The sequence below is a fragment of the Methylobacterium radiodurans genome (genome assembly GCF_003173735.1).
Lineage (GTDB): Bacteria > Pseudomonadota > Alphaproteobacteria > Rhizobiales > Beijerinckiaceae > Methylobacterium > Methylobacterium radiodurans.
The window spans coordinates 3,688,967-3,743,863 of record NZ_CP029551.1 but is presented as its reverse complement, the minus strand read 5'-3'; the positions used below and the strand labels follow the sequence as shown (position 1 = coordinate 3,743,863).

Below are 54,897 nucleotides of genomic sequence, written 5' to 3'. Positions count from 1 at the left end.
GCTGAAGCTTCACGTCAAGGGCGCGCTGACCAACGGGGTCACGGTCGAGGAGATCAAGGCGGCGCTCCTGCACGCCACCGCCTATTGCGGGATTCCCGCAGGGCTCGAGGCGTTCAAGGCCGCCCACGCGGTTCTGGTGGCGGAGGGCGCCATCCCGGCCGAGCCCGCCGAGCCGGCGGCCGAGTGATCGCCCGGGAGCGGCCCGCATGAAGACCTGCCTGATCCTCGACGACTACCAGGACGCGGCCCGGCACTTCGCCGCGTGGGACCGGCTCGCCGACCGCGTCGCCGTCTCGGCGCTGCACGAGACCGTCACCGACCCCGACGCGCTCGTGGAGCGGATCGGAGGCGCCGAGATCCTGGTGATCATGCGCGAGCGCACGCCTTTTCCGGCCGCGCTGCTGGCGCGGCTGCCGAACCTGCGGCTGCTCGTCACCAGCGGCATGCGCAATGCCGCGATCGACCTCGCGGCGGCGAAGCGGCAGGGCGTCACGGTCTGCGGCACGGCGAGCCATCCGGCGCCCCCGGCCGAGCTGACCTGGGCGCTGATCCTCGGGCTCAGTCGCCGGGTCGCGCCGGAGAACGCCGCGCTCCGGGCCGGCGGGCCCTGGCAATCCAGCGTCGGCACGGACCTGGCCGGCGCCCGGCTCGGCATCGTGGGGCTCGGCAAGATCGGCACCCGGATCGCCCGGGTGGCGCAGGCCTTCGACATGGAGGTCGCGGCCTGGAGCCCGAACCTCACGGAGGCGCGGGCGGAGGCGGCGGGCGTGCGGCGGGCCGAATCCAAGGCGGCGCTCCTGGCGGAGAGCGACGTCGTCACGCTCCACCTCGTCCTGTCGGAGGCCACGCGCGGCATCATCGGGGCGGCCGATCTCGCCCGGATGAAGCCCACGGCCTTCCTGGTCAACACCGCGCGCGCCGGCCTCGTCGACCAGACGGCCCTCGTCGCGGCGCTGGCCGAGAACCGCATCGCGGGGGCGGGGCTCGACGTGTTCGAGACCGAGCCGCTGCCCGCCGACAGCCCGTTCCGCACCCTGCCGAATGTGCTGGCGTTGCCCCATCTCGGCTACGTGAGCGCGGCCAACTACCGGACCTACTTCTCGGAAGCGGTCGAGGATATCGAGGCTTGGCTCGGCGGCGCGCCGGTGCGGGTGCTGGGATAGATCAGCGCTGGATCAGCGCCCTCCGCCCGAGGGGCGCCGTCCGCCTCACCGCCGGGCCAGGGTCTGCGGCTCGCCCTGGCCGCCGGAGCCCCCCTGCCCCGCGAAGGCATCGCCCGCGCGGCCGAGCTTCTCCCCGTGGGCGTAGAGCGCCTGCATGTAGCGCTGGTCGAACGGACCCGGCGCGGTGACGGCGAAGCGGCCGTCGATCTCGGCGACCTGCAGGTCCAGGCCCTCGCGGCGGCCGAAGGCGCCGGAGAGCGCCAGCGCGTCCTGCAGCTGCGCCTTGATCGCCGCCGACATCGCCCGGCCGAGCACCGAGAGCGTGGTCGGGCGCGCCATCTCGAAATGCGGGCGCGTGCTGTTGTTGACCACCACGTAGACCGTGCGGGCCGGGATGCGGACGAGTTGCGCGCCGGTGAGCGCCGCGGCGAGCGCGCGCTTCGGGGCGAGGTAGAACGGCGCCGTGGTGCCGCCATCCGCGTGAAGCTCCCGGATCGTGCGCCCGTCCGCCAGGGTGGCGGTGATCTCGACCGGCGGGAACACGCCCGGCACCGCCGAGGAGGCCAGCACGATCGCCCGGAACAGGCCGAGCGCCTTGGCATCCGCCCCCTTCGGCCCGGCGGAGGCCGCGATCGCGCCGAGGTCCCAGAGGACCGGGCGGCCGCTGTCGATCTCGGTGGTGGCGACGAGAAGCCGCCGTCCCCGCGCGTGCTCGGCCGCGACCGCCTGCAGAAGCTGCGGCGTCACCGCCTTGTCGATGCGGCGCTTGAGCGGCCACGTGTCGGTCAGCGCCACGTCCGAGCCGCCGAACTCGAACACGTCGGCCGCCGTGATGGTGGTGTAGGCCTCGCGCAGGGGCGCGTCGCCGGGCTTCCCGATGAAGGCGAAGGGCGCGATCAGCGCGCCGGTGCTCACGCCGGTGATCACCCCGAAATCCGGCCGGGTGCCGGCCGCGCTCCAGCCCGCCAGCAGGCCGGCCGCGAAGGCGCCGTCCTCGCCGCCGCCCGAGAGCACCAGCCAGGGCTCGGATGCCGCCGGGGCCTCGTCGATCAGCGCCTGGAAGGCCGCTGGCTCGTCGCCCGGGATCCGCACCGGGCGCGCGAGCCCGGCCGGCCGGGCGGCGTCGAGGTCCTGGGCCGAGAAGGCCGCGCGCTCGCCGGATTTCTCGGCCGATCGGTCGGCTGCCTTGGCGGTGTTCGGGCCCGCCAGTGCCGGATTCGGAGAAGCCGCCGACAGCATGCATGCCGCCGCGAGCGCCGCGATGGGCCGCCGTGTCAGTCCGGACATGGCTCGTGTCCCGTTGTCAGAGGTGCCCGCCTCGAACGAAGAACGCCAGGACTATTGTCAAGTTCCGGGTTGACTGTTGCATGGCTGCGACGCGGTGCGGAGGGGCACCTCCGGGGTCCGTCTTCAGGTCCGTCCCCCGCCCTCGCCCGCGCCGGGAGCCGCACCAACGGACGGCTTTACTGGGGCCAAGCCCCGCCATAACGGTGACTGCAACGAACCGGGAGGAACGACCCATGAAACTGCCGCGCCGCTTCTTCCAGCCGCTCGCCACCGGCGCGCCGGCCCCGTTCCGGGACCTGCCGGTCCGGCTCGAGCGGATGATCCACTTCGTGCCGCCGCACGTCGAGAAGGTCCGCGCCCGGGTGCCGGAGCTTGCCGGCACCGTCGACGTGGTGCTCGGCAACCTCGAGGACGCGGTGCCGATGGACCAGAAGGAGGCCGCGCGCAAAGGCTTCGTGGCGATGGCCCGGGCGACCGACTTCGCCGCCACCGGCACCGGCCTCTGGACCCGCATCAACGCCCTCAACTCCCCCTGGATTCTCGACGATCTGTTCGAGATCGTCGCCGAGGTCGGGGACCGGCTCGACGTGGTGATGGTGCCGAAGGTCGAGGGCCCCTGGGACATCCACTACATCGACCAGCTGCTGGCCCAGCTCGAGGCACGGCACGGGGTGACGAAGCCCATCCTGGTCCACGCGATCCTGGAGACGGCCGAGGGCGTGGCCAACGTGGACGCCATCGCGGCGGCCTCGCCGCGCATGCACGGCATGAGCCTGGGGCCGGCGGATCTGGCGGCGTCCCGCGGCATGAAGACCACCCGGGTCGGCGGCGGCCATCCCGAGTACCGGGTCATCGCCGACCCGGCGGGCGAGGCGCCCCGCGTCTCCGCCCAGCAGGATCTCTGGCACTACACCATCGCCCGGATGGTCGATGCCTGCATGGCGAACGGCATCAAGGCCTTCTACGGCCCCTTCGGTGACTTCTCGGACGCGCAAGCCTGCGAGGTGCAGTTCCGCAACGCCTTCCTGATGGGCTGCGCGGGCGCCTGGACGCTGCACCCCAGCCAGGTCGCCATCGCCAAGCGGGTCTTCGCGCCGGACCCGGACGAGGTCGCCTTCGCGGCCCGCATCGTGGCGGCCATGCCCGACGGCACCGGCGCGGTGATGCTCGACGGCAAGATGCAGGACGACGCCACCTGGAAGCAGGCCAAGGTGATCGTGGACCTCGCCCGGCTCGTCGCCGCCAAGGACCCGGATCTGGCGGCGATCTACAAGCTGGACTGAGGTTCGGGGATCCCGAAGGGCCTTCAGGCCCTTCGGCGGGGTTCGGGGCAACTCCCCGAGACGGCTTCGCCGAGCGACCAGGGCCAGGATCACGAACCTTGCCCTGGGACCACCGAAGGTCTCGGACCCCCGGGATCCGGGATTTTCGCTGCGGCCACGGCACCCGATGACAGGGCGGCGGGTTGCGCCTATCTGACGCTCCATGACGCAGCAGCACACGAAGACGGATCAGGCCCCGGCAGCCCCCAGCTTCCGCACGGCGAAGTTCGGTATCGGCGCGGTGGTGCGCCACCGGATCTACCCGTTCCGCGGCATCGTGTTCGATGTCGATCCGGTCTTCGACAACACCGAGGAGTGGTGGCTCGCCATTCCCGAAGAGGTCCGGCCGCGCAAGGACCAGCCCTTCTACCACCTCCTCGCCGAGAACGCGGAGACCGAGTACGTCGCCTACGTCTCGGAGCAGAACCTTCTGCCCGACACCTCCGGCGAGGCGCTCCGCCACACCGGGATCGGCGAGATGTTCGTGCGCGACGATGCCGGCACGTACCGAGTGCGGGACCGGGCGCCGAACTGAGTTTTTCGGACAGGGTCGACACGGGATGCCCTCTCCCCGCCGTGCGGGGAGAGGGCATCCCGTGTCGGGGAGAGGGGATTCCGCTCCACCCGAAGCGAGTCCCCGGACGCCGGCGCGAGACGAGAAAAGGCCGGGCACCCGCCCGGCCTTTTCCCTGTCGGCATCGGTCTTTGCCCCCGCGCGGGCGGGGGCGTCCCTGCCGGAAACCCTCAGGGCTTCGGAGCGGCGGCGGGCGCGGCGGCGGCGCCCTTCTCGGCCTCGAGCTTCTTGCGCATGTCCTCGGAGCGCTTCTCCAGCTCGGCCTGGAGCTTCTTCTGCTGCTCCTCCAGCACCTTCGGGTCCATGGCCGGGCCGTCGAAGGCCTTGCCGAAGCCCGCCAGCGGCACCGCGAAGGTGACCTCGCGCTGGGTCTGGTTCTGCACCGAGACGTTGAGGGTCGTGCCCTTCTTCATGGCGGCGAGCAGGCCGGCCTCGACGGCGCCGGCCTCGGCGAAGCAGCCGTTCGGGAAGCAGACCGCGAACTTGCCGGGCGTCGCCTGCTGGCCGTCCACGTTGAAGCGGATGCCCGGCTGCAGCAGCAGGCCGAGCGGCAGCAGGAAGCGCACCACGCGCACCTCCTGCTTCGTCTGCGGGTTCTTCATCTCGTAGACGGCCGCCGCGAGGACCGGCTGGCCCTGGTCGGAGACGAAGTCGCGGGTGGTGTAGCAGATGTCGGTGCCCGAGCCCTGGTCCTTGCCGCAGACCTTGGTCCAGTCGGCCTGGCCCGGCTCCGACTTCACGTTGATGATCTGCGGGCCGTTCCCTTGCGTCTGCGCCGTCTGGTTGGTGGGCGCGGCCGGTGCCGGGGCGGCGGGGGCGGGGGCCGCCGGCTTCTTCGGCTGGGCGAGCGCCGGCCCGGCGAGGCCCGCGATCGCGACGATGGCGGCGGCGCGCATCAGATGCGCAGGGCGGGTGGCGAACGGCATCGTCTTCAGACCCCTCTGGGTTTCGCTTGTCGTGTGCGCGCCCCGCCGGATGACGAGACCGTGTCTTGACGCGGGACCGTGGAACCTCGCGGCCTCGATCGAGGGCGGCGCCGGACCGGCCCCGGCTTCCGCGCGCGGGATCTCCGCGCGCAGGGCCCGTCCGGACCTCGGCCGGCGCGATGCGCGTCGCGCCCGACCCGGCAGGCTCGCGAGCTCCCCGGGGCGACCGGGCGGCCTGCTTTCCCGCCGATTGAGGCGAAGGCATGACACCGGCGACGCGGCACCGCAGATCCGGTCAGATCCGATGAGATCCGCTTGGGTCCGGGGCCGCGCCGGCGCGTTAGCGCGCCGTTAACCATGCCGAGGCATCGATGGCAACTCGCGACGGTCCCGTCGCGTCGCCCAGAGGAGACGGCAGGTGCAGGCCACGGCGTTCCGGCGCGAGACGCCCCCGGCCGATCCGGCGCCCGGGATGGCGCCCGTCACCCCGCCCGGTTCCGGCCTCGCCGGGCTGCTCCGCGCGACCGCCGCCGCCCACCCGGCCCGGCCCGCCTTCGCGGATCTCGGCGACAAGCCCGGCTGGAGCGGCCGGCCCGGCATGACCTGGACCTACGGCGCGGCCGCCGAGATCGTCGGCCGCCTCGCCCACGGCATCCGCGCCTGGCGCCTCGCGCCGGGCAGCCGGATCGGCCTCTGGTTCGCGGGCAGCAGCGAGGCGCTTGTCGCCCATCTCGCCGTCGAGGCCGCCGGCCACGTGCCCTGTCCGATGCCCGCCGCCTGGGAGGAGGCGCAGGTTCTGGCCGCGGTCGAGGCCGCCGGGATCCCGGCGGTGCTGACCCAGGCGCGGCTCGGCGCCCGCCGCCCGGCCGAGATCCTGTGCCGGGTCGCGCTGCAGCATTTCGCCCTGCGCTATCTCGCCGCCTTCGGCCCCGACGTGCCCGACGGGGTGATCAACCTCGACGCCCTGGCGCTGGAGCGCGGCTCCGGTCCCGCCGAGGAAGCCCCGCCCGCCCGCGGCCTCGTGAGCTTCGCCGGGCGCGACCCCCTCCGCCCGGTCTACCGCCCCGGCGAGGCGCTGCTCGCGGCGGTGGCCGCGCACCTTGCCGCCGTCCGGATCGCCCCGGGCGAGCGCCTGCTCACCCTGCTGCCGCCCGACGACCTGCGCGGCCTCGCCACCGGGCTCGGCGCCGCCCTGGTCTCGGGCGCGACGCTCGCCTGCATGCCGGTGCTCGACGCCGCCGCCCTCCGGGCGGCGCTCGCCGCGGCCGATCCCCGGGGGCTGCACCTGACGGCACCCGCCTTCCTGGAGGCGGCCCTGCGCGAATTGCCGCTCGACGGCCTGCGCGGCCTGACGCTCGCCCATCGGGCCCCGGCCCGGCTCACCGCGCGCCAGCTCCGGCCCGTGCGCCTCAACGGGCCCCGCATCGTCGACGCGCTCGCCCTCGACGAGGAGGCCCTGCTCAGCCGGGCGCGCGGGACCGACGACATCGCCCTCGCGCTCGCCGACCCCGCCGGCACGGCGCTCCCCGCCGGCCTGATGGAGCTGCGCTGCGGTGCGGACGGCGACCTGACCCTGCGCGGCGCCGCCTGCCGGGCCGGGCCCCTGCGCGACGGCGCGCCCGCGCTGCCCGAGGCGGGCGACTGGCGCCCGCTCCCCTACCGCGCCACCCTGCTGGCCGGGACGGCGACCGGCCTCGTGCCGGCTGTCCAGCCGGTGCCGGCTACGCAGCCGCTGCCTGCCGCTCACCCCGTGCCGGTCGCCCGGCCGGTCGCGGCCTGAACCCGCGCAGGCCCGGCTTTTTCGGACGAGCCCGATCGGGCTCGCCGGGCCGGCGCGTCCGGGCCGAGCCATGCCCGGCCATCCGGGCTCACTGAGCGTCTGAAGATCGGAATAGCCTGAGATATTCGTGTGTTGTCCGGGGATGCTCGCGCTCCGGGCGAGGCCGGCGGGCAGATTTTCTGCCGCCGGTTCATGTGCGGCTCAGGCGGACCGCCCTATCTTCGCACTGCAAACTTGCCGGCGAACCAAATCGCACCGCCGCAAGTTATCGCCGCGGGCCTCTTCCCACGGGGCACACGATAGGATACCGCTTAAGCTTATGGGTGCGCTGCAACAAGTGCTGGTGGTCGATGATGGCGTTCGCGCCGCGGACCACTCACTCGCGGGCGAACTGGCCGAGCTCGGTTACGCCAGCGTCACGGCCTCGCTCGAGGCGGCCGACGACGTCCTCGCGGTGATCGCGCGGCCGGCAGCCGTCCTGCTTCAGGCCTCCTCCCGCCGCGACGCGGAGTACCGCAGCCGGGCCGAGCGCCTGCGCCACCAGCTTCGCGACCGGGGCATCCCGATCATCGACATCGAGGCGAGCCGCACCCGCCGCTCCGGCGGCCCGGTCGATCTCCAGAGCCGCATCGGCGCCTACGTGCTGCAGGAGCCCGAGCGCTAGGGCGCCCGATTCGCGCTTCGATTCCCTTCTAGGCGCGGATGATGGCATCCGCGCGACACCGCATCCTCATCGTCATATCCGCCGCCGCGGGGCCCGGCCGTGACGCCGCGCACCTCCGCCGCCCGGCGGGATGGGCGCTCAGGCCGCCGCTGGCCGCGCACCGGCCGCGCGGCCCATCGCCACCAGCAGGCCCGAGATCGTCAGGAGGTCGCAGGTCAGGCCGAAGGCCGAACCGACCATGAGGTTGTGGCCGGCCCAGGCCAGCGAGGCGCCCAGGAACAGGCGGCGCATGGCGGCGGCCTCCGCCTGCAGCCGGGCGCGGGTGGCGAGCAGCGCGCCGATGCCCGCGCAGGCCGAGGGCCAGCCGTTCCAGGTCGCGGCCGTGAGACCGAGCACCGCCACGAAGCCGAGCCCGAAGAATGGCACGAACCAGGCCGGCCGCCGCGCCCGGCCGCCGAACCGGGCCGCGGCGAGGCTCTGCAGCACCGAGATCACGCACATCGCGGTGCCCGTCTGCGCGCCGAGCCGCAGGAAGTGCAGCGCGAAGCTCCCCGCGCAGGCGGCGGAGGTGAGGAGGATCGCCTCCCGGCGCGGCATCATGCCGGCCGCGAAGCCGAGGAGAAGGCCGAGCGCCCCGAAGATGTCGAGATGGCCGAGGACTGTGCCGGCCAGGGTGAGAACAGTGTCGCGGACGATATCTTGGGACGACATGGTGGGCTCTTGCGGCGCCGGATCTGCACTGTGCGCTGGATCCGAGCCGCTAGGCCCGCATGGTAACCGAGTCGTTAACGGGGATCCGGGCGCCGGCCCGGTGTGGCGCGCGGGCCGCGCCCCGACGGACCCGCGCGTGCATTTGCCGGACACCATCGCCTAAACAGGGCGCTCGCGCGTTCCTGCCGCCGACGAGCCCGAGGAATCCTGCCCAAAGTGCGCATCGACGACACCGCCCTCCCCCGCCCGGCCCCGACGGGGCCCGCGCCGGGCGAGCCTCCCGCCGAGCTGCCGCAGGCCGCTGAACGGCCGCGGGCTTCCGAGCTGCCACTGGCCTCCGCCATGCCGCCCGAGGCTCCGCTCGCCATGCCGGTGCAGGACCTGGCACGCTTCGATGCCGGCACGGTCCGGCGCCCCGCGCGGCGGCACCCCGCCCCCTGGGCCGCCCGGACCCTGGTCTTCGGCGGGGGGCTGGCGCTCACCGCCTATGGCGGCTGGCAGATGTACGAGACGGTGGCGGTGTCGGGCTCGCCGACCGTCCTGCAGCTCGCGCTCGTGGCGCTCTTCCTGCTCACCTTCTCGTGGATCGCGCTCGCCTTCACGGGCGCGGTGCTGGGCTTTGCGGTGCTGCTGCGCGCCCCCGCCCCGCCCCCGGCACCGGCGGCGCTCGGCGGTCGCACCGCGATCCTGATGCCGGTCTACAACGAGGCCACGGCCCGCACCTTCGCGGGGCTGGAGGCGATGCACGAATCCGTCGCGGCCACGGGGCTCGGGGCCGCGTTCGACTGGTTCGTCCTCTCGGACTCGACGCAAGCGGATGCCTGGATCGCCGAGGAGCGCGCCTTCCTGCGCCTGCGCGATCGGCTCGGGGACGGGGCCCGCCTCTACTACCGGCACCGGCCGAAGAACCATCACCGCAAGGCTGGCAACATCGCCGACTTCGTCACCCGCTGGGGCGCGGCCTACGACCACATGCTGGTGCTCGACGCCGACAGCCTGCTCACGGGCGACTGCGTGGTGCGCCTCGCCGCCGCCATGGAGGCGGATCCGGATACCGGCATCGTCCAGTCGCTGCCGCTGATCATCAACCGCAACACCCTATTCGCCCGGCTCCAGCAATTCGCCGCCCGCATCTACGGGCCGGTGATCGCGGTCGGGCTCTCCGCCTGGTCGGGCCGCGACGGCAATTACTGGGGCCACAACGCCATCATCCGCACGCGGGCCTTCGCGGAGGCCTGCGGCCTGCCGGACCTGCCCGGGCGCCCGCCCTTCGGCGGCCACGTGCTGAGCCACGATTTCGTCGAGGCGGCGCTGATCCGGCGCGCCGGCTGGGCGGTGACCATGCTGCCGACGCTGCCCGGCTCCTACGAGGAGAGTCCGCCCTCGCTCATCGACGTGGCCGTGCGCGACCGGCGCTGGGCGCAGGGCAACCTGCAGCACAGCCGCATCATCGGCGCGGCCGGGCTGCACGCCGCCTCGCGCCAGCACTTCGCCACGGGCATCGCCGGCTACCTCGCCTCGCCGCTCTGGCTCTGCCAGCTCCTCGTCGGCATCGCGCTGGTGCTGCAGACCGCCTACGCGAAGCCCGAATACTTCCCGCAAGGTCTGGCGCTCTACCCCGTCTTCCCGCGCTTCGACCCGGTGCGCGCGCTGCAGCTCTTCGGGCTGACCATGGGCGTGCTGCTGGCGCCCAAGCTCCTGGGGCTGGTCCTCGCCCTGCGGGATCCCGCGCTGCGCCGGGCCTGCGGCGGCGCCGGCCGGCTCGTCGCATCCAGCGCCCTTGAGATCCTGCTCTCGGCGCTGATCGCCCCGGTGGCGATGGTGATCCAGTCGGGCTCGGTCGCCGGGATCCTGCTCGGGCGCGACACCGGCTGGAACCCGCAGCGGCGCGACGACGGCTCGATCCCGATGCGCGACATCGTCCGGCGCCACCGCTGGCACACGCTGCTCGGGCTGGTGGCGGGGGTCGCGGCCTTCGCCATCGCCACCTCGCTCTTCCTCTGGATGTCGCCGACGATCCTCGGCCTCGTGCTGGCGATCCCGATCTCCTGGGCGAGCGGGCAGCTCGCCTGGGGCCTCGCCCTGAAGCGGCGCGGCCTCCTGGTGACGCCGGAGGAGCGCGACCCGCCCGCCGTCGCCCTGCGGGCAGCCGAACTCGCTGCCCGCAACGCGCAAGCCGGCCTCGACGAGGCCGACGCGCTCCAGGCGCTCCACGCCGAACCGGCTCTCGCCGAGGCCCATGCCCGGATGCTGCCACCCCCGGCGCCCCGGCCGCGCGGGCGGATCGAACCCGACCGCGTCCTGGCCGAGGCCAAGCTCGCCGAGGCCGAGAGTCTCGCCGAGGTGGCCGCCTGGCTCGGGCAGAAGGAGCGCATGGCGCTGCTGCACGACCCCGCCCTCGTGGCCCGGCTCGCGCGCCTGCCGCGGGAGACGGCCGCATCCTGAGAAGCGGCACGGCTGCGCCGTCTCAGGGCGCCGCCCTGAGGACCCGCCCAAGGGCCGCTAGAGCGCTCTCCGCCGAAGTGGACGCCGGTTCGGCGCAAGTGAGCGCGTCAAAACAAGAGCTTGGAGCCATTTCCGAGTGCAACGCGATCGGGAACGGCTCTAACCTCTTGAAGATCCCGCAAGATTCGGGGATCCCGTAAGATGATCAGGGCGCGTAGGCGCGGGCCCGGGCCGGCAGCAGGGCGGGGCCCGGCAGCGGCTCGGCCGTCAGGGCGCTCGCCGGCAGGTCCGGCTCGTCGGAGCGCAGGACGCGCACCGCGACGTCCTCCCAGGGGCCGGCGAGATCGAAGAACGGGCCGGGCCGCGACCCGGCCAGGCGCGGGCTCAGCTCGGCGCGCGCCCGCAGGGTGCGGTCGGTCAGCGAGAACCCCCCGCGCAGCGAGGCGGTGAGCGACGGGGCTTGGAGCGCGCCCTCGCCGATCTCGCCGACCCCGTCCGCGAAGCGCACGGAGAGTGCCGCCCGCTCGAAGGGGGTGCGACCGTTGCGGCGGGCGAGCGCCCCGGCGGCGAGGCCGCCATTGCGCTGGATCACGTCGGTGAGGTCGAGCCCGACGAGGCTGCCCCGCTCGACCGCGAGGGTGGCCCGGCCGGCGGCCCGGGCGACCAGCTCGGAGAGATCCCGCCCCCGGCTCTCCAGGGCGAGATGCCCCTGGACTGGGCCCTGCACCCAGGAGGCCTCGCCGAGATCGGTGAGCAGCGCGCCGAGATCGACCCGGTCGAGGCTCCCCTGCGCCCTGATCTCCGTCCCGGCCGGGTCCGCGGCGGCGGGCGCGAGCGCGACCCGGCCCTTCAGCGTGCCGCCCCGCAGGCCGGCCCGGTTCAGGGCGATCTCCAGCGCGCCGTCGCGCACCAGCACGCTCGCGGCGAGATCCTCAAGGGCGGCGGGCCCGAGGCGGGCCGAGGCCGACGATAGCCTGAGGTCGAGGTCGCCGCCCGTGTAGGGCGTCAGGGAGACCAGAGTTGCGGGAGCGTCCGCCCCGAGCGCCGCCGCGAGCGGGGCGAGCAGGGGCGCGAGATCGAGGCTCTCGGCGGCGAGCGTCGCCTGCACGGTGAGCCGCGGCTGGGCGAGGTTGAGCGAGCCCGCACCGTCGAGGACGTTGCGGCCGAGGCTCACCCGTAGCCGCGGCAGCATCACGGCCGCACCCGCGGTCTCGAAGCGGCCCTCCAGCGCGAAGGCCTCGGCGAGCGGCAGCAGCGCCGCGTCCCGGTCGAGGGCGGCGAGCAGGCGGGGCAGCGAGCGCGTCTCGAGCCGTCCCTCCCCGGCAAGCCGCAGGCCGCCCGGCTCGCCCGGGCGGAGTTGCGCCTGCCCGTCGGCAGAGAGGCTGCCGCCAGCCCAGACCAGCCGCGCCGCGACCGGGGAGGCCCCGCCCCCGGCGAGTTCGGCCGGGCGCAGCTCCGACAGGGTGAGCCGGGCGGCCTCGCCCCGCCAAGTGAAGCCGGCCTGCGCCTCGGCGACCCCGCGCCAGGCCGGCCAAGCGATGTCGAGAGCGAGGTCGCCGAGCGCGAGCGCCCCCGCCACGGCGGCGCGGCTGAGGACGAGCCGGTGCGGGTGCCCGCTCCAGCCGCCCCGCGCCCGCTCGGCGACCCGGCGCAGGGGGCCCTCCCAGCGGGTGTCGCCGGGTCCGTCCGGACGGTGCAGGCGTGCGCCGTCGAGGCTGAGGCTGCCGATGCCGAGCCGCCCGCTCAGCAGGCCGACCGGGTCGAGCACGACCGAGAGCCGCCCGCCCTCGGCGAGCGGCAGGCCGCCGGCCGCGTCCGCGAGGCGGGCGCCGTGCAGGTCGAGCCGCGGCAGGGGCAGCAGGCGCAGGGTCGCCGGCCCGTCCGCCGTGAGACCGATCCCGTACGCGCCGAGTTCGTCGGAGAGCAGGCGGAGCGCCGTTCCCGTCCCGATGCTCCACGGCATCGCGCCCGCGCCGCAGCCGAGGACGAGCGCGGTTGCCGCGAGGGCGGGGATCAGGCGGTGCGGCGACATCGCGCTCCGGGCTTGCAGGATCGGCCGGATCGGCCGGGATACGGGTGCCTGCCGTTTCAGCCGCCCCCAGGCCGTCACGGTTCGCCCACGCGTGAAGATGGCCATAGCCGCTTCGATGCCCTTTGTCTGCGGGGGAGTCGCGGCAAAGCCTTGGCCGAGCCTTGGCCGATCCGTGGCGGCGGCATGGTCCTTGTGAGTCCGGCAGAGTCGACCGGTGTCCGCCGCCGCGGGCTGGACCCGCCGCCCGGAATCGGGGACAGCATGGGATCTCAGGCGCCCGGGCCGAAGGCCGCGCCTCGGAGAGGGTGTTCGAATGAAGAAGGTTTATCCGGATCCGGTGGCCGCGCTTGCCGGACTCCTGCGCGACGACATGATGATCATGTGCGGCGGCTTCGGCCTGTGCGGCATCCCCGACGAGCTGATCGAGGCCGTGCGGGCCTCCGGCGTGAAGGGCCTGACGATCGTCTCCAACAATGCCGGCATCGACGGCGTGGGCTTGGGCAAGCTCCTGGAGACCCGGCAGGTCGCCCGGATGATCTCGTCCTATGTCGGCGAGAACAAGGAATTCGCCCGCCAGTACCTCGCCGGCGAGCTGGAGATCGAGTTCAACCCGCAGGGGACGCTCGCCGAGCGCATCCGTGCCGGGGGCGCGGGCATCCCGGCCTTCTTCACCAAGACGGGCGTCGGCACCAAGGTCGCCGAGGGCAAGGAGGTGCGCGAGTTCGACGGCGAGCACTACGTGATGGAGCGCGGCCTGTTCGCGGATCTGGCGCTGGTGCACGCCTTCAAGGGCGACACCGAGGGCAACCTCGCCTACCGGCTGACCGCGCGCAACTTCAACCCGATGATGGCCACCGCCGCCAAGGTCACGGTCGCGCAGGTCGAGCACCTCGTCGAGCCCGGCCAGATCGAGCCTGAGAACATCCACACGCCCGGCATCTTCGTGAAGCGGATCGTGCACGTGCCGGTGCGCGAGAAGCGTATCGAGCAGCGCACCACCCGCAAGCGCGCCGAGGCCGCCCCGGCGGCGGCCGGCGGTGGTCAGATCTGAACCGAACAGCCCGGCCGCGAGGCCGCGAGCGCGACAGCGCGCCGCCGCCCCTGCGGCGGACGGCGCGGTCGCGAAGAGAACGCGCCACACAGGAGTAGAGACAGCGATGGCCTGGACCCGCGAGCAGATGGCGGCGCGCGCCGCCAAGGAGCTGGAGGACGGCTTCTACGTGAACCTCGGCATCGGCATCCCGACGCTGGTGTCGAACTACATCCCCGACGGCATGTCGGTGCAGCTGCAATCCGAGAACGGCATGCTCGGCATGGGCCCCTTCCCGTACGAGGGCGAGGAGGACCCGGACCTGATCAACGCCGGCAAGCAGACCATCACGGCGCTGCCGACCACGAGCTACTTCTCGTCGGCCGATTCCTTCGGGATGATCCGCGGCGGGCACATCAACCTGTCGATCCTCGGCGCCATGCAGGTGGCCGAGAACGGGGACCTCGCCAACTGGATGATCCCCGGCAAGATGGTGAAGGGCATGGGCGGCGCCATGGACCTCGTGGCGGGCGTCAAGCGCGTCGTGGTGGTGATGGAGCACGTCGCCAAGAACAAGGACGGCTCGGAGAGCCCGAAGCTTCTGAAGGCCTGCGACCTGCCGCTCACCGGCACGCACGTGGTCGACATGGTGATCACCGATCTCGGCGTCTTCACCATCGACAAGCGGGGGGACGGCGGCATGCGGCTCATCGAACTCGCCGACGGCGTCACCGAGGAGGAGATCCGGGCCAAGACCGAGGCCGGCTACACGGTGGCGCTGAGCTGAATCGCCCCCTCTCCCCGCCGGGCAGGGAGAGGCCCGCAGGCACCCTGTCGTGCCTGCGGGAAGCGGAGGCGGAACCGCAGCGGCGGTGAGGGGGATCCCCGGAAGAGGCTTCTCCGGTGCCGCCCCCTCACCGTCGCCTGCCGGCTCGCTTCATGCCCCGGCAAGGGGGCATGAAGCCCTCTCCCCGCACGGCGGGGAGAGGGGACCCCGCGGTAACCGGGGGCGGGAGCCCGTTCCTCTTACGGATCGAGCCCCTCGGCCTTGCGCCGGGCCGCCCGCAACTTCTCGATACGCGACACCGAGAGCACCGAGGCCTCGTAGAGGAGCAGCATCGGCAGCGCGAGCGAGAGCTGCGAGATCACGTCCGGCGGGGTCAGGATCGCGGCCGCCACGAAGACCAGCACGATGGCGTAGCGCCGCTTCTCGCGCAGGAAGGCCGCGTCGATCACGCCGATCTGCCCGAGCAGCGTCAGGATCACCGGCAGCTGGAAGGCGAGGCCGAAGGCGAAGATCAGGGTCATGATCAGCGAGAGGTACTCGTCGACCTTCGGCAGGAGCTTGATCGTCGCCTCGCCCGGCTGCCCGATCTGCTGCAGCGAGACCGAGAACTGGATCAGGAGCGGCATCGCCAGGAAGTAGACCACCAGCGCGCCCAGCACGAAGAACACGGGCGTGGCCACGAGGTAGGGCAGGAAGGCCCGGCGCTCGTTGCGGTAGAGGCCCGGCGCCACGAAGGCGTAGATCTGCGTGGCGATGATCGGGAAGGCCAGGAAGCCGCCGCCGAACACGCTGAGCTTGATGTTGGTGAAGACCTGCTCGAGGAAGTGCGTCGCGATCAGCTCGGCGTTCTGCGCGCCCACGATCGAGACGTATGGGTGCACCAGGATGTTGTAGATCTGGCGCGAGAAGAAGAAGCACCCGAAGAACATCGCCACGAAGGCGATCAGCGACTTGATCAGCCGCGCGCGCAACTCGATCAGGTGCTCGAGCAGCGGGGCCCGCGAGGCCTCGATCTCGGCTTCGTCCGCCTCGTTGATCATCTGTCGGCCTCCGGCCGAACCCCGGCTTTCGGCTGCGCGGGAAGCGGCTCGGGCGTGCCGTAGGGGTCGTCGACGGAGCCCGGCACGGGAAGCGGGGGCTCGGGCGGCGTCTGCGCCAGCATCTCGGGCTTCATGTCCTCGGGGCGCGGGACGTCGTAGCGGCCGCGCTCCGGCAGCGGCGCCTCGGCCTCGGCTGCCTTGAGCTGGGCGGTGGCAGCGGCCAGCGCGCCGGGTGCCGGCGTCTCGTCGGGCTTCGGCCCGCGCGCCTCGACCGCGCCCTTGATCTCGTCGCGGATGGTCTGGACCGGGTTGAAGCCGGTACCGGCGCCCTTGACCGTGTTGCGGATGCCGTCGACCTCGCGGCGGACCTCGTCGAGTTCGGCCTCGCGGATCGCCTCGTTGAACTGCATCTGGAACTCGCCGGCCATGCGGCGCAGCTTGGTCGTGATCTGCCCGACGGTGCGCAGCGCCTTCGGCAGATCCTTCGGCCCGATGACGATGAGGGCGACGCCGCCGATCAGCATCACCTCGCCCCAACTCATGTCAAACATGCTGTGCCGACCTTGCCGACGGTCCCGCTGCTCGCGCGTGCCGGGATCCGGAACGCCCCGGATGGGCCTCGCGCGAGGTTCTGCCGGGAGGGGCTTACACCACTTCGCGGCCGGCGGAAGCCCGATCCCGGATCGGAGGGATCAGACGGGCTTGCGCTCGCCGGCCGGCAAAGAGCCTGACGGGAGGTGGCTCGCCGGCACGGCGGTGCCGGGGCTGGTCTCGGCAGCGTGCGGGATGGTGCGCACGGGCTCGGCCGGCGCCACCGGGGTGGCCGGCGGCTGCGCGGGCGCCTCGTCGTCGGCCATGCCCTTCTTGAACGCCTTGATGCCCTTGGCGACGTCGCCCATCAGGTCCGAGACCTTGCCGCGTCCGAACAGCAGCATCACGATGACGGCGACGACGACCCAGTGCCAGATACTCATGCTGCCCATGGCAACCTCCTGCACCGCGGGGAAAAGCGCTCCCGCGCGGCGACCCAACCCGTAATCGTAAGATCGCGCCGAACCTAGGGACGGGCCGACCCGAACACAAGGCACGGGCGGCCCCGTGTCACGCGCGTGGCGGCGGCGCATCGCCTGTCGCCGCCGGGGCCCGCCTGTGCGAAGAGGCCGCCGGTAACGCTTGCCCGGGGGACGACACGCATGGCCACGCTCGGTTCGGCGTCGACGGACGCGCCTCGCCCGGCTCCCCCGCCCGAGATCCTGCCCGTCACCCTGGCGCAGGCCGTGCCGGTCTGGGCCCGCATCGCCGCCCTCTCCTTCGGGGGTCCGGCCGGCCAGATCGCCGTGATGCACCGGGTGCTCGTCGAGGAGCGGCGCTGGATCTCGGAGGCGCGCTTCCTGCACGCGCTGAACTTCTGCACGCTGCTGCCGGGGCCGGAGGCGCAGCAGCTCGCCACCTATGTGGGCTGGCTGATGCACGGCGTGCGCGGCGGGCTCGTCGCGGGCGGGCTGTTCGTGCTGCCGGGCCTTCTCGCCATCATGGCCTTGAGCTGGATCTACGTGCTCTACGGGCAGGCCGGGCCCGTCGCGGGGCTGTTCTTCGGGCTGAAGGCCGCGGTGCTGGCGGTGGTGGCGGAGGCGGTGCTGCGCATCGGCCGCCGGGCGCTGCGCGGCCCCGCCCTGGCGGGGCTGGCCGCCGCCGCCTTCGCGGCGCTCTTCCTCCTCGACCTGCCCTTCCCGCTCGTCGTTCTGGCGGCCGGCACCATCGGCTATCTGGGGACCCGCGCCGGGTTGGCGGCGTTCCGCGGCGGCGGCCACGGGTCCGGGAGCGCGCCCCGGGACGACGGACCCTATCTCCTGGGCGACGCGGCGACCCCGCGCGAGCGCGTCGCGCCGGGGCGGACGCTGCGGGTCGTCGCGGTCTGGGCGGCGCTCTGGCTGGTGCCGGTGGCCGCCATCCTCGCCGCGCTCGGGCCCGGCGACGTGTTCGGCCAGATCGCGCTGTTCTTCTCCAAGATGGCGATGGTGACCTTCGGGGGCGCCTATGCGGTCCTCTCCTACGTCGCCCAGCAGGCGGTGGAGCATTACGGCTGGCTGAAGCCCGGCGAGATGCTCGACGGGCTCGGAATGGCCGAGACGACGCCCGGCCCGCTCATCATGGTCACGCAGTTCGTGGGATTCCTCGCCGCCTACCGGGCGCCGGGCGCGCTGCCGCCGCTCCTCGCCGGCACGCTCGGGGGGCTGCTCACCACCTGGGTGACCTTCGCGCCCTGCTTCCTCTGGATCTTCGCGGGCGCCCCTTACGTCGAGCGCCTGCGCGGCAACCGGGCGCTGGCCGGGGCGCTCGCGGCGATCACCGCGGCGGTGGTCGGCGTGATCCTCAACCTCGCGGTCTGGTTCGCCCTGCACACGCTGTTCGGGGCGCTGCGCCCGGTCCGTCTCGGGCCGCTGCGGCTCGACCTGCCGGTCTGGTCGAGCCTCGACCCCTACGCCCTGGCGCTGGCGCTCGCCGCGATGCTCGCCCTGTTCCGCCTGCGCCTCGGCGTGCCGGCGGTGCTCGCGGGCTGTGCCGCGGCCGGCCTCGCCCTGCGGGTCCTCGGGCTGGTCTGATCCCGGGATCCCGAAGGGGGGACCACCCTTCGGCGGGGGTCGGGGCGGCGCCCCGAGTTCGGCTTCGCCGAACACCAGGGCCAGGATCAAGCTTCCTTGCCCGGACCCGCGAGAGGTCTCGACCTCTCGCCTCCGGGACGGGCCGCTCAGCGATGGGCGAGGTAGTAGGACAGGGCCGCGATGTCGTCCTCCGAGAGGCCCTGCGCCACCTCGTTCATCGCGGGGTCGTAGCCGGCGCGGGCGCCCGACTTGTAGGCCCGCAGGGTGGCCAGCAGGTAGTCCTCGCGCTGGGCGCCGACGCGCGGGATCTGGTCCTGCCCGGCGAGATCCGCCCCGTGGCAGGAGCCGCACTGGTGCTTGGCGGCGAGCGCCCTGGCCGCCTCCATCCGGGCCGGGTCGGGATTCGCCTCCGGCTTCGGCGCCGGCAGCTTGGCGACCGCATCGCCCAGCATGCGCAGGTCGTCGTCCGAGAGCCCCTCGGCCATCGCGTTCATCGGGTCGGCGACCCGCTGCTTCTCCCGGAACAGGTAGAGCTGCGTGACGACGTAGTCCGCCGGCATCGCGCCGAGCGAGGGCACGCCGGGATTGGCCGAGGTGCCGCTCTCGCCGTGGCAGGCGAGGCAGGCCGGCAGCCGCTCGGCCGCGCTCTCGGCGAGTGCCGGCGCGGTGAGGAGGGCCAGAAGGCAGAGGGCGGGCGGCGCGAGGCGGCGCATGGGCTTATTCCTTGATGGCACGGTGCGCACAGGCGTGGTCGGCGCCCGAAGGTTGCGCGGATCCCCTCTCCCGTGCGGGAGAGGGACAGGGTGAGGGGCCCGGAGCCATCCGGAGAAGGCGCTGCGGTTCCGCGGCAGGCGCGCGCCTTGTCCGGACAATTCTCATCCCTCACCCCAACCCTCTCCCGCACGGGAGAGGGCACGCGGCGTGACCGGCCGCTGGAGGTGTGGGCTCTCGAAGCTCCGGGTTGGCGCGCGACGCGCGAGCCCCCCGCCCCTCAGCGCGCCGCGCTGATGCGGTAGATCGCGCCGTTGTAGTCGTCCGAGACCAGGAGCGCGCCGTCACGCGCCACCAGCACGTCCACGGGCCGGCCGACATAGCGGTTGTCCTGCAGGAAGCCGGTCAGGAACGGCTCCAGGCTCGTCATCTTCCCGTCGGCCCCGAGACGCGCCACCACCACGTCGCCGCCGAGCTTCTGCGTCTTGTTCCACGAGCCGTGGCGGGCGATGAAGATCGCGTCCTTGTAGGCCGCCGGGAACTGCGCGCCGGTGTAGAAGCGCATGCCGAGCGCCGCGGTGTGCGGCCCGAGCAGGCCGACAGGCGCCGTGAACTCGGCGCAGGAGCGGCCCCAGCCGTATTCCGGGTCGGTGAAGTTGCCCTGGTGGCAGAACGGGTAGCCGAAATGCTGCTTGCCGGGCTCCGAGAGCACGTTCAGCTCGTCGTTCGGGATGTCCTCCGAGACCCAGTCGCGACCGTTGTCCGTGAAGGTGAGCTGCTGCGTCCGCGGGTTCCAGTCGAAGCCCACCGTGTTGCGCACGCCGCGGGCCACCACCTCGACGTTCTTGCCGTCGAGGTCCATCCGGCGGATCTGGGCGTGGGTGTCGGGCGGATTCAGGATGTTGCCCGGCGCGCCCACCGGCACGTAGAGCTTCTCGTCCGGCCCGATCGCGATGAACTTCCAGCCGTGCGCCTCGTCCTTCGGGAAGTCGTCGGAGACGAGGACAGGTTTCCCCGGCGCGTCGAGGTTGTTCTCGATGTCGTCGAAGCGCCAGATCTTCGAGAGCTCGGCGACGTAGAGCGCGCCCTTGTGGAAGACGACGCCGTTCGGCCGGTGCAGGCCGGTGGCGATCACCTTCACCTCCTGCTTCCCGTCCACGGTCCGCACGGCGTAGACCCGGTCGAGCGAGCGGGTGCCGACGAAGAGCGTGCCCTTGTCGCCCTGGGCGAGCGAGCGGGCGTTGGCGAGCCCGCTGGCATAGACCTCGATCTTGAAGCCGTCCGGCACCTTCAGCTTGTCGATGGGCAGGCGGGCGGCCGGCGTCGGCAGCGGCGGCCCGGCGATCGGGGCGAGCTTAGCGGCCTCGCCGCCCTCGGGCCGGCCGTAGAGGGCCGAGCCGCGGTCCTGGGCGGGCGCGGGGGCGTTGGCGGGCTTCGGCGCGGAGCCGTCCGCGCTGCCCGGCGTCGGCGTGCCGCTCGGCGCCTGCTGCGCCCCGGCGGGCCCGAGGGGCAGGAGAAGTCCGGCCAGAAGCAGTCCGGTCAGGCGTGCGGAACGCGGCATCGATGGCGTCTCCCGTGTGCGGATCGTGTGTGCGAGGGGGCGGAGGCCTCCCATCCCGCGCCGGGACATACAACCCAGGAATCGAAGATTCATCCCGGGATTGTGTCTGGCTGTCACCTGCGCACAGGCCCGGCCCGGCGCAAGCGGCGGTCCCGTCTCCCGGGCGCCGAGGCGGCCCGACCTCATGCCCCGTCCGGGCCGAGCCCCGGTGCTTGCGCCGGCCGCAGGGCGTCGAGGTCGGGCCGGAGCACCACGCTCTCCTGCTCGTTCGGGTCGGTGCGGGCGATGAGCGCGGTGCAGGGCTCGGTCGGGCTCGGGTTGTAGGGCAGGTGCGGCACGCCGGCCGGGATGTAGAAGAAGTCGCCCGGCGCCACCGTCGCGTGGTGCTCCAGCCGCGCGCCGTACCAGCAGCCCGAGGTGCCGCCGAGCGCGTAGATCGCGGTCTCGTGGTCGGCGTGCAGGTGGGCCCGGGCGCGGGCGCCGGGCGGGATCGTCACGAGCTGGAGGTGGATGCCCCGCGCGCCCACGCTCTCGGCCGAGATGCCGACGGCGTAGTCCAGCCCCTGCTTGCCCGTGAACGGCGCCCCGGCCCGGACGAGGCGGCATTCCGGCACCCCAGACTCATCGTGCATCACGGTGTCCATGATCACCTTCCCGTCCGCTGCCCCGGTGCCCGGATGATGCGCCCCTCCCCGGTCGGCGGAAAGCGGGAGAAAGCGGGGCGCTTGCCGCGTTGATCGCCTGTCCGAGATGCGGAGGCATGCGATGAACGACGACGGACGGGACGGGCGCACCGGGACGCGCTCCGACGCGCTCTCGAAGGAGCCGCCGATCGCGAACGGCCAGAGCGGCCGGCCGCGCGACGAGACGATCGCCCAGACGGGCTCAGGGCTCCCGAACGATACCGGCGAGCCGGTCCAGATCGACCCGGAGGAGGCCCGGCGGATCGAGGAGAAGATCCGCAGGATGTGACACGCGCCCGAAGGGCCCGACGGTCGGCGCGAGCGAGTCAGGCCAAGGGGCTGGCAAACCCGCCGGGTGGACCGCCGGAGGGCGTTCCGGAGGCGCGGCGCATCGGGCTGCATCCGAATTTCCTCCGCGGCCAAGCTGAAACCATCGGCCGCCGAGCCCATTTCTTGAGGCAATCTGTCACAAGACGGAGCCTCGTGCGGGTCATCGGCAGGACACGCTCGGCGGTTCCGGTCCGAGGCTGGAGCCGGCGGGAAAGGCGTCGCTCCGGAGAGGAGCGAGCATGCGCCACTGCGCCACCCTGCGCGTGAGGCGGCCGGGCGCCGCCAGCGATCCGCGCCTGGACGGGATCGGCCACGCCCTGGAGGAACTCTACGCGCCGGTTCTGGCCGAGGGCCTGCCCGAGGCTTGGCTGAGCCTGCTCGGCCGGGGGCGCGCGCCGGATCGGGCCGGATGCGCCCTGCCCGGCCCCGCCCGGGCCGGCCCTACCCGCCCGCCTTCACCCGGCGGCACTCGGTCTTGAGGTAGGCGGTACGGCCGATCTCCTCGCGCAGGTCCGTGCGGGCGATGATCTCCTGCCAGCCGTTGGTGCAGCCGAGTTCGTTGGCGACCTTCACCTTGCGCACCTCGATGGCCCGGTCGTCCGTGCACTCCGCCTGTGCCAGCCCGTTGGCGCAGACCAGGACCACGGCGATGAAGCTGTTCATGGGGCCTTCCTCCCGGCCGCGGCTGCTCTTGGTTGGGCTGCTCTTGGGCGGCTCTTACCCGCGGAGAGCTAGCGCTGCGGCCGGCCCGGGCGAGCGGGCGCCCCGCGTCACGCGCCCGCAGCCCCGCTTCTTCCCTCACCCGACCTCCAGCACGAGGTCGGGCCGGAAGGTCCGGCCCTCGACCGGGTTCGCCACCCAGCGGCAGCGGCCGAGCCGCATGTCGTGCCCGGCGTGGAAATGGCCCGAGATCCAGAGGTCCGGGCGCGTCGCGTCGGGCAGGTCGTCGAGCACGGTGGTGGCGTAGAAGGCCGGAACCCACCAGGGCACGCCGGGCGCGTCCCGGTAGGCGTCCGCCGCGCGCGGGCTCGCCGGGTGGTGGGTGATCGCGACCGTGGGACCCGCGTGCGGCCGCGCCAGCCCGGCCAGCAGGTCGGCCCGCTCCGCCGCGTGGGCCCGCATCGCGTCCGCCGGCTGCCAGGGCGTGCCGTCGGTGTTGCGGATGGAGCCCAGATACTCGCGCGAGCCCGTGACCGGGTCGGTCATCCGGGCGGCGGCGAAGGCCACCGGGTCGGCGGGGCGCTCCGGCGCCTCGGGGCCGAGCCAGCGCCCGGCGAGCGACCAGTCGCTCCACAGGGTCGCGCCGACGAAGCGCACCCCGTCGATCACGCAGGCCGCGCCCCGCTGTAGCAGGTGGATGCGCGCGCCGCCCGCGTTGAGCCGGGCGACCTCGGCCTCCAGCGCCGCCAGGAGCTCGGGCGCGGTGCGGGGATCCCCGGTCGGGGCGTAGCGCTCGTGGTTGCCCGGCACCAGCACGATCGGGGCGCCCCGCGCGAGGTCCAGGAGCGCGGCGAGCCCCTGCTCGGGATGGCCCTCGTAGAGGTCGCCCGCGCAGGCGAGCACGTCGAAGGGGCCGGCGGGCGCCGGGATCAGCTCCGGCCGGCGCCGCTCGAGATGCAGGTCGGAGATCGGGAACAGGCGCACCGCTCAGGCCCCCTCGGCGGCGCGCGCCGCCCGCCGCTCGGCCCGCGCCGCCCGAAAGACGTCCGCGGCGGAATCCGCGTTGATCACCGCGATCACGGCCGCCGCGACGAGGTCCGGCCAGGGCGAGACCCAGACCACGGTGACGAGGCCGGCCGCGATGATGGCGAGGTTGGCGTAAGCGTCGTTGCGCGCCGAGAGGTAGGCCGCCCGGGTCAGGCTGCCCGAGCCGTGCCGGTGGCGGGCCAGCATCAGCGCGCAGGTGAGGTTGACGGCGAGCGCCCCGAGGCCGGTGAGGGTCAGCGGCAGCGGCGCCGGGGCGGTGAAGTCCGAGACCTTCTCCCAGGCGGCCCAGGCGGTGGCGAGCGCCGGCACCAGGAGGATGAAGGCCATCACCGTGCCGAGGCGGGCGCGGTTGGCCGCCGACCAGCCCAGCCCCGCGAAGATCAGCAGGTTGATCGCCGCGTCCTCCAGGAAGTCGAGGCTGTCGGCGATGAGCGCGACCGAGCCGATGGCGAGCGCCACCGCGATCTCGATCCCGAAATAGCCGAGGTTCAGCGCCGCCACGCGGGCGACGACGGGGCGGAGCGCGGGAGAGGAGGCGGGCTTCGGCACGGGACGTCCCTGGATTCGGGGCCTCTTCGCCGATGCGGCGCCTCCTGTCGAGGGCGTCGGTGCGGCAGGGCGTTCGTTGCGGCGCACAGCGGCGGTGCGGGGCGGTGGGCGGCACTGCGCGGCGGTGCGGCAGGCGCCCGGCCTGCGGCTTTCAGTCCTGGCCCGGTACGCGCCGGGCGTCCGCCTCCGCGGGCGGCTCGCCGCCCTGGAACGTCCGGGCAGCCATCGACAGGGCGGGGTGGACGCCCGGGGCGCGCTGCGAGAGCGGCATCGACCAGCGCCCGGGCAGGGAGACGTCCGCCGGCACCCGGACGGACACGACGGGGCTGCGCGCTGGGGGCGCCGCGCGGACCGGAGCCGCCCCGGCGGCCGGCTTGCGACGGACCCGGCGCAGGCTCGCGACCGCGAAGGCGATCAGCGCCGACACGAGGCAGGCGGCAGCGGTCGCGACGCGCCCCGGGCTCGGGGTCTGGTCGAGCATCAGGGCGGCGAGACCCGTCACCGCGAGGGCGGCACCGAGATGTCCGGGCGAGAAAGGATCCGAGTCCTGCATGCCGACCATCGTCCGATACTCGGATGGCGACTGTGTGAAGCCGATCCCTCGAATTGGACCAAAGTCCGCTGCGGTGCAGCGTGGCGGAGGCTGGATTCGCGGGCGCGGCTGTGCGAGGCCAGCGGCAGGCGCCGACACGGGCGCGATCCAACGAGGGAGCCCCCGATGTTGCCCGAGCTGCGCGTTCTGTACTTCGAGGACCTGGAGGTCGGCCTCTCCGAGACTCTCTCGAAGGTGATCGCCTCCTCCGACGTGGTGGGCTTCGCCGAGATCACCGGCGACCGCAACCCGATCCACCTCTCCGAGCACTTCGCGGCGCGCACGCCCTTCGGCACCCGCATCGCCCACGGCCTCTACACCGCCGGGCTGATCTCGGCGGTGCTCGGCACGCGGCTGCCCGGCCCCGGTGCCGTCTACATCAGCCAGACCCTGAACTTTCGCGCGCCCGTGCGCATCGGCGACACGGTGGACGTGACGGTCGAGGTCGCCGAGCTGGTGCCCGAGCGCCGCCGCGCCCGGCTCAAATGCACCTGCGCGGTCGCGGGCGAGATCGTGCTCGACGGCGAGGCTCTGGTGAAGGTGCCCACGAAGGCCGAGGCCGACCCGCTGGCCGCCCGCCAGGGCAAGGCCTGACGGCCGACATGCAGGGCTCCGCCCTGCACCCGCCAGAGGCCTCGGCCTCTGGACACCTGGACGGTCCCCCATGATGCCCGTCGCGATCGACGATCCGGCCGATCCCCGGCTCGCCCCCTACGCCTCCATGCGCGAGCGCGACCTCGTCGGGCGGCAGGGCCGCTTCATCGTCGAGGGCGAGGTCACGCTCCGGCTGATGGCCTCGCCCGGCGCGCGCTTTCGCACCGAATCCGTGCTGCTGGCGCCCGAGCGCTGGCCGGGCCTGGCCGAGGTAGTGGGCCGCCTTGGCGCGCCGGTCTACCTCGCGGGCAGGCCCGTGATGAGCGCGGTGGCGGGCTTCCCGATCCACCGCGGCGTGCTGGCGGTGGGGCTGACGGGCGCGGCGCCGGAGCCCGCCGCCCCGGTGCCGCCGGCCCCCGCCCCGGCCCTGGTGCTGGGCCTCGCCGGCCTGACCAACCACGACAATGTCGGCGCCTGCTTCCGCAACGCCGCCGCCTTCGGGGCCGACGCCGTGCTCCTCGACGCCGCGTGCTGCGACCCGCTCTACCGCAAGGCGATCCGCGTCTCGGCGGGCGCCGCCCTGATCACGCCCTTCGCGCGCCTGCCCGAGGGAGCGGACTGGCTCGCGGTCGCCGAAGCCCTCGCGCTCGAGCCGCTGGCGCTCAGCCCCTCCGGCCGCGAGACGCTCGACGCCGCGGAGGCCCCCGCCCGCGCGCTCCTGCTCCTGGGCACCGAGGGGCCGGGCCTGCCCGCCCGCCTGATGGCGCGCGCCCGCACCCTGCGCATCCCGATGGCGCCGGGCTTCGACTCGCTCAACGTGGCGACCGCGGGGGCGCTCGCCCTGCACCGGCTGGCCGGCGCGACCGGCCGGATCGCCCTACATCCGGCGCCTGTACCCGGTCCGGACGCGCGCGAAGACTGCTGAGGCCCCCGTTTCAAACCGGGTCCTGTCTCATCCATATCGATGTCCGCGGCCTCGCGCGGCAAAAAGATGCAATTGCCGAACGCCGAATCATCTCTAGCTTGGCCGTAAGCGAAGGGGGTATCGTGGCCCTGGCGCGGGCCGCGCGGGTTTGGGGAGACGGGAGCGTTGCTTCACACGGGAGACGGCATGCGGAGGCTCTCCGGACGCCGGGTCGTCATCGTCGGCGCGGGGCCCGGCGGCTTGGCTTCGGCCCTGCTGCTGGCGCGCGCCGGGCTCCACGTCACCCTGATCGAGCGGGACGCCCAGGTCGGCGGCCGCACGAAGACCGTCGAGGCCCCCGGCGGCTACCGCTTCGACATCGGCCCGACCTTCTTCCTCTATCCCCAGATCCTCGCCGACATCTTCCAGAGCTGCGGCGAGCGGCTGGAAGACCATGTCCGGCTGGAGCGGCTCGACCCTCAGTACCACCTCGTCTTCGAGGGCAAGGACGCGCAGGGACGCCAGGGTGTCTCCGGCGAGATCCGCGCCACGGGCGACGTCGCGCGCCTGGAGGCGGAGGTCGCCCGGATCGCCCCGGACGACGCCCGGAACATAAAAAAGTTCTTCGCCGAGAACCGGACCAAGCTCACCTTCTTCAAGCCGGTCCTGGAGCAGGCCTTCCACCGCTTCCGCAGCATGGCGAGCCCGGCGATGCTGGCCGCCCTGCCCTACCTCCATCCCGGCCGCAGCGTGGACAAGGACCTGCGGCGCTACTTCGCCGACCCGCGGGTGCGCCTCGCCTTCTCGTTCCAGACCAAGTACCTGGGCATGTCGCCCTTCCGCTGTCCCAGCCTGTTCACGATCCTCTCGTTCCTCGAGTACGAGCACGGGGTCTACCACCCGGTCGGCGGCTGCGGTGCGGTCTCGGAGGCGATGGCCGGGCTCGCCCGGCGAATGGGCGTCGACATCCGCCTGAACACGAGCGTCGAGCGCGTCCTGTTCGAGGGCAAGAAGGCGGTCGGCGTGGTGGTGGGCGGCGAGACCCTGCGGGCCGACGCCGTGATGATCAACGGCGACTTCGCCAAGGTGGTGCCGGAGCTGGTGCCGGAGGCGCGCCGCCCGCGCTGGCGCGACGCCAAGGTCGCCAAGGCCCGCCTCTCCTGCTCGACCTTCATGCTCTATCTGGGCATCGAGGGCCCGATGCCGGCCGGCCTCGGCCACCACACCATCCTGCTGGCCGAGGCGTACGAGCGGAACATCCGGGAGATCACCGAGGGCACGCTGCCGATGCAGCCCTCGGTCTACGTGCAGCACGCGGGCTTCACCGACGGCGGCATGGCGCCTCCCGGCCACACCGCCCTCTACGTGCTGGTGCCGGTGCCGAACCTGAAGGCCGGCATCGACTGGGCGGCGACCCGCGACGGCTACCGGGCCCTGGTGCTGGAGCGGCTGAAGCTGCTCGGCATCGAGAACCTCGAATCGCGCATCCGCTACGAGCGCATCGTCGATCCGACCCAGTGGCGCGACGATTTCGCGGTGCACGAGGGCGCCACCTTCAACCTTGCCCACGACCTGATGCAGATGCTGTGGTTCCGCCCGCACAACAAGTTCGGGCCGGGGCTGTACCTCGTGGGCGGCGGCACCCATCCGGGCTCGGGCCTCCCGGTGATCTACGAGGGCGCGCGCATCTCCGCCCGCCTGCTGATCGAGGATCTGCTCGGCGCCCGCGTCCCCGCGAGCGCGGGGCTGCCCGAGACGGCCCCGCTGGCCACCGGCGGCGAGGCCTCGTGAGGGAGATGCGCGGCGCCCTCCTCGCCCTCGCTCTCTTCCTCCCCCTCCCCGCCCAGGCGGCCGGCGTGCAGGTCACCGTGGAGGGCATCGAACCCGGCGGCGGCGCGGTCTACGTCACGCTCTGCCAGGGCGGTCTGTCGGAGGCCGCCTGCACCCTCGGGCAGGAGGCGCCGGGCACGGCGGAGGCCCGGACCTTCGTGTTCGCGAGCGTCCCCCCCGGCACCTACGCGGTCGCCGCCTACCAGGACCGCGACGGCGACGGCCGGCTCGGCCGCACCGGCCTCGGCCTGCCGACCGAGCCCTACGGGCTGTCGGGCGGCACGGGCCGGCGGGCACGGCCGAGCTTCGAGGAGGCCGCCTTCGCGCTCCGCGAGCCCGGCGCGGCGATCCGGGTGCGGCTCGTCCGCGCCCTGCCCCGGCACTGAGCCGGTGGCGCCGCTCCTCGCCTGCACCGGCCTGGCCCTCGCCTATCGCGGACGGCCGGTCCTCACCGGGCTCGACCTCGCGCTGGGCCAGGGCGAGATCTTGGCGCTGCTCGGGCCGAACGGGGCCGGCAAGACCACGCTGATGCGGCTCGTCGCCGGCCGCCTCGCCCCCGGTGCCGGCACCGTGCGGGTGGCGGGCCGCGACCCGCGCACGGATGCGGGTGCGCGCCGCGCCGTCGGCTGGGTGCCCCAGGAGATCGCGCTCTGGCCGCGCCTGAGCGTGGCCGAGAATCTCGGCGTCTTCGCGAGCCTTGCGGGCGTGCCCCGCCGCGAGCGCGCGCCGGCCGTCGCCGCCATGCTGGCGCTCGCCGACATCGAGACGGTGGCCCGGAGTCTCGTCGGGCAGCTCTCCGGCGGCTATCAGCGCCGGGTCAACATCGCGGCCGGCCTGATCGCTCGGCCCGCCCTCGTCCTGCTCGACGAGCCGACGCAGGGGGTCGACCGGGCCGCCCGCGCGGCGATCCACGCGATGCTGCGGCGCCTGCGCCGGGCGGGCACCGCGATCCTCGTCGCCACCCACGATTTCACCGAGGCCGAGCGCTTGGCCGACCGGGTCGCCTTCCTGCGCGGCGGCCGCATCGTGCGCGAGGGACCGCTGGCCGCCCTGCTGGCGGGTCTCGCCGCCGGCCCGCCCGAGCGCGAGCTCCTGCTCTCGGACATCCCCGACCAGGCCGCCGAGCGGGCCCTTCGCCGGGCCGGCTTCGCGCCCGACGCCGATCTCGCCTGGCGCGAGACCGGCGCTCACGGCGGAGCGGGGACGGGCCGGCGCCTCGACGGGGCCGCTCTGCTCGGGCGCCTGCGCGAAGAGGGCGTGCCGGTGCGCGAGGTGCGGGTGCGCGCGCCCGGCCTCGAGGCCCTCTACCGCGACGCCCTGGAGACCCCCGCCCCCGCCGCGCCGGTCCGCGCGCCCGCCCTGGAGCCGGCCCGATGATCGGCGCGGCCTTCCGGGTGATGACCCTGACCCTGCTGCGCGACCGCGCTGCCCTGGTGATGGCCTTCGTGCTGCCGACCGTGATCTTCGCGATCTTCGCGGCGATCTTTTCCGGCGCGGTCGGCGACCGCATCCGCATCCATCTGGGCCTCTCCGACCTCGCGGGGACGCCGGCCACGATCCGCCTCGCCGCGGCGCTTGAGGCCGACACCAGCTTGCGCGTCACCCGGCTGCCCGCAGACCTCGCCGCCGCCACGCAGGCGGTGCGCGCGGGCGAGGTCGACGTCGCGCTGGTGCTGCGCGGCGATCTCGCGGCGGCGCCCTCGGGCGCCGCCGCCGCCCACCCGGTCGTGCTCGTCGAGAACCCCGCCAAGGCGCTCGCCGCCCCGATCGCGCTGGGCCAGCTCCAGCGGGTGCTGAACGAGGCCCTGCCGGACGTGGTGCTCTCCCGCATCGTCGCGGACGTGGAGCGCACCGGCAAGATCGGGCCGGACGAGCGCGCCTTCCTGAACGAGGCTTTCGCGGAGCAGCGCGCGAAGAAGGAGCCCTTCAGCTTCTCGGCGCTGGTCGAGCGCCTGAGCACCGCGGCGGCCGCCGGCAACGCCCGGGTGAGCTACTACGCGGGGGCGATCGCCGCGGTGTTCCTGTTGTTCGCCGCCATGCAGGGGGCGCTCTCGCTGGTCGAGGAGCGCGAGTCGGGCCTCGCCGACCGGCTCAGCGCCGGGCCCGGCGGGCTGCGGGTGATCGTGCTGGGCAAGTTCCTGTTCCTGACGCTCCAGGGCGTGGTCCAGGCCGGGCTGATCTTCGGCGCGGCGGCCCTTCTCCACGGCGTCACGATCGGTCCGCACTGGCCGGCTTTCCTCGCCACCTGCGGGCTCGTCGCCGCCACGGCGGCGGGGCTGGCGCTCGCCGCCTGCGCGGCGGCCGCCACGCGCCAGCAGGCGCATCTCTTCGCCACCTTCGGCGTGCTGCTGCTCTCGGCGGTCGGCGGCAGCATGGTGCCGCGCTTCCTGATGCCGCCCTGGCTGCAGCAGGCCGGCTGGTTCACCCCGAACGCCTGGGCGATCGAAGCCTTCCAGGGCGCGCTCGGCGAGGGCGCGCGCGCCGCGCTTCTCGCCTGGGGCGTGCTCGCCGCCCTGGCGCTCGCTGGCCTCGGCGCGGCGCTCGCCCTCGTGTCCCGGCGGGCCGCATGAGCCGCCAGCCCCTCTCACCCGCGCGGCGCGGCGGCGCGTTGACGCCGCTCCCGCCCCCCGTCAGCTTGAGCCCCGGCGCTGTCCCGCCCGGGCGTTCCCCAGGAGCGTAGCAGATGAGTTCCGGTTTCCCTGCCCGTCCCTCCGACGGTTCCTCGGGCGGTTCCTCCGTAGCCGTCATCGGCAGCGGCCTGGGCGGGCTCGCCGCCGCCTGCGTCTCGGCGGCGCGCGGGCACCGGGTCACCCTCTACGACAAGAACGACTGGCTCGGCGGCAAGGCCGCGGTGCTGCACGAGGGCGGCTTCCGCTTCGACATGGGGCCGACCATCCTCACGGTGCCCCGGGTGCTGGAGCGGATCTTCTCGGAGGCGGGCCGCGACATCAACGACTACCTGGACCTGCGCCGCCTCGACCCGCAATGGCGCTGCTTCTTCGACGACGGCACGCAGATCGACCTGATGCAGGACGTCGCCGCCATGGCGGCGGAGATGGACCGCTTCGTGCCGGGCGCCGGCGCCGGGGACGGCTACAAGAAGTTCATCTCCATCTCCGAGCACCTGCACGGGGTCTCGGAGCGGTTCTTCTTCTGGAAGCCGGTCGAGGACCTGTTCGACACGATCAACATCCGGGCGAACATGAACCCCGGCACCCTGCGCGACGTGCTGTCGTTGCGCATGCACGCCTCGGTCGCCAGCACCATCCGCGGCAAGGTGAAGGATGCCCGCCTCGCCCAGATGCTCGACCACTTCGTGCAGTATGTCGGCTCCTCGCCCTACGGCGCGCCCGCGGTGCTCTGCGCCATCGCCCACATGCAGACGGCGGACGGGGTCTGGTACCCGATGGGCGGCACCCGCGCGGTGGCCGAGGCGCTGGCCAAGCTCGCGGGCGAGCTCGGCGCGACCCTCAAGCCCGGCTCCGAGGTGACGGGCCTCGACATCCAGAACGGCGCGGTGCGGGGCGTGCGGACGCAGGCAGGCACCACCGCCTTCGACGCCGTGATCTCCAACATGGATTCGGTGCGGACCTACAAAGAACTGGTCGGCGGCGAGGCGGGCCGGGCTTACGAGAAGAAGAACCCCGAGCCCGCCTGCTCGGGCGTGGTGCTCTATCTGGGGCTCAACAAGCGCTACGAGCACCTGAACCACCACGACTTCGTGTTCTCGCGCGATCCGGAAGAAGAGTTCGACTGGATCTACCGGAAGGGGGAGCCCGCGCCGGACCCGACCGCCTATCTCGCCGCCCCCTCCTCCACCGACCCCTCCGTGGCGCCGGACGGCGGCGAGGCGCTCTACGTCCTGGTGCACACGCCCTATCTGCGGCCCCACCACGACTGGTCGAAGATGTTCCCGGCCTACCGGCAGGTCATCCTCGACAAGCTCAAGCGCACCGCCGGCCTCCACGACATCGAGGACCGCATCGTGGTCGAGCGGCACCTGACGCCGCAGGACATCCACGACCGCTACAAGGTGCTGAACGGCGCGATCTACGGGCTGGCCTCGCACGGCAAGGTGATGGGCGCCTTCAAGCCGGGCAACCGCTCGCGGCAGGTGCGCAACCTCTACCTCGCGGGCGGCGCCGCCCATCCGGGGCCGGGGATGCCGATGGTGATGATGTCCGGCTGGATCGCCGCCGACGCGCACGATCAGGACGCCCGGGGCGGCCTGCGCCAGTCGGCATGAGGCCGCTGCCGGGCATTCGGACCGGATGGAGCGGCGCCCCCCTCTCCCCGCCCGCAGTCGGGTCTACCCGACTTCGGCCCCCCGGTGTCGATCCCGGGCAGGCCCGGGATCGATCGGGGAGAGGCCTGTCTGCACCTTGTCGTGCAGACAGGAAGCGGAGGCGAAGCCGCAGCGGCGATGAGGTGGCATCGACGGAGGGAGTTCTTCCGGCACCGCCCCCTCACCATCGGCTGCCGCCTCGCCACGCTCCCCGACCAGGGGGAGACGTGGCCCTCTCCCCGCGCGCGGGGAGAGGGGATGCGCACCCGCCGCGGCCGGTCCCCTGGAACGTCGGGCGGGCAGGAGCCGCATGACGCTGTCCGAACCCCCTGCCCTGCCCCGGATTGAACCCGAGGGCGGCGCGCGCGCCGCCCCGGCGGAGGCGCGGCGCGTGGCGGAAGCGAGATCCGGACGACGCCTCGTTGCCGACCTGCACCCCGTCTCGCCCCGGCTCTGGCGGTTCATGCTGGGCTATTTCGAGCGCTTCGTGGGGCGCCACCTCAACGCCCTGCGCCTCGCCCGCTGGGGATTGCCGCAGGGGCTCGACCACGCGGGGCCCATCGTCGTCTACTGCAACCACCCGGCCTGGTGGGACGCCGCCGTGCTGATCGTGCTGGCCGGCAAACTCTTCCCCGGCCGCGAGGGCCGCGCCCCCTTCGACGCCGCTGTGCTCGGCAAGTACCGCATCTTCGAGCGGATGGGCGCCTTCGGGGTCGATCTCGACAGCCCGCGCGGGGCCGCCGCGTTCCTGGCCCACGCCCGCGCCATCCTCGCGGCACCGCACCGGATGCTCTGGATCACCGCGCAGGGGCGCTTCAGCGACGTGCGCGCCCGGCCGCTGGCGTTGCGCCCCGGCGTCGCCCGCCTGCCCGAGATCGCCCCCGACGCCCTCGTGCTGCCGCTGGCTCTCGAATACGCCTTCTGGGAGGAGCGCGGCGCGGAGGCCTTTGCGGCCTTCGGCGCGCCGATCTTAGCCCGCGACCTCGTCGCCCTGCCCCGCGCCGAGCGCCTCGCCCGGCTGGAGCGGAACCTGACCGAGACCCTCGACCGGCTCAGCGCCGACGTGATCGCCCGCGAGCCGGAGCGCTTCCGCGAGCTTGTCGCCGGCCGTAAGGGGATCGGCGGGATCTACGACCTCTGGCGGCGGCTCCGGGCGCTCGTCGCCGGCCGCCGCTTCGACCCCGCGCACGGGCGCGCGGCCGAGGACGGTCCCCGGGAGCCCGCCCCATGATCCAGAACCCGTGATCCAGAACCCATGATCAGGACCTCATGACCGCCGACGCCCTTCTCACCGGGCTGGCGCTCGCCTGCCTGATCGTGGCGCTCCAGCCCGCGCTCTTCGCCGCCCTCAACCTCGCGCTGCTGCGCACGCCGGAGCCCGAACCGGGCGGCTCGGGCCTCGTCTCGATCCTGATCCCGGCCCGCAACGAGGCCGAGCGGATCGGCCCGACGCTCGCGGCCGCGCTCGCCAGCACCGGCACGCACGTCGAGGTGGTGGTCGGCGACGACCACTCGACCGACGGCACCGCCGCGCTCGTGCGGGCGACGGCGGAGCGCGACCCGCGCCTGCGCCTCGAATCCGTGCCGCCGCTTCCCGAGGGCTGGACCGGCAAGAACAACGCCTGCGCCTACCTCGCCACCCGGGCGCGGGGCGAGCACCTGCTATTCATCGACGCCGACGTGCAGCTCGCGCCCGAGGCCGCCGCGCGCCTCGCCGCCCAGGCTCGGCGGGGCGGGGCGGGCCTCGTCAGCGCCGTGCCGCGCCAGCGCATGGACACGACCGGCGAGCGCCTGACCGTGCCGATGATCAACCTGCTGCTGGTCGGCTACCTGCCGGTCCTCGCCATGCGCCGCTCGCTCCACCCGAGCCTCGGGGCGGCCTGCGGGCAGATGATCCTGACGACGCGCGCGGCCTACGAGGAGACCGGCGGCCACGGCGCCATCCGGGCCTCCCTGCACGACGGGGTGCGGCTGCCCCGTCTGTTCCGCCGCCACGGCCTGCGCACCGACCTCGCGGCGGGCCGCGACCTCGCGCTGTGCCGGATGTACGGCGGGTTCCGCGAGGCCTGGGCCGGCTTCTCGAAGAACGCCCACGAGGGCATGGCGACGCCCCGCGCCCTGCCGGTCTGGACGGTGCTGCTGCTCCTCGGCCACGTCCTGCCCTGGGGGCTCGTCGCGGCCGGGCTCCTCGGCGCCCTGCCGCCCGCGGCCTTCGGGTACGCGCTCGCGGCGCTCGCCCTCTCGCTCGGCACCCGGGCGGCGGTGACGCTGGGCACCGGCGAGCCGGCGGCGACGATCCCGCTGCACCCGGTGATCGTGCTCACCGCGCTCGCCATCCAGTGGAACGTGCTGCTGCGCCGCGAGCGCGCCGGCGCCGCGACCTGGAAGGGGCGCAGCTATCCGGTGGGCGGCGCCTGAGGCGCGGGTTGCGGATACCGATTGTCCCGGTGCCGCAGCACCTGTCCGCCCGTGTGGATGAAGCGCCAACCCTTTTCCCGGACGCCTGGAACGAAGTGGAAGGTGATCCGGGATCCAGCGGGCCAAGTGCCGCGAGGCGGCGCGATCTTCATCCCGGCGCAGCACACGGACGCTACGCGCCTTGATAAGCTGGATCCCGGATCCCCCTCCGCTGACGCTCCGGGCGTCCGGGAAAAGGGCGGTGTGGTTCATCCGCCGGGGTCGCTCCCTCAGATCCCCGCCCCGTGCCCGTCCGGCGTCGCGCCCTCAGCCTCCCGCGCCCGCCGGACCTGCTCCCGCCCGAGCCAGAGGCTGTTGGCGAGCCACGCGGCCGAGAGCGGGACGGCCACGATCGCCGCCGCGGTCGCCCCGAGGCCCAGCGCGCCGATGCCCGCGAAGGACCATGCCCCCACCTGGTCGCCCAGGCGGTAGACCACCGTGTCGATGAAGCTCTTGGCCTTGTAGCGGTCCTCGCGCGGCACCACCGTGAACAGCACCTCGCGCACCGGCCGGCTGATCGCGAAGTTGCCGGCGCGTCGCAGCACCTGGAACGCCACGATCGCCGCGATGGTGGGCGAGACCGCGAGCGCCGCGAAGCCCAGCACGCTCAGCGCCGGCAGGATCGCCAGCGTCGGCCCGACGCCGATCGCCCGGGTGATGCGCCCCGTGAGGAAGAGCTGCACGCCGAGCGTCAGCACGTTCACCGCGAGGTCGACGCTCGCGAAGAAGGCCGTCTGCGACGCGCGGTCGGGGAAGCTGCGCTTGGCGATGCCCGCCTGCTCGAAATACAGGAAGGTCGAGGTCACCGCGAACAGGAGCAGGAACAGGCCGATGTTAAAGAGGTAGGGCGAGGCGAGCGTGCGGGTGATGCCCGCGAACACGCTGCCGCCGATCGGCGCGGCACGCGCCTCCGCCTCGGCCGGCACCCGGTGCAGGCCCTCGGCGTGGCGGGCGAGCCCGCGCATGCTGAACACGGCGGCCTCCAGCAGCACCACGGCCCCGAGCATTAGCCCCCAGGTCGGCACCGAGCGGGCGAGCCCCGCGGTCAGGCTCGAACCCGCGATGGCCCCGAGCGTGGCGCCCGCCGCGATGAAGCCGAACAGGCGCTTGCCCTGTTCGGTGGAGAACACGTCGACGATGGTGGCCCAGAAGATCGAGACCACGAACAGGTTGAAGATCGACAGCCAGACGAAGAACACCCGCCCGATCCAGACGTCCCATTCGGGCGGCGCCCCGTAGAGGGCGAGCGCGAAGAGCAGGATGTGGCTGGCGAAGAACCGGTAGGTCAGCGGCACGAAGCGGGCGCGGGGCAGGCGCTTGACCAGCCACGCGAAGGGCAGGTTGAGCGCCAGCATGCCCACCAGCGTCGCGGTGAACAGCCAGGGCAGGTTCTCGATCCCGCCGGCCACTCCCATCTGGTCGCGGATCGGCCGCAGCACGTAGTAGGCCGCCAGGATCGCGAAGATGTAGGCCCAGGCCCAGGCCAGCACCCGGCCCTCGCCGGGCCGGACGTCGATCAGGCGGGCGAGGAGGGGGCGGGGGGCAGAGGCGGGCGCCCTCCCTCCCCCCTGCGCGGGGGAGGGAGAGTGCGCGGCGCTCACCGCGCCAGCCCGAGCTTCGCGCGCAGCTCCGGCGCGGTGAGGTCGTGGCCGAAGCCGGGCGAGCCCATCGCGAACTTGGAGGCGTCCGCGAGGCCGCCCACCACCACCGGCTCGAAGCCCGCGTCGCGCACCAGCCTCTCGGCGACCGTCAGCGCCTGCGCGTCGTCGCCCGCGATCGGGATCGCCATCCGGCCGCCGTCGCGGCCCGCCGCGTTCTTGGCGAAGATCCGGTAGTTGGCCGCGTTGAAGGCGCGCACGAGCTTCGCGCCGGGGAAGAACTTCGCCGAGGTCGCGCCGATGCCGTCAGCCTGGACCGCGTCGTAGAGCTCGCCGTCGCGCGCCTTGGTGGCGTTGCCGGCATCCAGCACCACCTTGCCCTTGAGCGCCGGGCCGATGCTCTTGGCGAGTTCCGGATAGGCCCGGTAGGGAACCGCCAGGAACACGACGTCGCTGGCCGCCACCGCCTCCTCGGGCGTGCCGGTGCGTGCCCCCGCCCCGGCGGATTCCGCGAGCGGCTTCAGCGCCTCCGGGTGGCGCGAGGCGAACGTCACCGTGTGTCCGGCCTTGGCCCAGAGCGGGCCGATCGTGCCGCCGATATTGCCGCCGCCGATCACGGCGATCTTGATGGGCTCGGCCGCGGCGGGGCCGGCGAGCGCCAGCGCGGCGACGGTCGCCAGCGCGGCGCGGCGGGTGAGGTCAGAGCGCATCGATGAAGGCCTCCATCTGGCGCCGCTCGGCGGCGTCCGGCAGGCGCCCGCTCGCGGCGGCGCAATTGTCCTCGACATAGGCGACCTTCGCCATGCCGGGGATCGGGCAGGTCACGGCCGGATGGCCGAGGACGTATTTCAGGAAGAACTGCGGCCAGGTCTCGCAGCCGAAGCTCCTGGCGAAGTCCGGGACCGGCTTGCCCTGCACCGCCTTGAACAGGCGGTCGCGCCCGAACGGCACGTTGACCATCACGGCCACGCCCTTCTCGGCCGCGAGCGGCAGCACCCGCTCGGCCGCCGTCCGGTTGTCGACCGCGTAGTTCACCTGGAGGAAGTCGAGGGGCTCACCCTTCAGCACCGGTTCGAGCGCGTCGAACTGCCCGTCGCGCCAGACCGTGACGCCGACGTAGCGGATCTTCTTCTTCTCCTTCAGGTCGCGCAGCGTGGCGAGATTGGTCTTGGTGTCGATGAGATTGTGGACCGCGATCAGGTCGATCACGTCGACACCCATCCGCTCGAAGGAGCGCTGGATCTCGGCCCGGCCACCCTCGGCGCCCGTGGCGCTGACCTTGCTCGCCAGGAAGACCTTCGAGCGGAGATCGCCCTTGGCGAAGATCTTCCCCAGCACATCCTCTGCGGTTCCGTAGCTCGGCGCGGTGTCGATCACCGAGCCGCCGAGTTCGACGAAGCGGCGCACGGCCGCGTCGAGCGGCGCGATCTTGTCGGGGGTGGGCTCGACCTCGTAGCGGCGCGAGGTGCCGATGCCCATGGCGGGGAGCATCTCGCCGCTCTTCGGGATCGGCCGGCGGATCAGCCCCTCCTCGGCGGCGGCGGGGCGGGGCATGAGCGGGGTGAGCGCGCCGGCGGCGAGCAGGGCACGGCGGGACAGGGACATCGGGGCCTCCGCGAAGGGCGACACGGAACGACGCTTCGGGAGGCCTCAACTAGGGCGTGCGGGGCCGCGGCGAAGGGGCCCGCGGCCTCAAGTGCCGCGATCCCCTCAATCCTCCTCGGGCGGATCCTCGAACTCCGCGCCCTCGGTGTCGGGGGCGATGCGGAACCGGTACTCGTCGATGGCCAGGAAAGCCCGGTGCACCGCCTGCGGGTCGAGCCCGTCGCGCACCACCAGCGTCTGGAAATCGATGAACAGCCGCGCGATGCGGGCCTCCTCGGAGAGCGCCTGGAGCGCCGAGGAACTGGCGCCCGCGCGCATCATGTAGCGCCGGGCCACGCCCTCCTGGTCGGGCAGGGGCACCACCGCCACCTGCCCCGCGGTCTCGGGCCGCAGCTCCGCCCAGCGGGCGGGCGTCCAGGCGATGATGGCGTCCAGCTGCTTCATCGGGCGGCCTCCGGATCCTGCTTCCGGCCGGCCCTACAGGCTCGGGCAGCGATCGTCGAGATGCGATCGTCCGGGCCGGAACCGGACCCGCCGCATGGACGCGCTCATGAAAACAGTTCAACCCGCGCCTCAAGCGCGATCTCTTTGAGTACGATCTTAAGACATTCACGCGCCATTCTGAAAGGGGAGGCCCATCGGTTGCTGGGCTACTGCTTTCAGTTGTAGACATATGATTGCACAACCCGACCCCGTCGACCATCTCGTGCTGCGCGACCGGGCCGACACACTCCTGGCGTCGCTGCCGCTGACGCTGCTCTCGAACATCTTCGTCTCGCTGTCCTTCTGCACCATGATGTGGGGCAGCCTTCCGACCGGCCTGATCGGGGCCTGGGCCGTGCTCAACGCCGCCATCAATCTCGCGCGCCTCTGGATCGCCCGATGGGTGCGCCAGCGGGGCCTGCTCGACACCGCGCCCGGTGCGATCCTGAACTTCGCCTGGATCGGCGCATTGCTGTCGGGCCTGTGCTGGACCGCGGCGCTCGTGGCCTGCGCGCAGGTCGGCCAAGCCTACACCATCGCGACGGGTCTGACCTTCTGCGGCATCAACGCGGGCGCGGTCATACAGAACCGCACGGATCGCGCATCGACCCTCGCCTTCGTGCTCCCCAGCTGCAGCGTCCTGATCCTGATCTGCCTAGGCGCGGGGTCGCTGCAGGCGGTCGTGATGGGCATCAACATGACGCTCCTGACCCTCATGATGGTGCGGGCGGCCGGCCTGGCGGAGCGGAGCTACGTGGCCACCGCGCGCCTGAGGCACGAGGCGGACCACCTCGCCGCGTCCCTGCAGCGCGCCAACGTCGCCGCCGCGCAGGCCATGCGGCAGCTCGACCACGCCGCCAACCACGATCCCCTGACGGACCTCGCCAACCGCGCGGCCTACAGGCAGGCCTTCGAGGACAGGCTGGCGCGGGCCGCCCGGGGCGAGGGCGAGCTGACGACGATGCTGATCGACCTCGACCGCTTCAAGGCGATCAACGACACTCACGGCCACGCCGCGGGCGACGCGGTGCTGGTCGCGGTGGCGGACAGGCTCCGGTCCGTCCTGGGTCCGGACGACGTCGCCGCCCGCCTGGGCGGGGACGAGTTCGCGCTCCTGCTCTTCCGGGAGCGGATGGGCGCGGAGGATGCGAGGATCGCGGAGCGGATCGTGCGCGCCCTCGCCGCGCCGCTCGACCTCGCCGGGCGGACGGTGCGGGTCGGGGGCAGTGTCGGCTTCGCCCGCTTCCCCGGCGACGGGGAGAGCCTGCAGGACCTGCAGATCGCGGCCGACGTCGCGCTCTACGCGGCGAAGTCCGAGGGGCGCGGCACTTGGCGCGGGGTCGGCGACGTTGCGCGCCGATCCGCGGGGCGCGACCGATCCACCGGGCGCGACCAAGTGGGCAGGCCCGGAACGCGCCCGGCGCTGGCAGGTTGAGCCCGAGGGACGTTCATCCGGTGTTCCGCGCTGCCACGAGCCCGTCCCCCATCGCCCGTGGGGCGCGCTGCCCGTCCGGAGCCTGATGGACCCCTCGACCCCGACAGCCACCCGAGACGCCGCGGACCGGCCTACTGCGGCCGGGTCCCGTGTACCGCCGCACCGGGACGCCGCCGAGATCACCGCCCGGGGCCTCGCGCTGGGCGCGGCGATCACCGTCGTGTTCATGGCGGCCAACGTCTACATGGGCCTGAAGACGGGGATGACCTTCTCGTCCTCGATCCCCGCCGCGATGATCTCGATGGGCTGCCTGCGGCTGCTGGGCGGCGCGGGCATCCTCGAGAACAACATCGTGCAGACGCAGGCCTCGGCCGCCGGCACGCTCTGCAACGTCATCCTGGTCCTGCCCGGCCTCGTGCTGATCGGGCACTGGCACGGCTTCCCGTTCTGGGAGACGGCCGGCATCACGCTGATCGGGGGCCTCCTCGGCGTCGCCTTCTCGATCCCGCTGCGCCGCGCACTCGTGATGGGCCAGGGCCTGCCCTACCCCGAGGGCGTCGCGGCCGCCGAGGTGCTGCGCACCGGGCAGGAGCAGGGCCATGAAGAACAGGGCCACCACGGGCAGGAGCGGTCCGGCGGGCGGAGCGAGCGCGGCCTCGCCACGCTGCTGACCGCCGCCGCCGCGGCCGGGCTCGTCGGATTCGCCACGAACGGGCTGAAGGTGCTGGCCGAGGGCGTGCGGGGCGCGTTCGTCGCGGGCGGCGCCGTGTTCGGGCTCGGCACCGGCTTCTCGCTGGCGCTCGTCGGCGTCGGCTACCTCGTGGGCATCGGGGCCTGCCTCGCGGTGCTCACAGGAGTCGTCATCGCCTGGGGCATCGCTGTGCCGGTGCTCACCGCGCTCGGCGAGCACGCCGGGGCCCCGGCCGAGGCGGCGCAGACGGTCTGGGCCGATCAGGTCCGCCTGATCGGGGCCGGCATCATCGCGGTGGGCGGCCTCTGGACCGTGGGCTCGCTGGCGCGGCCGATCCTCGGCAGCGTCCGCTCGGCGCTGGAGAGCGCCCGGGCGGCCGGGGCGGAGCATTCCATGCGCCAGCTGCCCCGCCAGGAGCGGGATCTGCCGCTGCCCTGGATCGCCGGGGGGGCGCTGCTCTTGAGCCTGCCGCTGGCCTGGCTGGTCTGGAGCTTCGCGGGCGGGGCCGGGCTCGGCGGGATGCTGCCGGTGCTGGTCGGCGTCCTCACCCTGTTCGTGCTGGTCTTCGGCTTCCTGATGGCGGCGGCCTGCGGCTATCTGGCGGGGCTCCTCGGCTCCTCGTCGAGCCCGATCTCGGGGATCGGCATCCTCACCACCATGGCGGCCGCCCTCCTGCTGCCGCTGCTGCTCGGCCGGGCTGCCGGCCCCGAGGGCGAGCGCTTCGTGGTGGCGGTCGCCCTGCTGGTCGCCGCGGTCATCGTCACCACCGCCTCGATCGCCAACGACAACCTGCAGGACCTCAAGACCGGCCAGCTCGTCGACGCGACGCCCTGGCGGCAGCAGGCGGTACTGATCGTCGGCGTGGTCGTGGGCTCGGCCGTGATCGCGCCCCTGATGGCGCTGCTCTACGAGGCCTACGGCTTCGTGGGTGCCCTTCCGCGCGAGGGGATGGCGAGCGAATCCGCCATGGCGGTGCCCCAGGCCGCGCTGGTGACGCAGATCGCCACCGGGATCGTCGGGGGCTCGCTGCCCTGGACCATGGTGCTGATCGGGCTCGGGCTCGGGGTGGTGCTGGTCGCGCTGGAGGCGCGGCTGCGCCGGCGCGGCCTCACCTTCCCGGCGCTGACGGTGGGCATCGGCATGTACCTGCCGCTGAGCGTCGAGATGACGATCGCGCTGGGCGGCATCCTGGGCTGGCTCGCCGAGCGTCGCTTGCGCCGCCGCACCCCGGAGGCGGCGCGGGAGGGGGCGGTCGAGGCGGCGCGCCGCCGCGGCGTGCTGCTGGCCTCGGGCTTCCTCGTCGGGGAAAGCTGCGTGGGCGTGCTGCTCGCCGGGGCCGACTGGCTCTCGGGCCGCTCCGGCGTGCTGGCTCTGGGCTTCGAGGGGCCGGCCGCGACCTGGCTCGGGCTCGCGGTGTTCCTGGCCGGCCTCGGGGCGTTCTACCGCCTGACATCCCGGGCGCCGGGCTGAGGCGCTTCCGGGAGGTCCCGGATTCCAAAGGTCGAGACCTTTGGCGGATGCAGGGAGCCGACACCGGGGCTGCGCGCCCCGGACCCCACCCAAGGGTGTGACACCCTTGGGGATCCCCGGGACCTCAGGCCGGCACCGGCTCGGTGCGCGGGGCGTCGCGGCCGATCAGCATCGCCATCGCGGCGGCGACGAGGCAGAGGAAGCCCGCCGACACGAAGGCCGAGGTGTAGTCGCCCGTGCCGGTGCGGACCGCGCCCGCCGCCCAGGCGGCGCAGGCCGCGCCGATCTGGTGGGCCGCCGCGATCCAGCCGAACATCAGCGCGGCGTTCTCCTCGCCGAAGGAGCGGCCGGCCAGCGCCACGGTCGGCGGCACGGTGGCGATCCAGTCGAGCCCGTAGAACACCGCGAAGAGCGACAGGCCGTAGAGGCTGCCGTCGAAGGCCTGGGGCAGGAAGATCAGCGAGAGTCCGCGCAGGCCGTAGTACCACGCGAGCAGCTTGCGCGGATCGACCCGGTCCGTGAGCCAGCCGGACGCCGTGGTGCCGAGCAGGTCGCAGATCCCCATCAGGGCCAGCATCCCGGCCGCCGTCACCTCCGGGATGCCGCGGTCCAGGCAGGCCGGGATCAGGTGGGTGCCGATGAGGCCGTTGGTCGAGGCGCCGCAGACGAAGAAGGTGCCGGCCAGGAGCCAGAAGTCGCGGTTGCGCGTCCCCGCGGCCAGCCCCTGCAGCGCCCGACGGGCCGGGTTCACGCCGCCCTTCGGCGCCGGCTGGAGCACGCTCTCGCCGTAGCGCGGCAGGCCGAGATCGGCCGGGCGGTCGCGCATCAGCAGCAAGACCAGCGGCACGAGGCCGAGCGCGGTCGCCGCAACCGTCAGCGCCACCGCGCGCCAGCCGTGGTCGACCACGATGTGGGCGAGCAGCGGCAGGAAGACGAGCTGGCCGGTGGCGCTGCTGGCGGTGAGCAGCCCCACCACGAGGCCGCGGTGGCGCCCGAACCAGCGGCCCGCGACGGTCGCGCCCAGCACGTTGGCCACCATGCCGCTGCCTGAGCCCACCAGAACGCCCCAGAGCGCCACCATCTGCCAGGAGGCCTGCATGAAGATCGTTGCGGCGGTGCCGGCGGCGAGCAGGAGGAGCGCTGAGGCGACCGAGCGGCGCAGGCCGAAGCGCTCGATGATCGCCACCGCGAAGGGGCCGATCATGCCGTATAGGAAGATGTTGACCGCGACCGCCGCCGCGATCGTGGCCGTCGACCAGCCGAACTCGCGCTCCAGCGGCACGATCAGGATGCCGGGCGTCGCCCGGATCCCGGCGCCGATCAGCAGCACCACGAAGGTCACCCCGGCCATCACCCAGGCGTAGTGCAGGCGGTGAGGCGGGGGGTGAGGCAGCTCTGCCGGGCCGCGGGTCGGAATCTGGGCCGCCATGGGTCGCGCTCTCGTCTCGTATGCTCGTGGGGTTCAGGTCTGGGCCGCGAGGGCGGCAACCAGCGCCGCGAGCGCGCCGGGCGCGAGGCGCGCGCCCAAACGGGCCTCGACGGCGCGCCAGTGCGGCAGGGCGGCCGCGATCGCTCCCTCTCCCGCCCCGGTCAGCGCTGCCACACGGGCGCGCCCGTCCTGCGCGTCGGGGTTGAGTTCCACGAGGCCGCGCCGCTCCAGCGGGTCGAGGTTGCGCCCCATGGTGGACCGGTCGAGCGCGGCCTCCTCGGCGAGCCGGCTCACCGGCAGCGGCCCCAGCCGCGCGAGGATGCGCAGGATCGCGAACTGCGTTACCCGCAGGCCGGCGGGCGCCAGAGCCGCGTCGTAGGACGCGGTGGCGGCCCGGGCGGCCCGGCGCAGGGCCGTGCAGGTGCAAGATGGATCGAGAAGAGGTGCGGCGGGCGAATCACCCGGTTCGGCGGACATGATGCGGGCATATACCCGCATAATCGCGGACGCAAGGACCGAGTCCCAAACGTGAGAAAGGCCGCCCTGGGGCGACCTTCCGGTTCGGTGGGCGGGTCCCGCGGGACCCGGAGCGTGGCCTCAGCAGCGATAGCCGCCCGAGGTCTGGCCGTACTGCTTGACCGGCCGGGTCTGCTGGTTGGCGTTGCCCTCCGCCGCCGAATCCAACGGGCAGGCCTCGTAGAACGGCGTGTCGTGCACGCCGAGCGGGGCGCCGACATAGCCCGTCTCGTAGGGCACGAAGCCGGTGTAGCGTGCGCCGTAATCGTAGGCCATGGCGGAGACCGGGGCGGCCGCCAGGGCGAGGGCGGCGACAGCGGCGGCGATGCGGGTCTTCATGGTCGTTCCGAGCCTTCCGTTCTCGTGGACCCGACTATCCGGGTCTGTCATGACTGCATAACAGCCCTGCGAAAACGGCGTTCCAACCTCCGTGTGCTGTATCGCACACGGAGAAGACTGTAAAACGCACGGTTGTAAAGACGTCGCCTCGATGCGCGTCCCGGTCTTCAGCCCCGCAGCAGGAGCGCGATCGCTGCGACCGCCAGCACCCCGAAGGTCGCCAGGATGCCGCCGCCGCGGCCGGCGAATTGCCGGGGCGAGTTCTTGGGCGCCAGCATGCCGACCGGGTGGGCGAGGCGGGCGATCAGCAGCACGACCAGGAGGCCGGTGACGAGCCGGTGCCCGCCCCCGCCCGCCTCCAGCAGGCCGATCACGATCAGCGCGAGCGGCACGTACTCGCCGAAATTGGCGTGGGCGCGCACGCGCCGGGTCAGGCCCTCGTCGCCGTTGCCGAGCAGCGTGTTGCCGGAGACGCGGCCCGCCACCACCCAGCTGGCGAGGCCGACATAGACGAGCGCGAACAGGCCGGCGAAGAAGGCCGTGGTGGCAGGATACGTCACGCGGAGGGTCCCCCTGGGGCGGCGATGCGGGATCACGGGCGGTCCCGGCCGGCCGCCGCGGCGGGGTCCCTCCCGCCGCGGAGCTAGCGCGTGGGAGGCCGAAGGGGATGGCCGGTCACGCGGCCGTGCGCGCGCGCCGGGGCCGCCCGCACGGCAGGGACCGGATGCCGCGGTGCGCCGGGGCGGCGGCTCACAGCTTCCGGACGGTCACCACGTCCTGCATGTCGCCGTAGCTCTTCTCCTTGAAGCCGACGACGAGGCAGTCGGCGCGCCGCTCGAACAGGCGCATCACCCAGGCGGGCGCGGAGTAGGAGCCGCCGTAGCTCTGGCCGTACATCGAGGTCCAGGCGGGAGACATGTAGTAGCCGAACCCTTCCGCGGCGAAGTCGGCGAGCGCCTTGCCGGCATCGAGCTTGACCCGGTAGCGCTTGCCCTCCTGCTTCATGTGGGCCCGGAAATCTGCCGCGACCCGCTCCTGGCGGGCGAGCGCCTCGGGCGCGCTGCTGAGCGTCGCGCTGCTGCGGCCGTGCAGGGTCAGGATCGCGATGCCGCCGGGTTCGAGAGCGCGCACGAAGAAGTCGACCGCGTGCTCGAACAGGTCCGCGTCGAAATGCGTGAGGAGTGAGCCCGAGAAGATCAGGTCGAACCGGCGCGCCGGGTCGCCGCGGAAGTCGGGCGGGCAGTCGAACGGCTCCGCCCCGAACTGGCGGACCACGTCCGCCAGCTTGGCCCGGTCGATGTCGGCGGCGTGGAGGCGCGCCTCGGGGAAGAAGGCTCGGAGATGGCGGGTGACTCGGCCCGCACCGCAGGGCAGGTCGAGGATGTCGTCGAAGCGGGTCCGGCCGGTGAGCAGCATCGCCTCCGTGACGGCGCGCAGGGCCGTGAGGCCGACCAGCCGGTAGCCCTCCGCGGCGCCGGGCTCCGTCCCGATCATGTCCTCGTGCGCCGAGACGTGCGCGTCGAGCGGGCTCGCCGCGTAGCGCCGCCAGGCCGCGGTGACCGCCTCCAGGGTCTGCAGGGTGTCGCCCCACCCGGTCTCCGGAACCCGGTCCCAGAGATGGGCGCGGTGCCTGGGCGGCGCAGAGCGGAACCTGAACAGCATTGCGCGTCTCGAATCCTTCGCGCTTCGGCCATAGACCAATCGCCGCGGGAAGTTGAGGGCGGCACGCCGGGCTCCGCAGGTGTCAGGCCGCACCGTCCGTCAGGCCGGAGCCCGCGCCGCGGTCGACTCGGCCGCACCCCTGGCCCTAGCTAGGCCAGAGGCCGCCGACGATTCGGGAGAGATTCCATGGTCATGGACACCCATCCGGACCCTGCCCAAGGACCTGCCCAAGGACCTGCTCCGGGAACCGATCCGGGATCCGCGCTGGAGACCGCCACGGCGCTCGCCAGCGCCGCGGCGAAATCCGCCCGCTCCGACCTGATCGAGGCCGCCGCCGAGACGGCGGCCGGGCGCGGCGAGCCGGGCGGCTTCGTGCGCGACCTGTTCGGGCGGGTGCCGCCGGAGGATCTCGCGCCCTACCCCGCCGAGGCTCTGGCCGAGCTCGCCCGCCTCGCCCGGGGGCATCTCGCCGGGCCGCGCCGGCCGGGCGACCCGGCGAGCCTGCGGCTCCACGACGTCACGGTCACCCGGGACGGACGGCCGCGCGACCTGACGGTGGTCGAGGCCATCAACGACAACCGGCCCTTCCTGCTCGATTCCTGCCTCGCCGAACTTACCGGTCAGGGGCTCGTACCGCTCCTCGTCGCCCACCCGATCCTCGGGGTCGAGCGCGACGATCGCGGCGCCCTCCTGCGCGTCGTCGGCGAGACCACCGCGGAGGCGGCCGGGGGGCTCGCCCGCGAGAGCCTGATCCAGCTCCATCTCGACCGCCTGGAGGGCGAGCCGCGCCGACGCCTGGAGGCCGGGCTCGTGGCGACGCTCGGCGACGTCGCGGTGGCGGATGCCGACCGGCCCGCGATGCTGGCCCGCCTGGAGGCGCTGGCCGCCGCCTACGGCGACGGCCCGACGCCGCTGCCCGAGGACGAGATCGACGAGGCCCGCGCCTTCCTGTGGTGGCTGCTCGACGGGCACTTCACGGTCCTGGGCCTGCGCGAGCACGGGCTCGCCCCGGACGGGGCCGAGAGGGAGAGCGAGTCCGCGGAGGAGAGCCTCGGCGTGCTGCGCGACCCCGCGCTCGCGGTGCTGCGCCGGGGCCGGGAACTGGTCGGGCTCAGCCCGGAGATCCGCGCCTTCCTGGCCGAGCCGCAGGCGCTGATCATCTCGAAGGCGAGCGTGAAGTCGCGCGTCCACCGGGCGGCTCATCTCGACTATGTCGGCATCAAGCTGTTCTCGGAATCCGGCGCGCTCGCGGGTGAATTGCGGGTGGTCGGCCTGTTCACCGCCTCCGCCTACACGGCCCCGGCGCGCGAGGTGCCGGTGCTGCGCCGTAAGGTGGCGGCGGTGGTGGCCCGGGCCGGGCTTGACCCGACGAGCCATGCCGGCCGCGGCCTGATCGCGGTGCTGGAGACCTACCCGCGCGACGACCTGTTCCAGATCGACGTGGAGCGGCTGACCCGCTTCGTGCTCGCCATCACGGATCTCTCCGACCGGCCGCGGGTGCGGCTGCTCTCGCGCATCGACCGTTTCGGCCGCTTCGTCTCGCTCCTCGTCTACGTGCCGAAGGACCGCTACGACACCCGCGTGCGCGCCCGGATCGGCGCCTACCTCGCCGAATCCTACGGCGGGCGGCTCTCGGCCTCCTACGCTGACATGCCGGAGGGGCCGCTCGCCCGGCTCCACGTCATCGTAGGGCTCTCCGAGGGCGCGCCCGAGCGCGACCCGGCCGTGCTGGAGGCGGGCGTCGGCGCGCTGGTGCGCACCTGGGCGGACGGCCTGCGCGCCGCGCTGGGCGAGACCCGCGACGGCGCCGAGGCGAGGCGCCTGTTCGGGTCTTACGCCGAGGCCTTCGGGGCGGCCTACCGGGAGAATTTTTCGCCCGACGTGGCGGTGGCGGACATCGCCCTCCTGGAGCGCCTCTCCGAGTCCAACCCCCGCGCCGCCGACCTCGGCCGGCGCGAGGCCGACCCGGATTCCCAGGTCCGCCTCAAGGTGTTCTCCCGCGGGGCGGCGCTCGCCCTCTCCGACCGGGTTCCGGCCCTGGAGAACATGGGCTTCCGGGTGATCGACGAGCGCACCTACCGGGTCACCGCGCCGGACGGGGCCCGGGTCTGGCTGCACGACATGCTGCTGGAGCGCGCCTCCGGCGCCGCAGTCGATTTCGCCGCGCTGGAGCGCCCCTTGGAGGAGGCCCTGATCGCCATCGGCGAGGGCCGGGCCGAGTCCGACGCCTACAACCGGCTGGTGCTGGAGGCGGCGCTGCCCTGGCGCGAGGCGGCTTTGCTGCGCGCCCTCGGGCGGTATCTGCGCCAGCTGCGCATCCGCTACGGCCAGGACTACCTCGCGGCGACGCTCAGCCGCCATCCGGCGATCGCCCGGGGCATCGTCGCCCTGTTCCACGCCCGCTTCGATCCGAGCCTGGCGGGCGACCGCGAGGCCGCGCAGCGCGCCCTGCGCGAGGAGCTGGAGGCGCGGCTCGCCGACGTGACGAGCCTCGACGAGGACCGGATCCTGCGCCGCTTCGTCAACCTCGTGGAGGCGGCCGTCCGGACCAACCTCTACCAGGCCGGGCCGGACGGAGGATCCCGCGAGACGATCAGCTTCAAGTTCGCCTGCGCGGCGGTGGCCAACATGCCGCTGCCCAAGCCCTTCTTCGAGATCTTCGTCTACGCCCCCCGCGTCGAGGGCGTGCACCTGCGCTACGGCTACGTCGCCCGCGGCGGCCTGCGCTGGTCCGACCGGCCGGAGGATTTCCGCACCGAGATCCTGGGGCTGGTGAAGGCCCAGCAGGTGAAGAACGCGGTGATCGTGCCGGTGGGCGCCAAGGGCGGCTTCTACCCGAAGCGCCTGCCCCCGGTCTCCGATCGCGCCGCCTGGCTCGCCGAGGGCACCGAGAGCTACCGGGTCTTCATCCGGGCGCTCCTCGAACTCACCGACAACATCGTGGACGGGCAGATCGTGCCCCCCGCCGAGACCGTGCGGCAGGACCCTGACGACGCCTACCTGGTGGTGGCGGCCGACAAGGGCACCGCCACCTTCTCGGACATCGCCAACGCGCTCTCGATCGAGCGGGGCCACTGGCTCGGCGACGCCTTCGCGTCGGGCGGCAGCCAGGGCTACGACCACAAGGGCATGGGCATCACGGCGCGGGGCGCCTGGGAGGCGGTGCGACGCCACTTCCGCGAGATGGACGTGGACGTGCAGGCCGATCCCGTGACGGTCGTGGGCGTCGGCGACATGTCGGGCGACGTCTTCGGCAACGGCATGCTGCTCTCAGCAAGCCTCCGGCTCGTGGCGGCCTTCGACCACCGCGACATCTTCCTCGACCCCGATCCCGATCCGGCCGCGAGCTTTGCCGAGCGGAAGCGCCTGTTCGGCCTGCCCCGCTCCTCCTGGGCCGACTACGACCGGGCGCTGATCTCGCGGGGCGGCGGGGTGTTCCCGCGCTCCTCCAAGGCGATCCCGCTCTCCACCGAGATCCGCCGGGTGCTCGACCTCGACCGGGCGGAGGCCTCGCCCGCCGAGGTGATGCAGGCGATCCTGCGCGCGCCCGTCGACCTCCTCTGGTTCGGCGGCATCGGCACCTATGTGCGGGCGGGAGCGGAGACCGACGCGGATGCGGGCGACCGGGCGAACGACGCGGTGCGCATCACCGGGTCGGAGCTGCGCGCGAGGGTCGTGGGCGAGGGCGCCAACCTCGGCCTCACCCAGCGCGGGCGCATCGAGGCGGCCCGCGCGGGCGTGCGGCTCAACACCGACGCGATCGACAACTCGGCGGGCGTGAACACCTCGGACGTCGAGGTGAACATCAAGATCGCCCTGATGATTCCGGAGCGCGACGGGCGGCTGGGGCCTGAGGAGCGCAACAGCCTGCTCGCCGCGATGACCGACGAGGTCGCCCGGCTGGTGCTGCGCAACAACGAACTCCAGACGCTCGCCCTCTCGCTCGCCGAGCGGCGCGGGGCCGGCGAGGCGGGCTTCGCCGCCCGCACCATGCAGGTGCTGGAGGCGGAGGGACGCCTCGACCGCGCGGTCGAGTTCCTGCCCGACGATGCGACGCTGGCCGAGCGCCTGCGCCGGGGCGAGGGGCTGACCCGGCCCGAATACGCGGTGCTGCTCGCCTACGCCAAGCTCGCGCTCTACGACGCGCTGCTGGCGGGGCCGGCGGTCAACGATCCCTATTTCGACCGGGAGCTGCAGCGCTACTTCCCCGGAGCCTTGCGCGAAAAATTCCCCGACGCCGTGAAGGGGCACCGGCTGCGGCGCGAGATCATCGCGACTGCTCTGTCGAACATCATCGTCAACCGGGGCGGCATCTCGCTGGTCACCCGGCTCGCCGACGAGGCGGGGGCGGAGCCCGCCGCCATCGCCCGCGCCTACGCGGTGACCCGCGACGCCTTCGGGCTGATGGAGCTGAACGCGGCGATCGACGGGCTCGCCGGCCGCATCCCGGGCGCGGCCCAGCTCGACCTCTACGCCGCGGTGCAGGACCTGCTCACCGGGCGCATCACGTGGTTCCTGCGCGAGATCGACCTCTCGGGCGGGATCGCCCCCGTGGTGGCGCGCTACCGCGACGGGGTGAGCGCGCTCGTCGCCGCACTCCCCGAGGTGCTCGACGCGGAGGCCCGCGCGGCGCTCGAGGCGCGCCGGGCGGAACTCTCGGATCTCGGCCTCGGCGAGGCCGCCGCGGGCCGGCTCGCGGCGCTCGGCCGGCTCACCGCCGCGCCCGACATCGTGCGGGTTGCCGAGACCAGCGGCCGGCCGGTGGCGGAGATCGCCGCGACGCATTTCGCCCTGGAGCGGGCCTTCCGGCTCGGCGACCTCGCCGTGGAGGCGCGGGCGGCGCCCGTCTCCGACACCTTCGACCGGGTCGCGCTGGAGCGGGCGGTGGCCGGCATCGCCCGCGCCCACCGGGCGCTGACCGCTGAGGTCGTGGGCGACGGCGGCGCCGGCCCGGAGGCGGTCGAGGCCTGGATCCGTGCCAGGGGGCCGGCCCTCGCGCGCATCCGCGACGCGGTGTCGGGGATCGCCGCCTCGGGGCTCACCGTGTCGAAGGCGAGCGTCGCCGCCGGGCTGCTGGGCGATCTGGCGCGGGCCTGACGGTGCGCGGGCCCGCTCAGTCCGCGATCACGCCCGGGTGGCGGGCGGCGAGGTCCCGCCGCGTCGCCTCCGCCCAGGCCCGGTCGCGCTCGGACCGGGGCCGGTCGAGGCGGATCTCGGCGACGAGGCTCGCCGGCCGGGGCGAGAGCAGCAGCAGCCGGTCGGCGATCGCGATCGCCTCCGCGACGTTGTGGGTCACCATCAGCACGCTCATCCCGAGCCGGTCGACCGTGTCGACCACGAGGCCGCGCAGTGCCGCCGCCGCCGCGTCGTCGAGGGAGACGAAGGGCTCGTCGAGCACGAGCAGGCGCGGCTCGTCGGCGAGCGCCCGGGCCAGCGCCACCCGCCGCTGCATGCCGAGCGAGAGCGCCCCCGGATAGCGCCCGCGCCAGGGCTCGAGCCCGAGATGCCCGAACAGCGCGTCGAGGTCGCGCCCGCGCCGCGCCCGCGGCAGGGCGAGGCGCACGTTCTGCTCGACCGTGCGCCAGGGCAGCAGCCGCGGCTCCTGGAACACCATGCCGGGCGCGGTCTCCGTCCCGCGCGGGTCAGGCTCGACCCGGCCCTCGTAGGCGGCGTCGAGCCCGAGCAGGATGCGCAAGGTGGTCGACTTGCCCGCCCCCGAGGGGCCGATCAGGCAGACGATCTCGCCCTGCCCCACCGTGAAGGCGAGCCCGCGCACCGCCTCGACGGGCTCGGGCAGGCCGGCGCCGTAGACCTTGCGGTCGATCGCCACCCGCAGGACGGACGCGTGATCGCCGGCGGCGGGCACGTTATCGCTTGCGGCGGACATCTTATCGCCTGCGGCGGACATGGGCCTGGATCCGCTGCAGGACGAGGATGTCGACCGCGATCATCACGCTCATGAAGACGATGCTGTAGCCGAGGATCGCTGCGACGTTCGTGCTCTGCACGAAGTAGAAGTTGATGGCGAAGCCGACCCCGTCCGGGCGGCCGAGCAGCTCGATCACCAGCACGATCTTCCAGGCGAGCGAGAGCCCCGAGCGGGCGGCGGCGACCGCGTAGGGCTGAAGCTGGGGCACCAGCACGTGGGCGATCCAGGTGCGGCGGTCGAAGCGGTAGGTACGGGCCATCTCCTGGAGGTTCGGGTCCAGCTCGCGCGCGCCCTCGCGCATGATGACCGCGACGTTGGGCAGCTTGTTGAGCACCACCGCCAGGATCGCCGCGCTCTCGGTGAGCCCGACCCAGATATAGGCCAGCACCGTGATGACGAGGGCCGGCGTGTTGAGGAGCACGAGGAGCGGCGTGTCGAGCACGGCGTCGAGCGCCCGGATCCGCCCGAGCGCGACGCCGAGCAGCACGCCGAGCCCCATGGCGAGCGCGAACGAGATCGCGACGCGCAGGAGCGTGATGCCGACATTGTGGAACAGGTCGCCCCGCGCCGCCTCCTGGGCGATGAACTCGGCGACCGCCAGCGGCGCCGGCAGCAGGCGCGAGCCGGCCTGCGCCGCGGCCACCTGCCAGGCACCGAGCAGCACCAGCACCGAGACGAGGCGGGCGATGAGCGTCATGCGGCAGGCGTCGCGGCAGGCGTCGTGAGAGGAATCACGGGAGCGTCATGCGCTGGGGCGCTCCGCCCGCCCGGTCAACTGCCCGACCACCCGCCCTGCCCGCTCAGCCATCCCGGTTCCCGTCGAAGTAGAGCCCGGCCGGCAGGCTCGGGCCGCTGCCGACGACGCGCTCGCCGCCGAGCCGCTGCAGCACCGCGTAGAGCCGCTCCCCGTCCGCGCGCTCGTCCGCGATGGGGCGGCGCGGGATGCCGGCGAGGAACTCGCGCTTCAGCGCCTCGAAGGTCGCCTCGTCCTCGGCCGTCATCAGCGGGCGCACGATCTCCCAGGTCGCGGGGTCGGAGGCCAGCATGTCCTTGGCGGCGCGCGAGGCGCGGGCGAAGCTCGCCACCAGCTGCGGCCTGCCCTCGACGGTGGCACCGTCGACGAGATAGCCGATCAGCGCGACCGAGCCGGTCGCCCCGAAGGCCCGCATGATGTCGTCGGCCCCGATCACCCGGCGGAAGCCCTTGGCCTCGAGCCGGGCGCAGTAGGTCCAGTAGGTGAGCGCGGCGTCGAGGGCGCCCTGCTCCAGCTTCAGGGTGATCAGCGGCGGCGCGCCGTAGGCGAGCTCCGCCCCGGATTCGAGGTCGAGCCCGGCCGCGTCCCGGGCCTGGGCCCTGAGCAGCAGCCAGTTCTTGTCGAGGGGGCCGCCCGCCACGCCGAGGCGCTTGCCGGCGAGATCCTTCAGGCCGCGGATCGGGCTCGCCTCCGGCACCATCACGGCGCCCTCGGTGGTCGAGTAGGGGATGAAGCGCAGCCGCCGGCCCTCGTTGCCGAGGCGGGCCGCCCAGAGCAGGTCGCCCACGATGGCGTCGACCTGGCCGCCCATGAAGGCGATGCGGGCGGCGTCGTTGCCGGCGAGCTTGACCACTTCGAGGCTGAAGCCGTTGGCCGTATCGAGCCCGCGGGCCTTGATCACCGCCGCCTCCCAGGCGACCGTGCCGAAGGGCAGGCTGCCGAGGCGGAACACGGGAGCGGCCGCCCGGGCGGACGGGACGGGCGGCGCGGTCAGGGCGGCGAGCGCCGCGGCGGCGAGCAATCCGCGCCGTGACAGCATGGCGTCGTCTCCCTGGATAGTCGCGGTTCTTCGAGGCCGGATTCCGATCGCGCACTTCGCGCGCGTGCGGTCCCCGGTGCCATTGCCGAAAAGTCATAGGGTGCCAGCCCCACCGCGTCCATCGGCAACGGGCCGGAGGGGCCCGTGCGGGCGCCTGCGCCGCACCCCGAGGCCCGTGCCGGGCCCCGTCTTGCGCGCGCCTCCCGCCCGGGGCACGCTCGGGGAAGCGGAGGAGGAGACGGACGATGAGCGAGCGGCGCGAGGGAGCCCTGGACGAGGCCACGATCGAGGCGCGGCTGAAGGCCGAGCTGCCGGCCTGGCGCTACGAGGACGGCTGGATCCGGCGCACCTACAAGACGGCGGGCTGGAAGAGCACGCTCATGGTGATCAACACGGTGGGCCACCTCGCCGAGGCCGCCTGGCACCACCCGGATCTCACCGCCTCATACGCCTGGGTCGAGGTGCGGCTGATGAACCACGCCGCCAAGGGCATCACCGACAAGGACTTCGCGCTCGCCGCCAAGATCGAGGAGGTGGTGGGCTGGCAGCCCGGCGCCGAGGGCGGTCCGCTGGAGGGCACCCCGACCGACCCGCGCTTCGCCTACGTGAAGTACGACCGGTAGGGCCGCGGCCCCTCCCGGACGATCGGTTGGGGAGATGCGGACCCAGGACGGGACGTGTCACGGCCGCGTCTCCCATTGCGAGGGCCCTGCACTTGCCGGGAGCCTGCCCGTTGCGCCACCCTCCGTACGGGCCCTGCGCGCGTGCGGCGGGAGCGAGGTGACGCGTGACGACCATCATCCGGCGGGACCGCCCGCGCCCGGCCGTCGCGGCGGCCTTGCCGCTCACCCTGCTGCTCGTCGCGGCCGGGGGCGCGACCGCCGAGGAATCCTGCCGGGCGAGCGTCGGCCCGAGCCGGGCGGCGGCCCTGGTCGCGCGCTGCGTCGCGGTCTCTCCGGCGACGCGCCCGCCCTGCAACGCGAGCAATCCCTGCGCGCTGATCGAGGAGGAGATTGCCCGCGGCTGCGACGACCTCGACGAGGAGGCGCCGGACTTCTGCCTGGCCTACCGGCACCGCTGAGGGCTTAAGCCCCGTCCCCTGCCCCGTCCCGCGCGAGCTCCCGCGCGAGTTTGGCGAGCCCCTCGGGCGTCGTCGCGGCGGGACGCCAGCCGAGCGCCGCGAGCCCGTCGGCGCGCGCAACCAGGCCCCCGCCCAGCCGCGCGAAGGCCTCCTGGCGGCCCGCGAGCCGGCAGGCCAGGCCGAGGAGTCCCGCCGGCACCGGCACGAGGCCGGGTCCGCGGCCTAGGCCCCGGCGCAGGGCGGCCACCATCTCGGGCAGGGTCAGCGGGTCGGGATCGGCCGCGACGAGCGCCCGGTTC

53 protein-coding genes (2 of these 53 only partly in view) are annotated in these 54,897 nt (G+C 73.6%); 26 read left to right on the top strand and 27 right to left on the bottom strand.

All coding sequences use genetic code 11. The features are described from left to right. A protein-coding gene (locus DK427_RS17495) for a carboxymuconolactone decarboxylase family protein (protein WP_109952379.1) crosses the window boundary here: on the top strand, positions 1-187 show its 3' end. Its footprint begins 227 nt before the window's first position; 187 of the gene's 414 nt are visible here — the last part of the coding sequence; its start codon lies beyond the left edge, outside the window; it ends in the stop codon at positions 185-187. Positions 188-206: 19 nt separating this feature from the next. Continuing rightward, positions 207-1,163, top strand: a complete 957-nt coding sequence (locus tag DK427_RS17490; RefSeq protein ID WP_109952378.1) for a D-2-hydroxyacid dehydrogenase family protein — start codon at positions 207-209, stop codon at positions 1,161-1,163. A 45-nt stretch (positions 1,164-1,208) separates the two neighbouring features. Here DK427_RS17490 and DK427_RS17485 read toward each other — a convergent pair whose 3' ends face one another. Next, a complete protein-coding gene (locus DK427_RS17485; protein WP_109952377.1) occupies positions 1,209-2,450 on the bottom strand; it encodes a patatin-like phospholipase family protein in 1,242 nt (413 codons plus the stop codon). A 233-nt stretch (positions 2,451-2,683) separates the two neighbouring features. Between DK427_RS17485 and DK427_RS17480 the strand changes: the two genes are divergently transcribed. Both DK427_RS17480 and hspQ read left to right on the top strand, forming a co-directional pair. Continuing rightward, on the top strand, positions 2,684-3,733 hold the full coding sequence (locus tag DK427_RS17480) for an HpcH/HpaI aldolase/citrate lyase family protein (protein WP_109952376.1): 1,050 nt from the start codon (positions 2,684-2,686) through the stop codon (positions 3,731-3,733). 202 nt (positions 3,734-3,935) lie between these two features. Continuing rightward, on the top strand, positions 3,936-4,307 hold the full coding sequence (gene hspQ / locus DK427_RS17475; protein ID WP_109952375.1) for a heat shock protein HspQ: 372 nt from the start codon (positions 3,936-3,938) through the stop codon (positions 4,305-4,307). Positions 4,308-4,516: 209 nt separating this feature from the next. On the opposite strand, the gene DK427_RS17470 is transcribed toward hspQ, so the two are convergent. After that, positions 4,517-5,272 carry an invasion associated locus B family protein gene (locus DK427_RS17470; protein ID WP_109952374.1) on the bottom strand — a complete coding sequence of 252 codons (756 nt, stop codon included), beginning with the start codon at positions 5,270-5,272 and terminating at the stop codon, positions 4,517-4,519. 418 nt (positions 5,273-5,690) lie between these two features. On the opposite strand from DK427_RS17470, the gene DK427_RS17465 reads away from it, so the two are divergent. Both DK427_RS17465 and DK427_RS17460 read left to right on the top strand, forming a co-directional pair. Next, positions 5,691-7,052, top strand: coding sequence for an AMP-binding protein (locus DK427_RS17465; protein ID WP_245930612.1), 1,362 nt, complete (start codon positions 5,691-5,693; stop codon positions 7,050-7,052). A 319-nt stretch (positions 7,053-7,371) separates the two neighbouring features. Beyond that, the gene (locus DK427_RS17460) at positions 7,372-7,716 is read left to right on the top strand and encodes a hypothetical protein (RefSeq protein ID WP_109952373.1); all 345 of its coding nucleotides are present in this window, start codon (positions 7,372-7,374) and stop codon (positions 7,714-7,716) included. A 138-nt stretch (positions 7,717-7,854) separates the two neighbouring features. On the opposite strand, the gene DK427_RS17455 is transcribed toward DK427_RS17460, so the two are convergent. Continuing rightward, complete coding sequence (locus tag DK427_RS17455; RefSeq protein WP_109952372.1) at positions 7,855-8,427, bottom strand: YgjV family protein; 573 nt, start codon at positions 8,425-8,427, stop codon at positions 7,855-7,857. A gap of 342 nt (positions 8,428-8,769) precedes the next feature. Between DK427_RS17455 and mdoH the strand changes: the two genes are divergently transcribed. Continuing rightward, on the top strand, positions 8,770-10,872 hold the full coding sequence (gene mdoH / locus DK427_RS17450) for a glucans biosynthesis glucosyltransferase MdoH (protein WP_245931044.1): 2,103 nt from the start codon (positions 8,770-8,772) through the stop codon (positions 10,870-10,872). Positions 10,873-11,077: 205 nt separating this feature from the next. On the opposite strand, the gene DK427_RS17445 is transcribed toward mdoH, so the two are convergent. After that, positions 11,078-12,904, bottom strand: a complete 1,827-nt coding sequence (locus tag DK427_RS17445) for an AsmA family protein (RefSeq protein WP_109952370.1) — start codon at positions 12,902-12,904, stop codon at positions 11,078-11,080. 313 nt (positions 12,905-13,217) lie between these two features. Here DK427_RS17445 and DK427_RS17440 point away from each other — a divergent pair, with 313 nt between their 5' ends. Beyond that, a complete protein-coding gene (locus DK427_RS17440) occupies positions 13,218-13,955 on the top strand; it encodes a CoA transferase subunit A (RefSeq protein WP_109952369.1) in 738 nt (245 codons plus the stop codon). A gap of 106 nt (positions 13,956-14,061) precedes the next feature. After that, a complete protein-coding gene (locus DK427_RS17435) occupies positions 14,062-14,721 on the top strand; it encodes a 3-oxoacid CoA-transferase subunit B (protein ID WP_109952368.1) in 660 nt (219 codons plus the stop codon). 239 nt (positions 14,722-14,960) lie between these two features. On the opposite strand, the gene tatC is transcribed toward DK427_RS17435, so the two are convergent. The 3 genes from tatC to DK427_RS17420 all read right to left on the bottom strand — a co-directional run bounded on the left by tatC (position 14,961) and on the right by DK427_RS17420 (position 16,744). Beyond that, entirely contained in the window at positions 14,961-15,761 is an 801-nt protein-coding gene (tatC, locus tag DK427_RS17430) for a twin-arginine translocase subunit TatC (protein ID WP_109952367.1), read from the bottom strand. Next, the gene (gene tatB, locus DK427_RS17425) at positions 15,758-16,312 is read right to left on the bottom strand and encodes a Sec-independent protein translocase protein TatB (RefSeq protein ID WP_109952366.1); all 555 of its coding nucleotides are present in this window, start codon (positions 16,310-16,312) and stop codon (positions 15,758-15,760) included. Before tatB ends, tatC begins: the two co-directional genes overlap by 4 nt. 141 nt (positions 16,313-16,453) lie before the next feature. Next, complete coding sequence (locus tag DK427_RS17420; RefSeq protein ID WP_109952365.1) at positions 16,454-16,744, bottom strand: twin-arginine translocase TatA/TatE family subunit; 291 nt, start codon at positions 16,742-16,744, stop codon at positions 16,454-16,456. 210 nt (positions 16,745-16,954) lie between these two features. Between DK427_RS17420 and chrA the strand changes: the two genes are divergently transcribed. Further along, complete coding sequence (gene chrA / locus DK427_RS17415; protein WP_109952364.1) at positions 16,955-18,364, top strand: chromate efflux transporter; 1,410 nt, start codon at positions 16,955-16,957, stop codon at positions 18,362-18,364. Between the two features lie 146 nt (positions 18,365-18,510). On the opposite strand, the gene DK427_RS17410 is transcribed toward chrA, so the two are convergent. The 3 genes from DK427_RS17410 to DK427_RS17400 all read right to left on the bottom strand — a co-directional run bounded on the left by DK427_RS17410 (position 18,511) and on the right by DK427_RS17400 (position 21,268). Then, entirely contained in the window at positions 18,511-19,077 is a 567-nt protein-coding gene (locus DK427_RS17410; RefSeq protein ID WP_109952363.1) for a c-type cytochrome, read from the bottom strand. A 278-nt stretch (positions 19,078-19,355) separates the two neighbouring features. After that, positions 19,356-20,636: a PQQ-dependent sugar dehydrogenase gene (locus DK427_RS17405; RefSeq protein ID WP_245930611.1), complete on the bottom strand. Its 1,281-nt coding sequence runs from the start codon at positions 20,634-20,636 to the stop codon at positions 19,356-19,358. A gap of 182 nt (positions 20,637-20,818) precedes the next feature. Next, on the bottom strand, positions 20,819-21,268 hold the full coding sequence (locus DK427_RS17400; protein WP_109954239.1) for a cupin domain-containing protein: 450 nt from the start codon (positions 21,266-21,268) through the stop codon (positions 20,819-20,821). Positions 21,269-21,401: 133 nt separating this feature from the next. On the opposite strand from DK427_RS17400, the gene DK427_RS17395 reads away from it, so the two are divergent. Beyond that, entirely contained in the window at positions 21,402-21,608 is a 207-nt protein-coding gene (locus DK427_RS17395; protein ID WP_109952362.1) for a hypothetical protein, read from the top strand. A gap of 280 nt (positions 21,609-21,888) precedes the next feature. After that, positions 21,889-22,128 carry a hypothetical protein gene (locus DK427_RS26425; protein ID WP_162559822.1) on the top strand — a complete coding sequence of 80 codons (240 nt, stop codon included), beginning with the start codon at positions 21,889-21,891 and terminating at the stop codon, positions 22,126-22,128. On the opposite strand, the gene DK427_RS17390 is transcribed toward DK427_RS26425, so the two are convergent. The 4 genes from DK427_RS17390 to DK427_RS17375 all read right to left on the bottom strand — a co-directional run bounded on the left by DK427_RS17390 (position 22,091) and on the right by DK427_RS17375 (position 24,458). After that, positions 22,091-22,312, bottom strand: coding sequence for a hypothetical protein (locus tag DK427_RS17390; protein WP_109952361.1), 222 nt, complete (start codon positions 22,310-22,312; stop codon positions 22,091-22,093). The two genes, DK427_RS26425 and DK427_RS17390, sit on opposite strands and share 38 nt — an antisense overlap. 135 nt (positions 22,313-22,447) lie before the next feature. Beyond that, entirely contained in the window at positions 22,448-23,293 is an 846-nt protein-coding gene (locus DK427_RS17385) for a metallophosphoesterase (RefSeq protein ID WP_109952360.1), read from the bottom strand. A gap of 3 nt (positions 23,294-23,296) precedes the next feature. Next, positions 23,297-23,905, bottom strand: coding sequence for a cation efflux transmembrane domain-containing protein (locus tag DK427_RS17380; protein WP_109952359.1), 609 nt, complete (start codon positions 23,903-23,905; stop codon positions 23,297-23,299). Between the two features lie 151 nt (positions 23,906-24,056). Then, complete coding sequence (locus DK427_RS17375) at positions 24,057-24,458, bottom strand: hypothetical protein (RefSeq protein ID WP_162559821.1); 402 nt, start codon at positions 24,456-24,458, stop codon at positions 24,057-24,059. A gap of 165 nt (positions 24,459-24,623) precedes the next feature. On the opposite strand from DK427_RS17375, the gene croR reads away from it, so the two are divergent. The 9 genes from croR (at position 24,624) to DK427_RS17330 (ending at position 34,528) form a co-directional block, all read left to right on the top strand. Next, the gene (gene croR / locus DK427_RS17370) at positions 24,624-25,091 is read left to right on the top strand and encodes a 3-hydroxybutyryl-CoA dehydratase (protein ID WP_109952357.1); all 468 of its coding nucleotides are present in this window, start codon (positions 24,624-24,626) and stop codon (positions 25,089-25,091) included. A gap of 70 nt (positions 25,092-25,161) precedes the next feature. Continuing rightward, positions 25,162-26,016 carry a TrmH family RNA methyltransferase gene (locus tag DK427_RS17365; protein ID WP_109952356.1) on the top strand — a complete coding sequence of 285 codons (855 nt, stop codon included), beginning with the start codon at positions 25,162-25,164 and terminating at the stop codon, positions 26,014-26,016. A 186-nt stretch (positions 26,017-26,202) separates the two neighbouring features. Continuing rightward, positions 26,203-27,786, top strand: coding sequence for a phytoene desaturase family protein (gene crtI / locus DK427_RS17360; protein WP_425452478.1), 1,584 nt, complete (start codon positions 26,203-26,205; stop codon positions 27,784-27,786). 5 nt (positions 27,787-27,791) lie between these two features. Next, positions 27,792-28,211 carry a DUF2141 domain-containing protein gene (locus tag DK427_RS17355; RefSeq protein WP_109952354.1) on the top strand — a complete coding sequence of 140 codons (420 nt, stop codon included), beginning with the start codon at positions 27,792-27,794 and terminating at the stop codon, positions 28,209-28,211. 4 nt (positions 28,212-28,215) lie between these two features. Beyond that, positions 28,216-29,202, top strand: coding sequence for an ABC transporter ATP-binding protein (locus DK427_RS17350; RefSeq protein ID WP_109952353.1), 987 nt, complete (start codon positions 28,216-28,218; stop codon positions 29,200-29,202). After that, positions 29,199-30,395, top strand: coding sequence for an ABC transporter permease (locus DK427_RS17345; RefSeq protein WP_109952352.1), 1,197 nt, complete (start codon positions 29,199-29,201; stop codon positions 30,393-30,395). Before DK427_RS17350 ends, DK427_RS17345 begins: the two co-directional genes overlap by 4 nt. A gap of 113 nt (positions 30,396-30,508) precedes the next feature. Further along, entirely contained in the window at positions 30,509-32,071 is a 1,563-nt protein-coding gene (locus tag DK427_RS17340) for a phytoene desaturase family protein (protein WP_109952351.1), read from the top strand. 502 nt (positions 32,072-32,573) lie between these two features. Beyond that, positions 32,574-33,341 (top strand): lysophospholipid acyltransferase family protein, encoded by a 768-nt coding sequence (locus DK427_RS17335; RefSeq protein WP_109954238.1) that lies wholly within the window; start codon positions 32,574-32,576, stop codon positions 33,339-33,341. A gap of 38 nt (positions 33,342-33,379) precedes the next feature. Beyond that, a complete protein-coding gene (locus DK427_RS17330; protein WP_109952350.1) occupies positions 33,380-34,528 on the top strand; it encodes a glycosyltransferase family 2 protein in 1,149 nt (382 codons plus the stop codon). A gap of 269 nt (positions 34,529-34,797) precedes the next feature. On the opposite strand, the gene DK427_RS17325 is transcribed toward DK427_RS17330, so the two are convergent. From DK427_RS17325 to DK427_RS17310, 4 genes are all read right to left on the bottom strand, one after another. After that, positions 34,798-36,168, bottom strand: coding sequence for an NTP/NDP exchange transporter (locus DK427_RS17325; protein WP_425452477.1), 1,371 nt, complete (start codon positions 36,166-36,168; stop codon positions 34,798-34,800). Next, complete coding sequence (locus DK427_RS17320) at positions 36,165-36,875, bottom strand: NADPH-dependent F420 reductase (RefSeq protein ID WP_109952349.1); 711 nt, start codon at positions 36,873-36,875, stop codon at positions 36,165-36,167. Before DK427_RS17320 ends, DK427_RS17325 begins: the two co-directional genes overlap by 4 nt. Further along, entirely contained in the window at positions 36,865-37,770 is a 906-nt protein-coding gene (locus DK427_RS17315) for an aldo/keto reductase (protein ID WP_109952348.1), read from the bottom strand. The genes DK427_RS17320 and DK427_RS17315 overlap by 11 nt, the downstream gene beginning before the upstream one ends. Positions 37,771-37,875: 105 nt before the next feature. Then, positions 37,876-38,214 (bottom strand): hypothetical protein, encoded by a 339-nt coding sequence (locus DK427_RS17310; protein WP_109952347.1) that lies wholly within the window; start codon positions 38,212-38,214, stop codon positions 37,876-37,878. Positions 38,215-38,443: 229 nt separating this feature from the next. Between DK427_RS17310 and DK427_RS17305 the strand changes: the two genes are divergently transcribed. Both DK427_RS17305 and DK427_RS17300 read left to right on the top strand, forming a co-directional pair. Beyond that, positions 38,444-39,688, top strand: a complete 1,245-nt coding sequence (locus tag DK427_RS17305) for a GGDEF domain-containing protein (RefSeq protein WP_109952346.1) — start codon at positions 38,444-38,446, stop codon at positions 39,686-39,688. A gap of 85 nt (positions 39,689-39,773) precedes the next feature. Continuing rightward, the gene (locus DK427_RS17300) at positions 39,774-41,849 is read left to right on the top strand and encodes an OPT family oligopeptide transporter (protein WP_109952345.1); all 2,076 of its coding nucleotides are present in this window, start codon (positions 39,774-39,776) and stop codon (positions 41,847-41,849) included. A gap of 124 nt (positions 41,850-41,973) precedes the next feature. Here DK427_RS17300 and DK427_RS17295 read toward each other — a convergent pair whose 3' ends face one another. The 5 genes from DK427_RS17295 to DK427_RS17275 form a co-directional block, all read right to left on the bottom strand. After that, complete coding sequence (locus DK427_RS17295; protein WP_109952344.1) at positions 41,974-43,278, bottom strand: MFS transporter; 1,305 nt, start codon at positions 43,276-43,278, stop codon at positions 41,974-41,976. Positions 43,279-43,311: 33 nt separating this feature from the next. Continuing rightward, complete coding sequence (locus DK427_RS17290; RefSeq protein WP_109952343.1) at positions 43,312-43,755, bottom strand: MarR family winged helix-turn-helix transcriptional regulator; 444 nt, start codon at positions 43,753-43,755, stop codon at positions 43,312-43,314. Positions 43,756-43,875: 120 nt separating this feature from the next. Continuing rightward, entirely contained in the window at positions 43,876-44,133 is a 258-nt protein-coding gene (locus tag DK427_RS17285; RefSeq protein WP_109952342.1) for a hypothetical protein, read from the bottom strand. A 167-nt stretch (positions 44,134-44,300) separates the two neighbouring features. Next, entirely contained in the window at positions 44,301-44,693 is a 393-nt protein-coding gene (locus DK427_RS17280; RefSeq protein WP_109952341.1) for an MAPEG family protein, read from the bottom strand. Between the two features lie 190 nt (positions 44,694-44,883). Next, positions 44,884-45,795, bottom strand: a complete 912-nt coding sequence (locus DK427_RS17275; protein ID WP_109952340.1) for a class I SAM-dependent methyltransferase — start codon at positions 45,793-45,795, stop codon at positions 44,884-44,886. 186 nt (positions 45,796-45,981) lie between these two features. Here DK427_RS17275 and DK427_RS17270 point away from each other — a divergent pair, with 186 nt between their 5' ends. Further along, positions 45,982-50,892, top strand: a complete 4,911-nt coding sequence (locus tag DK427_RS17270) for an NAD-glutamate dehydrogenase (protein ID WP_425452476.1) — start codon at positions 45,982-45,984, stop codon at positions 50,890-50,892. Between the two features lie 16 nt (positions 50,893-50,908). On the opposite strand, the gene DK427_RS17265 is transcribed toward DK427_RS17270, so the two are convergent. From DK427_RS17265 to DK427_RS17255, 3 genes are all read right to left on the bottom strand, one after another. Continuing rightward, positions 50,909-51,682, bottom strand: a complete 774-nt coding sequence (locus DK427_RS17265) for an ABC transporter ATP-binding protein (RefSeq protein WP_245930610.1) — start codon at positions 51,680-51,682, stop codon at positions 50,909-50,911. Between the two features lies 1 nt (position 51,683). Continuing rightward, entirely contained in the window at positions 51,684-52,421 is a 738-nt protein-coding gene (locus DK427_RS17260; protein WP_109952338.1) for an ABC transporter permease, read from the bottom strand. Between the two features lie 103 nt (positions 52,422-52,524). After that, complete coding sequence (locus DK427_RS17255) at positions 52,525-53,517, bottom strand: ABC transporter substrate-binding protein (protein WP_109952337.1); 993 nt, start codon at positions 53,515-53,517, stop codon at positions 52,525-52,527. Between the two features lie 245 nt (positions 53,518-53,762). On the opposite strand from DK427_RS17255, the gene DK427_RS17250 reads away from it, so the two are divergent. Both DK427_RS17250 and DK427_RS17245 read left to right on the top strand, forming a co-directional pair. Further along, on the top strand, positions 53,763-54,140 hold the full coding sequence (locus DK427_RS17250) for a 4a-hydroxytetrahydrobiopterin dehydratase (RefSeq protein ID WP_109952336.1): 378 nt from the start codon (positions 53,763-53,765) through the stop codon (positions 54,138-54,140). A 164-nt stretch (positions 54,141-54,304) separates the two neighbouring features. After that, entirely contained in the window at positions 54,305-54,598 is a 294-nt protein-coding gene (locus tag DK427_RS17245) for a hypothetical protein (protein WP_109952335.1), read from the top strand. A gap of 4 nt (positions 54,599-54,602) precedes the next feature. Here DK427_RS17245 and DK427_RS17240 read toward each other — a convergent pair whose 3' ends face one another. Next, positions 54,603-54,897: the final stretch of an NAD-dependent epimerase/dehydratase family protein gene (locus DK427_RS17240; protein ID WP_245930609.1), read on the bottom strand. It continues 659 nt past the right edge of the window; the window shows 295 of its 954 coding nt (coding positions 660-954); its start codon lies off the right edge, out of view — the gene reads right to left on this strand; it ends in the stop codon at positions 54,603-54,605.

What these genes read in the sequence shown, in the direction of transcription:
- DK427_RS17490 (WP_109952378.1), top strand. Translation starts at nt 207, where the DNA reads ATGAAGACCTGCCTGATCCTCGACGACTACCAGGACGCGGCCCGGCAC.
- DK427_RS17485 (WP_109952377.1), bottom strand. Translation starts at nt 2,450, where the DNA reads ATGTCCGGACTGACACGGCGGCCCATCGCGGCGCTCGCGGCGGCATGC.
- DK427_RS17480 (WP_109952376.1), top strand. Translation starts at nt 2,684, where the DNA reads ATGAAACTGCCGCGCCGCTTCTTCCAGCCGCTCGCCACCGGCGCGCCG.
- hspQ (WP_109952375.1), top strand. Translation starts at nt 3,936, where the DNA reads ATGACGCAGCAGCACACGAAGACGGATCAGGCCCCGGCAGCCCCCAGC.
- DK427_RS17470 (WP_109952374.1), bottom strand. Translation starts at nt 5,272, where the DNA reads ATGCCGTTCGCCACCCGCCCTGCGCATCTGATGCGCGCCGCCGCCATC.
- DK427_RS17460 (WP_109952373.1), top strand. Translation starts at nt 7,372, where the DNA reads ATGGGTGCGCTGCAACAAGTGCTGGTGGTCGATGATGGCGTTCGCGCC.
- DK427_RS17455 (WP_109952372.1), bottom strand. Translation starts at nt 8,427, where the DNA reads ATGTCGTCCCAAGATATCGTCCGCGACACTGTTCTCACCCTGGCCGGC.
- mdoH (WP_245931044.1), top strand. Translation starts at nt 8,770, where the DNA reads ATGCCGCCCGAGGCTCCGCTCGCCATGCCGGTGCAGGACCTGGCACGC.
- DK427_RS17445 (WP_109952370.1), bottom strand. Translation starts at nt 12,904, where the DNA reads ATGTCGCCGCACCGCCTGATCCCCGCCCTCGCGGCAACCGCGCTCGTC.
- DK427_RS17440 (WP_109952369.1), top strand. Translation starts at nt 13,218, where the DNA reads ATGAAGAAGGTTTATCCGGATCCGGTGGCCGCGCTTGCCGGACTCCTG.
- DK427_RS17435 (WP_109952368.1), top strand. Translation starts at nt 14,062, where the DNA reads ATGGCCTGGACCCGCGAGCAGATGGCGGCGCGCGCCGCCAAGGAGCTG.
- tatC (WP_109952367.1), bottom strand. Translation starts at nt 15,761, where the DNA reads ATGATCAACGAGGCGGACGAAGCCGAGATCGAGGCCTCGCGGGCCCCG.
- tatB (WP_109952366.1), bottom strand. Translation starts at nt 16,312, where the DNA reads ATGTTTGACATGAGTTGGGGCGAGGTGATGCTGATCGGCGGCGTCGCC.
- DK427_RS17420 (WP_109952365.1), bottom strand. Translation starts at nt 16,744, where the DNA reads ATGGGCAGCATGAGTATCTGGCACTGGGTCGTCGTCGCCGTCATCGTG.
- chrA (WP_109952364.1), top strand. Translation starts at nt 16,955, where the DNA reads ATGGCCACGCTCGGTTCGGCGTCGACGGACGCGCCTCGCCCGGCTCCC.
- DK427_RS17410 (WP_109952363.1), bottom strand. Translation starts at nt 19,077, where the DNA reads ATGCGCCGCCTCGCGCCGCCCGCCCTCTGCCTTCTGGCCCTCCTCACC.
- DK427_RS17405 (WP_245930611.1), bottom strand. Translation starts at nt 20,636, where the DNA reads ATGCCGCGTTCCGCACGCCTGACCGGACTGCTTCTGGCCGGACTTCTC.
- DK427_RS17400 (WP_109954239.1), bottom strand. Translation starts at nt 21,268, where the DNA reads ATGCACGATGAGTCTGGGGTGCCGGAATGCCGCCTCGTCCGGGCCGGG.
- DK427_RS17395 (WP_109952362.1), top strand. Translation starts at nt 21,402, where the DNA reads ATGAACGACGACGGACGGGACGGGCGCACCGGGACGCGCTCCGACGCG.
- DK427_RS26425 (WP_162559822.1), top strand. Translation starts at nt 21,889, where the DNA reads ATGCGCCACTGCGCCACCCTGCGCGTGAGGCGGCCGGGCGCCGCCAGC.
- DK427_RS17390 (WP_109952361.1), bottom strand. Translation starts at nt 22,312, where the DNA reads ATGAACAGCTTCATCGCCGTGGTCCTGGTCTGCGCCAACGGGCTGGCA.
- DK427_RS17375 (WP_162559821.1), bottom strand. Translation starts at nt 24,458, where the DNA reads ATGCAGGACTCGGATCCTTTCTCGCCCGGACATCTCGGTGCCGCCCTC.
- croR (WP_109952357.1), top strand. Translation starts at nt 24,624, where the DNA reads ATGTTGCCCGAGCTGCGCGTTCTGTACTTCGAGGACCTGGAGGTCGGC.
- DK427_RS17365 (WP_109952356.1), top strand. Translation starts at nt 25,162, where the DNA reads ATGATGCCCGTCGCGATCGACGATCCGGCCGATCCCCGGCTCGCCCCC.
- crtI (WP_425452478.1), top strand. Translation starts at nt 26,203, where the DNA reads ATGCGGAGGCTCTCCGGACGCCGGGTCGTCATCGTCGGCGCGGGGCCC.
- DK427_RS17355 (WP_109952354.1), top strand. Translation starts at nt 27,792, where the DNA reads ATGCGCGGCGCCCTCCTCGCCCTCGCTCTCTTCCTCCCCCTCCCCGCC.
- DK427_RS17345 (WP_109952352.1), top strand. Translation starts at nt 29,199, where the DNA reads ATGATCGGCGCGGCCTTCCGGGTGATGACCCTGACCCTGCTGCGCGAC.
- DK427_RS17340 (WP_109952351.1), top strand. Translation starts at nt 30,509, where the DNA reads ATGAGTTCCGGTTTCCCTGCCCGTCCCTCCGACGGTTCCTCGGGCGGT.
- DK427_RS17335 (WP_109954238.1), top strand. Translation starts at nt 32,574, where the DNA reads ATGCTGGGCTATTTCGAGCGCTTCGTGGGGCGCCACCTCAACGCCCTG.
- DK427_RS17330 (WP_109952350.1), top strand. Translation starts at nt 33,380, where the DNA reads ATGACCGCCGACGCCCTTCTCACCGGGCTGGCGCTCGCCTGCCTGATC.
- DK427_RS17320 (WP_109952349.1), bottom strand. Translation starts at nt 36,875, where the DNA reads ATGCGCTCTGACCTCACCCGCCGCGCCGCGCTGGCGACCGTCGCCGCG.
- DK427_RS17315 (WP_109952348.1), bottom strand. Translation starts at nt 37,770, where the DNA reads ATGTCCCTGTCCCGCCGTGCCCTGCTCGCCGCCGGCGCGCTCACCCCG.
- DK427_RS17310 (WP_109952347.1), bottom strand. Translation starts at nt 38,214, where the DNA reads ATGAAGCAGCTGGACGCCATCATCGCCTGGACGCCCGCCCGCTGGGCG.
- DK427_RS17305 (WP_109952346.1), top strand. Translation starts at nt 38,444, where the DNA reads ATGATTGCACAACCCGACCCCGTCGACCATCTCGTGCTGCGCGACCGG.
- DK427_RS17300 (WP_109952345.1), top strand. Translation starts at nt 39,774, where the DNA reads ATGGACCCCTCGACCCCGACAGCCACCCGAGACGCCGCGGACCGGCCT.
- DK427_RS17295 (WP_109952344.1), bottom strand. Translation starts at nt 43,278, where the DNA reads ATGGCGGCCCAGATTCCGACCCGCGGCCCGGCAGAGCTGCCTCACCCC.
- DK427_RS17290 (WP_109952343.1), bottom strand. Translation starts at nt 43,755, where the DNA reads ATGTCCGCCGAACCGGGTGATTCGCCCGCCGCACCTCTTCTCGATCCA.
- DK427_RS17285 (WP_109952342.1), bottom strand. Translation starts at nt 44,133, where the DNA reads ATGAAGACCCGCATCGCCGCCGCTGTCGCCGCCCTCGCCCTGGCGGCC.
- DK427_RS17275 (WP_109952340.1), bottom strand. Translation starts at nt 45,795, where the DNA reads ATGCTGTTCAGGTTCCGCTCTGCGCCGCCCAGGCACCGCGCCCATCTC.
- DK427_RS17270 (WP_425452476.1), top strand. Translation starts at nt 45,982, where the DNA reads ATGGTCATGGACACCCATCCGGACCCTGCCCAAGGACCTGCCCAAGGA.
- DK427_RS17265 (WP_245930610.1), bottom strand. Translation starts at nt 51,682, where the DNA reads ATGTCCGCCGCAAGCGATAACGTGCCCGCCGCCGGCGATCACGCGTCC.
- DK427_RS17260 (WP_109952338.1), bottom strand. Translation starts at nt 52,421, where the DNA reads ATGACGCTCATCGCCCGCCTCGTCTCGGTGCTGGTGCTGCTCGGTGCC.
- DK427_RS17255 (WP_109952337.1), bottom strand. Translation starts at nt 53,517, where the DNA reads ATGCTGTCACGGCGCGGATTGCTCGCCGCCGCGGCGCTCGCCGCCCTG.
- DK427_RS17250 (WP_109952336.1), top strand. Translation starts at nt 53,763, where the DNA reads ATGAGCGAGCGGCGCGAGGGAGCCCTGGACGAGGCCACGATCGAGGCG.